Annotated in this window: 53 protein-coding genes, 7 tRNA genes and 1 other RNA gene (1 of these 61 cut by a window edge); 24 read left to right on the top strand and 37 right to left on the bottom strand. The window is 58.1% G+C overall.

What is annotated here, in order from left to right; translation table 11 throughout:
* A protein-coding gene (gene uvrB / locus KHQ23_RS18995) for an excinuclease ABC subunit UvrB (RefSeq protein WP_023282311.1) crosses the window boundary here: on the bottom strand, positions 1-1133 show its 5' portion. The gene continues 889 nt to the left of window position 1, outside the view; 1133 of the gene's 2022 nt are visible here — the first part of the coding sequence; its start codon is at positions 1131-1133; its stop codon lies off the left edge, out of view.
* Between the two features lie 411 nt (positions 1134-1544).
* On the opposite strand from uvrB, the gene KHQ23_RS18990 reads away from it, so the two are divergent.
* Together KHQ23_RS18990 and KHQ23_RS18985 are read left to right on the top strand one after the other, a co-directional pair.
* Complete coding sequence (locus KHQ23_RS18990) at positions 1545-1757, top strand: hypothetical protein (protein WP_032411915.1); 213 nt, start codon at positions 1545-1547, stop codon at positions 1755-1757.
* Between the two features lie 86 nt (positions 1758-1843).
* Positions 1844-2566, top strand: a complete 723-nt coding sequence (locus KHQ23_RS18985) for an ABC transporter ATP-binding protein (RefSeq protein ID WP_032411914.1) — start codon at positions 1844-1846, stop codon at positions 2564-2566.
* On the opposite strand, the gene bioD is transcribed toward KHQ23_RS18985, so the two are convergent.
* Genes bioD through bioB form a run of 4 tightly spaced genes read right to left on the bottom strand, consistent with a single transcriptional unit; the run spans position 2508 to position 6156 of the window.
* Positions 2508-3230, bottom strand: coding sequence for a dethiobiotin synthase (gene bioD / locus KHQ23_RS18980; protein WP_009486308.1), 723 nt, complete (start codon positions 3228-3230; stop codon positions 2508-2510). The genes KHQ23_RS18985 and bioD overlap by 59 nt on opposite strands.
* Positions 3223-3978: a malonyl-ACP O-methyltransferase BioC gene (gene bioC / locus KHQ23_RS18975; RefSeq protein WP_004142100.1), complete on the bottom strand. Its 756-nt coding sequence runs from the start codon at positions 3976-3978 to the stop codon at positions 3223-3225. Before bioC ends, bioD begins: the two co-directional genes overlap by 8 nt.
* Positions 3962-5119: an 8-amino-7-oxononanoate synthase gene (gene bioF / locus KHQ23_RS18970; RefSeq protein ID WP_020317287.1), complete on the bottom strand. Its 1158-nt coding sequence runs from the start codon at positions 5117-5119 to the stop codon at positions 3962-3964. Before bioF ends, bioC begins: the two co-directional genes overlap by 17 nt.
* Positions 5116-6156 (bottom strand): biotin synthase BioB, encoded by a 1041-nt coding sequence (bioB, locus tag KHQ23_RS18965; protein WP_002895580.1) that lies wholly within the window; start codon positions 6154-6156, stop codon positions 5116-5118. The genes bioF and bioB overlap by 4 nt, the downstream gene beginning before the upstream one ends.
* A 213-nt stretch (positions 6157-6369) precedes the next feature.
* On the opposite strand from bioB, the gene bioA reads away from it, so the two are divergent.
* The gene (gene bioA, locus KHQ23_RS18960; RefSeq protein WP_026005843.1) at positions 6370-7659 is read left to right on the top strand and encodes an adenosylmethionine--8-amino-7-oxononanoate transaminase; all 1290 of its coding nucleotides are present in this window, start codon (positions 6370-6372) and stop codon (positions 7657-7659) included.
* Positions 7660-7729: 70 nt separating this feature from the next.
* On the top strand, positions 7730-8206 hold the full coding sequence (locus KHQ23_RS18955; protein ID WP_002895575.1) for a kinase inhibitor: 477 nt from the start codon (positions 7730-7732) through the stop codon (positions 8204-8206).
* A 778-nt stretch (positions 8207-8984) separates the two neighbouring features.
* Here the strand turns inward: KHQ23_RS18955 and KHQ23_RS18950 are convergent.
* The 6 genes from KHQ23_RS18950 to hutI all read right to left on the bottom strand — a co-directional run bounded on the left by KHQ23_RS18950 (position 8985) and on the right by hutI (position 16879).
* A complete protein-coding gene (locus tag KHQ23_RS18950) occupies positions 8985-10367 on the bottom strand; it encodes an amino acid permease (RefSeq protein ID WP_004147672.1) in 1383 nt (460 codons plus the stop codon).
* Between the two features lie 98 nt (positions 10368-10465).
* Positions 10466-11992: a histidine ammonia-lyase gene (gene hutH / locus KHQ23_RS18945; protein ID WP_021468185.1), complete on the bottom strand. Its 1527-nt coding sequence runs from the start codon at positions 11990-11992 to the stop codon at positions 10466-10468.
* Positions 11989-13677: a urocanate hydratase gene (gene hutU / locus KHQ23_RS26370; RefSeq protein WP_032421124.1), complete on the bottom strand. Its 1689-nt coding sequence runs from the start codon at positions 13675-13677 to the stop codon at positions 11989-11991. The genes hutH and hutU overlap by 4 nt, the downstream gene beginning before the upstream one ends.
* A 142-nt stretch (positions 13678-13819) precedes the next feature.
* Positions 13820-14545, bottom strand: a complete 726-nt coding sequence (locus tag KHQ23_RS18930) for a histidine utilization repressor (RefSeq protein ID WP_002895358.1) — start codon at positions 14543-14545, stop codon at positions 13820-13822.
* Positions 14546-14606: 61 nt separating this feature from the next.
* Positions 14607-15563 (bottom strand): formimidoylglutamase, encoded by a 957-nt coding sequence (gene hutG, locus KHQ23_RS18925; RefSeq protein ID WP_012737676.1) that lies wholly within the window; start codon positions 15561-15563, stop codon positions 14607-14609.
* Complete coding sequence (gene hutI / locus KHQ23_RS18920; protein WP_073553397.1) at positions 15560-16879, bottom strand: imidazolonepropionase; 1320 nt, start codon at positions 16877-16879, stop codon at positions 15560-15562. Before hutI ends, hutG begins: the two co-directional genes overlap by 4 nt.
* Before the next feature lie 154 nt (positions 16880-17033).
* Here hutI and KHQ23_RS18915 point away from each other — a divergent pair, with 154 nt between their 5' ends.
* Positions 17034-18317, top strand: a complete 1284-nt coding sequence (locus KHQ23_RS18915) for a putative acyl-CoA thioester hydrolase (RefSeq protein WP_004142122.1) — start codon at positions 17034-17036, stop codon at positions 18315-18317.
* 272 nt (positions 18318-18589) lie between these two features.
* On the opposite strand, the gene KHQ23_RS18910 is transcribed toward KHQ23_RS18915, so the two are convergent.
* On the bottom strand, positions 18590-21277 hold the full coding sequence (locus KHQ23_RS18910) for a cation-transporting P-type ATPase (protein ID WP_211776814.1): 2688 nt from the start codon (positions 21275-21277) through the stop codon (positions 18590-18592).
* Positions 21278-21328: 51 nt separating this feature from the next.
* On the bottom strand, positions 21329-21760 hold the full coding sequence (locus KHQ23_RS18905; RefSeq protein ID WP_004183465.1) for a universal stress protein: 432 nt from the start codon (positions 21758-21760) through the stop codon (positions 21329-21331).
* Positions 21761-22293: 533 nt separating this feature from the next.
* Between KHQ23_RS18905 and KHQ23_RS18900 the strand changes: the two genes are divergently transcribed.
* Genes KHQ23_RS18900 through KHQ23_RS18890 form a run of 3 tightly spaced genes read left to right on the top strand, consistent with a single transcriptional unit; the run spans position 22294 to position 27407 of the window.
* A complete protein-coding gene (locus tag KHQ23_RS18900; RefSeq protein ID WP_047694504.1) occupies positions 22294-23379 on the top strand; it encodes an efflux RND transporter periplasmic adaptor subunit in 1086 nt (361 codons plus the stop codon).
* Entirely contained in the window at positions 23380-26445 is a 3066-nt protein-coding gene (locus KHQ23_RS18895) for an efflux RND transporter permease subunit (RefSeq protein ID WP_032434213.1), read from the top strand.
* Between the two features lie 38 nt (positions 26446-26483).
* Positions 26484-27407, top strand: coding sequence for an acyltransferase (locus tag KHQ23_RS18890; protein WP_002895284.1), 924 nt, complete (start codon positions 26484-26486; stop codon positions 27405-27407).
* A gap of 16 nt (positions 27408-27423) precedes the next feature.
* Here the strand turns inward: KHQ23_RS18890 and KHQ23_RS18885 are convergent, their stop codons facing one another.
* Together KHQ23_RS18885 and KHQ23_RS18880 are read right to left on the bottom strand one after the other, a co-directional pair.
* Entirely contained in the window at positions 27424-27930 is a 507-nt protein-coding gene (locus tag KHQ23_RS18885) for a hypothetical protein (protein ID WP_002895283.1), read from the bottom strand.
* A 204-nt stretch (positions 27931-28134) separates the two neighbouring features.
* Positions 28135-28281, bottom strand: a complete 147-nt coding sequence (locus KHQ23_RS18880; RefSeq protein WP_009483834.1) for a hypothetical protein — start codon at positions 28279-28281, stop codon at positions 28135-28137.
* Between the two features lie 384 nt (positions 28282-28665).
* On the opposite strand from KHQ23_RS18880, the gene KHQ23_RS18875 reads away from it, so the two are divergent.
* Both KHQ23_RS18875 and KHQ23_RS18870 read left to right on the top strand, forming a co-directional pair.
* The gene (locus KHQ23_RS18875) at positions 28666-28878 is read left to right on the top strand and encodes a biofilm development regulator YmgB/AriR family protein (protein WP_002895280.1); all 213 of its coding nucleotides are present in this window, start codon (positions 28666-28668) and stop codon (positions 28876-28878) included.
* 81 nt (positions 28879-28959) lie between these two features.
* Positions 28960-29514 (top strand): helix-turn-helix transcriptional regulator, encoded by a 555-nt coding sequence (locus KHQ23_RS18870; protein WP_073553395.1) that lies wholly within the window; start codon positions 28960-28962, stop codon positions 29512-29514.
* A 41-nt stretch (positions 29515-29555) separates the two neighbouring features.
* Here the strand turns inward: KHQ23_RS18870 and KHQ23_RS18865 are convergent, their stop codons facing one another.
* Complete coding sequence (locus KHQ23_RS18865; protein WP_004176830.1) at positions 29556-30290, bottom strand: MerR family transcriptional regulator; 735 nt, start codon at positions 30288-30290, stop codon at positions 29556-29558.
* Between the two features lie 155 nt (positions 30291-30445).
* Positions 30446-31657, bottom strand: a complete 1212-nt coding sequence (locus tag KHQ23_RS18860; RefSeq protein ID WP_004176831.1) for a diguanylate phosphodiesterase — start codon at positions 31655-31657, stop codon at positions 30446-30448.
* A 329-nt stretch (positions 31658-31986) separates the two neighbouring features.
* On the opposite strand from KHQ23_RS18860, the gene ycgZ reads away from it, so the two are divergent.
* The 3 genes from ycgZ to KHQ23_RS18845 all read left to right on the top strand — a co-directional run bounded on the left by ycgZ (position 31987) and on the right by KHQ23_RS18845 (position 32983).
* Positions 31987-32232, top strand: a complete 246-nt coding sequence (ycgZ, locus tag KHQ23_RS18855; protein WP_004151693.1) for a regulatory protein YcgZ — start codon at positions 31987-31989, stop codon at positions 32230-32232.
* A gap of 127 nt (positions 32233-32359) precedes the next feature.
* On the top strand, positions 32360-32665 hold the full coding sequence (locus KHQ23_RS18850; RefSeq protein WP_004147654.1) for a hypothetical protein: 306 nt from the start codon (positions 32360-32362) through the stop codon (positions 32663-32665).
* A gap of 51 nt (positions 32666-32716) precedes the next feature.
* Positions 32717-32983, top strand: a complete 267-nt coding sequence (locus tag KHQ23_RS18845; protein WP_002895168.1) for a biofilm development regulator YmgB/AriR family protein — start codon at positions 32717-32719, stop codon at positions 32981-32983.
* A 110-nt stretch (positions 32984-33093) separates the two neighbouring features.
* On the opposite strand, the gene pgl is transcribed toward KHQ23_RS18845, so the two are convergent.
* Positions 33094-34089 (bottom strand): 6-phosphogluconolactonase, encoded by a 996-nt coding sequence (gene pgl / locus KHQ23_RS18840; RefSeq protein WP_032421122.1) that lies wholly within the window; start codon positions 34087-34089, stop codon positions 33094-33096.
* 227 nt (positions 34090-34316) lie between these two features.
* Between pgl and KHQ23_RS18835 the strand changes: the two genes are divergently transcribed.
* A complete protein-coding gene (locus tag KHQ23_RS18835) occupies positions 34317-35135 on the top strand; it encodes a pyridoxal phosphatase (RefSeq protein WP_002895164.1) in 819 nt (272 codons plus the stop codon).
* Here KHQ23_RS18835 and modC read toward each other — a convergent pair whose 3' ends face one another.
* The 4 genes from modC to KHQ23_RS18815 form a co-directional block, all read right to left on the bottom strand.
* Positions 35136-36194 (bottom strand): molybdenum ABC transporter ATP-binding protein ModC, encoded by a 1059-nt coding sequence (gene modC, locus KHQ23_RS18830; protein WP_004179075.1) that lies wholly within the window; start codon positions 36192-36194, stop codon positions 35136-35138.
* A gap of 2 nt (positions 36195-36196) precedes the next feature.
* Positions 36197-36886, bottom strand: a complete 690-nt coding sequence (modB, locus tag KHQ23_RS18825) for a molybdate ABC transporter permease subunit (protein ID WP_002895159.1) — start codon at positions 36884-36886, stop codon at positions 36197-36199.
* On the bottom strand, positions 36886-37659 hold the full coding sequence (gene modA, locus KHQ23_RS18820) for a molybdate ABC transporter substrate-binding protein (RefSeq protein ID WP_004176834.1): 774 nt from the start codon (positions 37657-37659) through the stop codon (positions 36886-36888). The genes modB and modA overlap by 1 nt, the downstream gene beginning before the upstream one ends.
* Positions 37660-37801: 142 nt before the next feature.
* Positions 37802-37951, bottom strand: a complete 150-nt coding sequence (locus KHQ23_RS18815; RefSeq protein WP_211776813.1) for an AcrZ family multidrug efflux pump-associated protein — start codon at positions 37949-37951, stop codon at positions 37802-37804.
* A 152-nt stretch (positions 37952-38103) separates the two neighbouring features.
* Between KHQ23_RS18815 and modE the strand changes: the two genes are divergently transcribed.
* The 7 genes from modE (at position 38104) to gpmA (ending at position 45946) form a co-directional block, all read left to right on the top strand.
* The gene (modE, locus tag KHQ23_RS18810; RefSeq protein WP_002895154.1) at positions 38104-38892 is read left to right on the top strand and encodes a molybdenum-dependent transcriptional regulator; all 789 of its coding nucleotides are present in this window, start codon (positions 38104-38106) and stop codon (positions 38890-38892) included.
* A gap of 67 nt (positions 38893-38959) precedes the next feature.
* Positions 38960-40432, top strand: a complete 1473-nt coding sequence (gene modF, locus KHQ23_RS18805; protein ID WP_002895152.1) for a molybdate ABC transporter ATP-binding protein ModF — start codon at positions 38960-38962, stop codon at positions 40430-40432.
* A gap of 209 nt (positions 40433-40641) precedes the next feature.
* Positions 40642-41658 (top strand): UDP-glucose 4-epimerase GalE, encoded by a 1017-nt coding sequence (gene galE, locus KHQ23_RS18800; RefSeq protein WP_002895150.1) that lies wholly within the window; start codon positions 40642-40644, stop codon positions 41656-41658.
* Positions 41659-41667: 9 nt separating this feature from the next.
* Positions 41668-42714: a galactose-1-phosphate uridylyltransferase gene (gene galT / locus KHQ23_RS18795; RefSeq protein ID WP_002895147.1), complete on the top strand. Its 1047-nt coding sequence runs from the start codon at positions 41668-41670 to the stop codon at positions 42712-42714.
* Positions 42715-42716: 2 nt separating this feature from the next.
* The gene (gene galK, locus KHQ23_RS18790) at positions 42717-43865 is read left to right on the top strand and encodes a galactokinase (protein WP_004179071.1); all 1149 of its coding nucleotides are present in this window, start codon (positions 42717-42719) and stop codon (positions 43863-43865) included.
* A complete protein-coding gene (gene galM, locus KHQ23_RS18785) occupies positions 43859-44902 on the top strand; it encodes a galactose-1-epimerase (protein ID WP_032434211.1) in 1044 nt (347 codons plus the stop codon). The genes galK and galM overlap by 7 nt, the downstream gene beginning before the upstream one ends.
* Positions 44903-45193: 291 nt before the next feature.
* Positions 45194-45946, top strand: coding sequence for a 2,3-diphosphoglycerate-dependent phosphoglycerate mutase (gene gpmA / locus KHQ23_RS18780; RefSeq protein WP_002895089.1), 753 nt, complete (start codon positions 45194-45196; stop codon positions 45944-45946).
* A gap of 73 nt (positions 45947-46019) precedes the next feature.
* Here gpmA and aroG read toward each other — a convergent pair whose 3' ends face one another.
* The gene (gene aroG, locus KHQ23_RS18775; RefSeq protein WP_002895086.1) at positions 46020-47072 is read right to left on the bottom strand and encodes a 3-deoxy-7-phosphoheptulonate synthase AroG; all 1053 of its coding nucleotides are present in this window, start codon (positions 47070-47072) and stop codon (positions 46020-46022) included.
* Positions 47073-47386: 314 nt separating this feature from the next.
* On the opposite strand from aroG, the gene KHQ23_RS18770 reads away from it, so the two are divergent.
* Together KHQ23_RS18770 and zitB are read left to right on the top strand one after the other, a co-directional pair.
* Positions 47387-47752, top strand: coding sequence for a YbgS-like family protein (locus tag KHQ23_RS18770; RefSeq protein WP_002895084.1), 366 nt, complete (start codon positions 47387-47389; stop codon positions 47750-47752).
* Positions 47753-47869: 117 nt separating this feature from the next.
* Positions 47870-48814, top strand: a complete 945-nt coding sequence (gene zitB / locus KHQ23_RS18765) for a CDF family zinc transporter ZitB (protein ID WP_004147641.1) — start codon at positions 47870-47872, stop codon at positions 48812-48814.
* On the opposite strand, the gene pnuC is transcribed toward zitB, so the two are convergent.
* Both pnuC and nadA read right to left on the bottom strand, forming a co-directional pair.
* Positions 48811-49530, bottom strand: a complete 720-nt coding sequence (pnuC, locus tag KHQ23_RS18760) for a nicotinamide riboside transporter PnuC (RefSeq protein WP_004151689.1) — start codon at positions 49528-49530, stop codon at positions 48811-48813. The two genes, zitB and pnuC, sit on opposite strands and share 4 nt — an antisense overlap.
* 35 nt (positions 49531-49565) lie before the next feature.
* A complete protein-coding gene (gene nadA, locus KHQ23_RS18755; protein ID WP_004176847.1) occupies positions 49566-50609 on the bottom strand; it encodes a quinolinate synthase NadA in 1044 nt (347 codons plus the stop codon).
* 69 nt (positions 50610-50678) lie between these two features.
* Here nadA and KHQ23_RS18750 point away from each other — a divergent pair, with 69 nt between their 5' ends.
* Positions 50679-50828, top strand: a complete 150-nt coding sequence (locus tag KHQ23_RS18750) for a hypothetical protein (protein ID WP_004218635.1) — start codon at positions 50679-50681, stop codon at positions 50826-50828.
* 96 nt (positions 50829-50924) lie between these two features.
* Here KHQ23_RS18750 and KHQ23_RS18745 read toward each other — a convergent pair.
* The 12 genes from KHQ23_RS18745 to tolA all read right to left on the bottom strand — a co-directional run.
* Positions 50925-51062, bottom strand: a non-coding RNA gene (locus KHQ23_RS18745) — RtT sRNA.
* A 95-nt stretch (positions 51063-51157) separates the two neighbouring features.
* Positions 51158-51233, bottom strand: a tRNA-Lys gene (locus tag KHQ23_RS18740).
* A gap of 133 nt (positions 51234-51366) precedes the next feature.
* Positions 51367-51442 (bottom strand) — tRNA-Lys (locus tag KHQ23_RS18735).
* A 146-nt stretch (positions 51443-51588) separates the two neighbouring features.
* Positions 51589-51664, bottom strand: a tRNA-Lys gene (locus tag KHQ23_RS18730).
* Positions 51665-51667: 3 nt separating this feature from the next.
* Positions 51668-51743, bottom strand: a tRNA-Val gene (locus tag KHQ23_RS18725).
* Between the two features lie 149 nt (positions 51744-51892).
* A tRNA-Lys gene (locus KHQ23_RS18720) sits at positions 51893-51968 on the bottom strand.
* A 2-nt stretch (positions 51969-51970) separates the two neighbouring features.
* Positions 51971-52046 (bottom strand) — tRNA-Val (locus tag KHQ23_RS18715).
* A gap of 125 nt (positions 52047-52171) precedes the next feature.
* Positions 52172-52247, bottom strand: a tRNA-Lys gene (locus KHQ23_RS18710).
* Between the two features lie 161 nt (positions 52248-52408).
* The gene (gene cpoB, locus KHQ23_RS18705; protein WP_002895071.1) at positions 52409-53203 is read right to left on the bottom strand and encodes a cell division protein CpoB; all 795 of its coding nucleotides are present in this window, start codon (positions 53201-53203) and stop codon (positions 52409-52411) included.
* A gap of 9 nt (positions 53204-53212) precedes the next feature.
* Positions 53213-53737 carry a peptidoglycan-associated lipoprotein Pal gene (pal, locus tag KHQ23_RS18700; RefSeq protein WP_002895068.1) on the bottom strand — a complete coding sequence of 175 codons (525 nt, stop codon included), beginning with the start codon at positions 53735-53737 and terminating at the stop codon, positions 53213-53215.
* A 34-nt stretch (positions 53738-53771) separates the two neighbouring features.
* On the bottom strand, positions 53772-55064 hold the full coding sequence (gene tolB / locus KHQ23_RS18695; protein ID WP_032416901.1) for a Tol-Pal system beta propeller repeat protein TolB: 1293 nt from the start codon (positions 55062-55064) through the stop codon (positions 53772-53774).
* Positions 55065-55193: 129 nt separating this feature from the next.
* On the bottom strand, positions 55194-55657 hold a 464-nt coding region (tolA, locus tag KHQ23_RS18690; protein ID WP_141401895.1), incomplete at its 5' end, for a cell envelope integrity protein TolA.

Genomic DNA, 55657 nt, shown 5'->3' with positions numbered 1-55657 from the left:
TTCATCGGCCGGTTATCCAGCGCCGACGGCAGGCGGAAACCGTATTCCACCAGCGTCTCTTTGCGCGCCCGGTCGCCCCGGTACATACCGCCGATCTGCGGCACCGTGACGTGGGATTCGTCAATCACCAGCAGGCCATCCGCCGGCAGATAGTCGAACAGGGTCGGCGGCGGCTCGCCGGGCCCGCGCCCGGAGAGAAAGCGCGAGTAGTTTTCAATGCCCGAGCAGTAACCCAGCTCGTTCATCATTTCGAGGTCAAACTGGGTACGCTGGGTTAAGCGCTGCTCTTCCAGCAGCTTGTTGTTGGCCAGCAGCACCTTGCGCCGCTCCGCCAGCTCCAGCTTGATCTCTTCCATCGCCTGGACGATGCGCTCCCGCGGCGTTACGTAGTGGGTCTTGGGATAAATGGTATAGCGCGGCACCGTCCCTTCGACGTGGCCGGTGAGCGGGTCGAACAGCGACAGACGCTCGACCTCTTCGTCAAACAGCTCAATGCGCAGGGCGATATCGTCGGATTCCGCCGGGAAGACGTCGATCACCTCGCCGCGCACGCGAAAAGTGCCGCGCTGGAAGGCCTGATCGTTGCGGGTATACTGCAGTTCGGCCAGACGACGCAGGATCGCTCGCTGGTCAATCAGCATACCGACCGTCAGATGCAACATCATTTTCAGATACAGGTCCGGGTCGCCGAGGCCGTAGATCGCCGAGACTGACGCCACCACCACTACGTCGCGCCGCTCGAGCAGCGCTTTGGTGGCCGACAGACGCATCTGCTCAATATGTTCGTTTACCGAGGCGTCCTTCTCAATGAAGGTATCTGAGCTGGGAACGTAGGCTTCCGGCTGATAGTAATCGTAGTAGGAGACGAAATACTCGACGGCATTCTCCGGAAAAAACTCTTTCATCTCGCCGTAGAGCTGAGCCGCCAGGGTTTTGTTTGGCGCCAGCACCATCGTCGGCCGCTGCAGGTCGGCAATCACGTTGGCGATGGTAAAGGTTTTACCGGAGCCGGTAACCCCCAGTAGCGTCTGATGCGCAAGCCCATCCTCCAGCCCCTCTTCCAGGCGGCGGATGGCTTCCGGTTGGTCTCCGGAGGGGCGAAAGGCGGAATGCAGTACAAACGATTTACTCATCAATCAGAACCTGAAAAAAGAATTAGCGGCCGGTGTTTAATTCTACCCCCCGGGCCGTTTTTTGCCAATAAATTATACTGGATATTTAAACAGTGCGTACTTATGATAACGCCACAAAAGGGTCTTATTGGCCGGCAAGCTGGGTGCAAAACGCGCGTCAGACGGAATAATCCTCCGGCCGCCAGGGTTATCCCCAGAAAATTTTACCTTTTAACATTTGTCAAGCGGACGGGTGAAACTTTTATGGCAGCAGATGACGCTTTTCTTACACCCATTGATTTTATCTAACAAGCTGATATTTAAGATCTTTAAAGAAAAGACGCCTTTCGCGCCAATTCAGCCGCAAGCCGCGTACGCTCTAGCTTACCGCAGGTTTTCTAACTCTAATACACAAGGTTATCCACAGGAATAGTGGATAACTGTCCGCAGCCCAAGACCACCGCCGCCCGGCGCCTGTCGCCTTTTGCGGTCAACCGCGTGGCGAAAAATTTTTATCGAACTATTTTTGATAACTATCCGCTTAAAGCCGCTCGATTTTTGCTGCTTTTTGCACCACTCTTTAGCGTCGGGCACCGGAAAAGTGCAGCCCCGGCGCTGACGAGGCCCGATGGTATCGGCGTTTAGCGCTTTTTTCCGAGCGTTCTTTTTCCTGGCAAGAGTTTTGCAGCATCTTTCTGTCGCCCTGACGCCAGGATAAGGAGAAAACGTCCATGTTGAATTTACAGGCAGTAAATCACTTTTACGGCAACCAGCATTCGCTGTGGAATGTCGATCTAGTACTACGCCCAGGAGAGTGCATTGGCGTACTGGGACGCGAGGGCATGGGAAAAACCACCCTGGTTAACTGCATTGCTGGCCACCTGCCGGTGGCTAGCGGCCGGATGACCTGGCATGACATTGGCGCCCCGCCGCAGGATCTCACCCCCCTGTCCGCTCAATCGCGCAGCGCCATTGGTATCGGCTACGTGCCACAAGATAAACGCATTTTTTCCCAACTCAGCGTGGAAGAGAACCTGCACATCGCCCTGGCGGCCGGGAAACCCGGGGCTAACGCCAGCGGCGGCGAGATTTATGAGCATTTTCCCGAGCTCTATGCCCTACGGCAGCGCAAAGGCGCCTCGCTGAGCGACGACGATCAGTACCAGCTGGCGCTGGCCAGGGCGCTGATCGTCCAGCCGCGGCTGCTGATCCTTGATGAACCCTCGCGCGGCAGAGGGCCGCGCTGCCTGCAAAAGCTGGCGGATCTGCTGCTGCGGTTAAATCGCGATATCGGCCTGACGGTGCTGCTCGCCGAGCAGCACCTGCCCTTTATCCGCCGGGTGGCGGATCGCTTCTGTGTCTTGCACCGGGGCCGTAACGTCGCCGAAGGCGATATTATGGCGCTGAATGAGCCGCTGCTGGCGCAGTGGATAACGCCGGATCCAGCGCCCTGAGGTCAAGATACTGGCCGAGATCGTCGCGCTGCGCGATATCGGCAAGCCACGGTATTTCGCCGAGGAACGGCGCGGCCAGTCGGTTTTTCAGCGTCGCCAGATATTCGGCGTGGCGCTTGCCCGGCGGCTGTACGTCATTGGCGATCCACCCCGCCAGCGGTAGTCCCGCCTGGCGTACCGCCTGAGCGGTAAGCATTGCGTGGTTGATACAGCCGAGCTTAACGCCCACCACCAGAATGACCGGCAGCTGTTCCGCCTGCGCCCAGTCGGCGAAGGTCAGGGAATCCGAGAGCGGCGTAAACCAGCCGCCGGCGCCTTCCACCAACACCCAGTCGGCGAGACCTTCCAGCTCACGCAGCCCGCTGGAGAGCCTGGCCGCGGCGATCGGCCGCCCTTCGTCGGCGCTGATGATGTGCGGGGAGGTCGGCTCGGCGAAGGTATAGGGGTTCACCTGGTCGTAACGCAATGCGACCCGACTATGACGCTGCAGCGCCAGCGCATCTTCATTACGCAGCCCATCGCCGGTAAGCTCGCTACCGGAGGCCACCGGCTTATAGCCGGCAGTGTGAAAACCCAGCAGATTCGCCGCCTGCAGCAGGGCGCTGCTGGCGATGGTTTTACCGACTTCAGTATCGGTCCCGGTGACAAAAAAACGTTTAGTCACGCTCAATGACTCCTGTAAAAAGAGAATACGTCAGCGGGCAGATGCCCTGCCGCTGCGGCCAGGCCAGCTGCAGCTCGCGCAGTTTGCCGCGGCCAAGCGGGGCGGCGGTCCGCCCCTGGTGCAAATGGGTGGCGCCGATGCCCTTCAGCGAGCGCATAGCGCTCAGCGCATCGGCGAACGGCAGGCTAATCTGATGAACCTCGCCGGTCGCGCGCAGGCCGCTAAGCGCCGCGCGCACCGCCGCTTCGCTAAGGAAACGGTTGGCATGCGGCCGGTCGTCGATGGCCTGCCACGCCTGATTGAGCTCCGGCAGCGAGTCGGCGAGCAGCGTGCTAAACGCCACTCTGCCGCCGGGACGCGCCACCCGGTACAGCTCGCCAATTGCCGCCCGTAGATCGTCGCACCACTGCACCGCCAGATTGCTCCACGCCAGATCGACGCAGGCGTCCGGCAGCGGCAGCGCCTCAATATCTCCCAGCAGATAATGCTGCGCGGCGTCGTTACGCTGCGCCTGGGCGAGCATCCCGGCGGAGAGATCCAGCGCGGTCACCACGCTGCCCGCCTCACGCCAATAGCGACTCATACTGCCGGGGCCGCAGCCGGCATCCAGCACCTGCGCAAAATCGCGGCGCGCCAGCTGGCGCAGCAGTAGATCGGCGCAGCGCCGCTGCAGTTCATCATGTTGCGTATAGCCGCTGGCCGCCCGGCCAAACGCCGCGGCCACCGCCTGCTTATTCACTGTGGCCATGCAGCACCTCCAGTAAACGGTTAATGTCTTCAGCATGATGGGCGGCTGTCAGGGTCAGGCGCAAACGCGCGCTGCCGACCGGCACCGTCGGTGGACGGATCGCCGTTGCCCAGCAGCCCGCGTCGCGTAGACGGCAGGCCAGGTTCAGCGCCCGGGCGTTGTCGCCGACGATCAGCGGCTGGATCGCGCTGACGGAGTCGGTCAACCCCAGAGACACCTCGCCCATCCCCTCACGGAACTGACGGATGCGGGCGGCCAGGATGTCGCGACGCTGCCGCCCTTCATCGCTGCGAATGATCCCCAGGGCAGCGCTCAGCGCCACCGCCTGGGCGGGCGGCATCGCGGTGCTGTAGATCAGATGACGGGCAAACTGCAGCAGATAATCGGCCATTGCTTCGTCGCACAGCACCGCCGCGCCGCTGACGCCGAAGGCCTTGCCGAAGGTAACCACCAGCAGCTCAGGGCGCACCGCCTGCGCGGCGCAGCTCCCGCGTCCTTCGTCGCCGACCACGCCAACACCGTGGGCGTCATCCACCAGCAACACTGCCCCTGCGGCCTGCGTCGCGGCGTGAATGGCCGCCAGCGGCGCGCTGTCGCCGTCCATGCTGAAAATGCCTTCAGTGACCGCCAACTGTTCGCCCGCCAGCGGCTTAGCCAGCAGTTGCGCGAGCTGCTGCGGATCGTTGTGGGTAAAGCGCCGCAGCTGCGCCGGGCTGAGGCTCGCGGCCTCCAGCAGAGAGGCGTGGCTCAGGCGGTCGGCGACAATCCGATCGTCTTTCTCCACCAGGGCGGCGATCAGCGCCTGATTCGCGGCAAAGCCGGAGATAAACAGCAATGCGCGCGGATAGCCCAGCCAGTCGGCGAGCGCCTCTTCCAGCGCGCGGTGGGCTTCGCTATAGCCGCTCACGTGGCCCGAGCCGCCGGCGCCGACGCCATAGCGCGTGGCCCCCTGTTGCCAGGCGGCGATAATCGCCGGATGCTGACTCAGGCCCAGATAGTCATTGCTGGAGAAGTTAAGCCAGCGCTCCCCTTCCCGCTCCAGCCAGCGCCCGGCGCCGTGCGTCACCGGCAGGCGGCGGCGAAAAGCTTCCGCCGCCCGCCGCTCGTCCAGCGCCCGATCGATTCGCTGCTGCCAGCTCATAGCGCCGCCGCGTTGTAATATTCCTCAGTGTCCGGGGTGAGTAAGGCCTGCTCCAGACGTTGCTGCTGCTCATTGTCGCCTTCCAGCACCGCCGTCTGCTGCGGGTTGATCCCCAGCTTGCGGAACAGCTGCAGGTCTTTGTCCTCTTCCGGGTTCGGCGTGGTCAGCAGCTTGCAGCCGTAGAAAATCGAGTTCGCCCCGGCCATAAAGCACATCGCCTGGGTCTGCTCGTTCATCTGCTCGCGGCCGGCGGAGAGACGCACGTAGGAGGTGGGCATCATGATGCGCGCGATGGCGATAGTGCGGATGAAATCGAAAGCGTCGACGTCGTCGTTATCCGCCAGCGGCGTGCCCTTGACCTTCACCAACATGTTGATCGGTACGCTCTCCGGCGGGGTCGGCAGATTAGCCAGTTGCAGCAGCAGTCCGGCGCGATCTTTTACGCTCTCTCCCAGCCCGACGATGCCGCCGGAGCAGACTTTGATCCCAGCATCACGCACTTTATCCAGCGTATCCAGGCGCTCCTGGTAGGTGCGGGTGGTGATGATGTTGCCGTAAAATTCCGGCGAGGTATCAAGGTTGTGGTTGTAGTAATCGAGGCCCGCTTCGGCCAGGCGCTGCGCCTGACTGTCGGTCAGGGTGCCGAGCGTCATACAGGACTCCAGCCCCAGCGCCTTCACCCCTTTCACCATCTGCTCCAGGTAAGGCATATCGCGGTCATTGGGGTTTTTCCACGCCGCGCCCATGCAGAAGCGGGTGGAGCCGGCGTTTTTCGCCTGGCGCGCTGATTCCAGCACCTGCTCAACCTCCATCAGGCGCTCGGCTTCGAGGCCGGTTTTGTAGCGTGCGCTCTGCGGGCAATATTTACAATCTTCCGGGCAGGCGCCGGTTTTGATCGACAGCAGGGTGCTGACCTGCACCTGGCGCGGATCAAAGTGTTGACGATGGATTTGCTGTGCTTCGAATAGCAGATCGATCAGCGGTTTATTAAATAATTCCGTTACTTGCGACATTGTCCAGCGAGGTTGGTGAGCCATTTTCCTCTCCAAAAGGTCGTACACTTCCTATTTCACACAGCCTCTTTGTTGGCTGCACTCGCGCACCCCAGTCACATAGTGAACTATGCTCCTGGGGATGTTCTCGCTTGCCGCCTCGATGCTGCGCGAAATATTTTGTGTACGTTTCATTGTAAGTAAGTTCAGTGTAGACTTGTAAACCTAAATGTTTTCAAAATGGTTTACAAGTCGCTTATGACACTGGACGATCTCGCTTTCGATCGGCGCCACATCTGGCACCCCTACACCTCTATGACTTCCCCCCTGCCGGTCTACCCGGTGGTGTCCGCCCACGGTTGCGAGCTGTCCCTCGCCGGCGGCGAACAGTTGGTTGACGGTATGTCTTCCTGGTGGGCGGCGATCCATGGCTACAATCACCCACGCCTCAATGCGGCGCTGAAGGGACAAATTGACCAAATGTCGCACGTGATGTTCGGCGGGATCACCCATCCGCCGGCAGTTGCGCTATGCCGTCAGCTGGTGGCGATGACCCCGGCCTCGCTGGAGTGCGTTTTCCTCGCCGACTCCGGTTCAGTGGCGGTAGAGGTGGCGATGAAAATGGCGCTGCAGTACTGGCAGGCTAAAGGCGAACCACGTCGTCGTTTTCTGACCTTCCGCAACGGCTATCACGGGGATACCTTTGGAGCGATGTCGGTCTGCGATCCGCAGAACTCGATGCACAGCCTGTGGCAGGGCTACCTGCCGGATAACCTGTTCGCCCCCGCGCCGCAAAGCCGCTTCGACGGCGAGTGGGACGAGATGGATATGGTACCGTTTGCCCGCCTGATGGCCGCGCATCGTCACGAAATCGCCGCGGTGATCCTCGAACCTATCGTCCAGGGGGCGGGCGGCATGCGGATGTACCATCCGGAGTGGCTGAAGCGGGTGCGTAAAATGTGCGACCGGGAAGGGATACTGCTGATCGCCGATGAGATTGCCACCGGCTTTGGCCGCACCGGCAAGCTGTTCGCTTGTGAACACGCCGGGATTACCGCCGACATTCTGTGTCTGGGCAAAGCGCTGACCGGCGGCACCATGACCCTTTCCGCCGCCATCACTACCCGAACGGTTGCTGAAACCATTAGCAATGGCGAAGCCGGTTGCTTTATGCACGGCCCCACCTTTATGGGCAATCCGCTGGCCTGCGCGGTGGCCGGCGAAAGCCTGCGCCTGCTGGAGAGCGGCGAATGGCAGCCGCAGGTGGCGGCGATTGAAGCCCAGCTGCAGGCCGAGCTGGCCCCGGCGCGGGGATCTGCGCTGGTCGCGGACGTCCGCGTGCTGGGCGCTATTGGCGTGGTTGAAACCCGTCGCCCGGTCAACATGGCCACCCTGCAGCGCTTTTTCGTCGAGCAGGGAGTCTGGATCCGTCCGTTTGGCCGGCTGATTTATCTGATGCCGCCGTACATCATCACGCCCGAGCAGCTGACCCGCCTGACCCGTGCGGTCAACCAGGCAGTGCAGGACGAAACATTTTTTAGCGAATAAATAGCGGAATTGCGTCGTCGGGAAGGCTACACTTCTTTGTTAATCAGCGCATTATCAATGAGGATGAAGCATGAAACTGATCAGTCACGATCTCCAGGACGGCGGTAAGCTGCCTAATCGTCACGTCTTCAACGGCATGGGCTACGATGGCGACAATATTTCGCCGCATCTGATGTGGGATGATGTGCCCGCAGGAACCAAAAGCTTTGTGGTGACCTGCTACGATCCGGATGCGCCGACCGGCTCCGGCTGGTGGCACTGGGTGGTCGCTAACCTGCCGGCCGATACCCGCGTCCTGCCGCAAGGGGCCGGTTCCGGTCAGGCGGAGCTGCCGGAAGAGGCCGTTCAGACCCGCACCGATTTTGGTAAGGCAGGCTACGGCGGCGCGGCGCCGCCGAAGGGCGAAACCCACCGCTATATCTTCACCGTCCACGCCCTGGACGTCGAGAAAATTGAGGTGGATGCTGAGGCCAGCGGCGCGATGGTCGGCTTTAACGTCCATTTCCATTCCCTCGCCAGCGCCTCCATCACCGCCCTGTTCAGTTAATCTTCCCCGGATAGCGGCTTGCGCCTTATCCGGGGTACCCGCGGCGCCATTTGTTTTTCGGGTGGCGCTGCGCTTACCCGACCTACACTACCCCCACGTCCATGCTAGCGCAGCGCCGCCGGGCGATTGCCGCGGGCACGGAGCCGCTTTTATGCCGGGCGGCGGCTAACGCCTTGCCCGGCCTACGGTGCTATTGCGCGGTTATTTTGCCGGGCGGCGGCTGACGCCTTACCCGGCCTACGGGGTCCAGACCCAGTATGTGAATCGCCGCCGAACATGGGGCCGCTGAAACTGCCGTTGTTGGCGGCCTCAACATCGCTGAGACGTTCCCGGAAGGCCGGGGCAGCCCGCATGGATGCGGGCTGAGGGCCGGGTTTTGCAAGGACGCTGCCTCGGCCCGACCCGAAGCCTGCAGGGATAAGTCGAAGGCACCACGAAGTGGCGATTTTGGCGGCCAGAGCCCGGGGGTACAGGGGGCGGCGGCGACTGGCCGCCCCCTGTGCGCTCCCTGCGCCATGAGTAACATAACGTAGAAGACATTTCGGGAGCGCAATGTGCTCGGAATTAATACAAAACAACTGTTTTTACCGGATTAAAACCGTTACAAGCCGATAGCAGTATCTACAATACCCCCAGGCCCGCGCAAGCGCAGCGCCGCCGGGCGATTGCCGCGGGCACGGAGCCGCTTTTATGCCGGGCGGCGGCTGACGCCTTGCCCGGCCTACGGTCCGTGCCATTTGTAGCCCCGGTAAGCGCAGCGCCACCGGGGAAATTGATCTTACTGTTCAGTGGCTACCTGCAGCGCCGTTTTACGCACCCGCGCATACCACACCACCGTCAGCAGCCCGAGCCAGACCAGGCCGGCGATCAGCGCCATCCGCGTTTCGGCAAACATCCCTAGTACGGCGATGACCAGCCCCATAAACAGCAGCGTCAACAGCGGCGCCACCGGCCAGAACGGAATGGGAAAGGCGATCTGGCTGCGCTCTTCGGCAGACAAACCGCGGCGCATGGCAAAATGGGATAGCAGAATCATCAGCCACACCCATACCGTGGCGAATGCCGCCAGCGAAGCAATTAGCACAAATACCTGCTCGGGGATCAGATAGTTCAATACCACCGCCGCCAGCAGCGCGCCGCCCATGACCACCACCGTCATCCAGGGCACACCGTTGCTGGCGATGCGCTGGAAGCTTTTCGGCGCCAGCCCCTCTTTCGACATGCCGTACATCATGCGTCCGGCGCCAAAAATATCGCTGTTAATCGCCGAGATGCTGGCGCTGATCACGATGATGTTAAGGATGGTCGCCGCCGCCGGGATCCCCAGACCGTCGAAAATAAGCACAAACGGACTCCCCTGTTCGCCAAAGCTGTTCCACGGGAAGATCGCCATCAGTACCGCCAGGGTGCAGACGTAGAACAGGATAATGCGCAGCGGAATGGTATTGATGGCCTGCGGGATCACCTTCTTAGGATCCTTCGCTTCCGCGGCGGTGACGCCGATAATCTCCACCCCGCCGAAGGCGAACATCACGATGCCAAGCGAGGCGATAACGCCCTGCCAGCCGTTAGGGGCAAAGCCGCCGTGGCTCCAGAGGTTTTCCAGCCCGGTGGCCGGGAAGCTGTGGCCAAAGCCAAAGAAGATGATCCCCGCCCCCGCCAGCATCATGGCGATAATCGCCACCACCTTCACCAGAGACAGCCAGAACTCCATCTCGCCAAATACCCGCACGTTGCACAGGTTCATCGCGCCGATAAAGAAGATGATGCTGAGGATCCAGATCCAGCGCGGCACATCGGGGTACCACAATCCCATATAGATGCCGAAGGCGGTGACGTCGGCCAGGGCGACGATCACCATTTCAAAGGTGTAGGTCCAGCCGGTAATAAACCCGGCCAGCGGCCCGAGATACTGGCGGGCATAGCTGCCGAAGGAGCCGGAAACCGGGTTGCGCACCGCCATCTCGCCCAGCGCGCGCATGACGATAAACACCGCCGCGCCGCCAATCAGATAGGCCAGCAGCACCGCCGGGCCCGCCGCTTTGATGGCTGAGGCCGAGCCATAGAACAGCCCGGTGCCGATAGCGGAGCCGAGCGCAATAAACCGAATGTGTCGGGCATTGAGCCCGCGCAGCAGATGTGGCTTGTGTTGTTGTTGCATATACAGGTGTCCTGATTTTTTTATATGACGACAAATATGCGGTGTAGGGCGGTCGGGGGAATGACTTCCCCCGACGCGGGTACAGAGAACAACGGTGATTAATGCAGTACGGCAGGCAGCAGACGCGTCAGGTGACGGGCCGCCAGAAGCGCAATGGCGTTATCGATATCCGGGGCGAAGTAGCGATCCTGCGTATAGTGCGGCACGCGTTCGCGCAGCAAGTGACGCGCCTCTTCCAGCAGCGGACTGGTGGTCAGTCCTTCGCGCATATCCAGCCCCTGCGCCGCCGCCAGCCACTCAACGGCCAGCACCCCGCGGGTGTTCTCGGCCATCGCCCACAGGCGGCGACCGGCCGCCGGCGCCATCGAGACGTGGTCTTCCTGGTTGGCAGAGGTGGGCAGGCTGTCAACGCTATGCGGGTGCGACAGCGCTTTGTTTTCACTGGCTAAGGCCGCCGCCGTGACCTGGGCAATCATAAACCCGGAGTTGACGCCGCCATTTTTGACGAGGAACGGCGGCAGCTGCGACATATGGCTGTCCATCATCAGCGCGATGCGGCGCTCGGAGAGCGAGCCGATTTCGGCGATCGCCAGCGCGATATTATCCGCGGCCATCGCCACCGGTTCGGCATGGAAGTTACCGCCGGAGATGACGTCATTTTCGGCGGCAAAGACCAGCGGGTTATCGGAGACCGCGTTGGCTTCAGCCAGTAGCACCTCAGCCGCCTGGCGGATCTGCGTCAGGCAGGCGCCCATCACCTGCGGCTGGCAGCGCAGGGAGTACGGGTCCTGCACCTTGCTGCAGTTATGGTGCGACTGCGAGATCGCGCTATCGTCGGTCAGCAGGTGGCGATACAGCGCCGCCGCATCAATCTGCCCGCGCTGGCCGCGCACTTCATGGATGCGCGCATCAAACGGACGACGTGAGCCCAGCGCCGCTTCGGTGGTTAACGCCCCGCAGACGACCGCGGAGGCGAACAGATCCTCGGCTTCGAACAGACCGCGCAGGGCAAAAGCGGTCGAGGCCTGGGTGCCGTTGAGTAGCGCCAGCCCCTCTTTCGCCGCCAGGGTAATCGGCTCCAGCCCCACCTGACGCAGCGCTTCGGTGGCCGGCAGCCATTCGCCGCCGCGTACCCGCGCTTTACCTTCTCCGAGCAGGGTCAGCGACATATGCGCCAACGGCGCGAGGTCGCCGGAAGCGCCGACGGAGCCTTTGGCCGGGATCCACGGCGTCACGCCGGCATTCACCAGGCCAATCAGCGCCTGGATCACGCTCAGGCGGATCCCGGAGAAACCGCGGGACAGGCTGTTAATCTTCAGCACCATAATCAGCCGCGCCAGATCATCGTCCAGCGGCTCGCCAACGCCCGCCGCATGGGACAGCACCAGCGAACGCTGCAGGTTCTCCAGATCTTCCGTCGAGATACGGGTCTGCGCCAGCAGGCCAAAACCGGTGTTGATGCCGTAGGCGGTACGCCCTTCGGCAAGGATGGCGTTGACGCAGGCCACGCTCTCGTCAATGGCGGCAAACGCGCCGCTGTCGAGGGTAATATTTACCGGGTGGCTGTAGATGTCGCGGAGCTGCGACAGGCTGAGTTGACCCGGGATCAAAGTTAAAGATTTCATTTAGCGTTCCCCTGCGTTGCCGCCACCATCGGAAGATTCAGACCCTGTTCTGCTGCGCATTCAATGGCAATCTCATACCCCGCGTCGGCATGACGCATGACGCCGGTGGCCGGGTCGTTGCGCAGGACGCGGGCGATACGCGCCGCCGCTTCATCGGTACCATCGCAGACGATAACCATCCCGGAGTGTTGCGAGAAGCCCATGCCTACCCCGCCGCCGTGGTGCAGCGACACCCAGGTCGCGCCGCTGGCGGTATTGAGCAGGGCGTTGAGCAGCGGCCAGTCGGAGACCGCATCAGAACCATCGCGCATCGCTTCGGTTTCGCGGTTCGGGCTGGCGACGGAGCCGGAGTCAAGGTGATCCCGGCCAATGACGATCGGCGCGGAGACTTCGCCGCTGCGCACCATTTCGTTAAACGCCAGACCGAGCTTTTGCCGCCACTCCAGACCGACCCAGCAGATACGCGCCGGCAGTCCCTGGAAGCTGATGCGCTCGCGCGCCATATCCAGCCAGTGGTGCAGATGCTGATCATCTTTAATGATCTCTTTCACTTTCGCGTCGGTTTTGTAGATATCCTGCGGATCGCCGGACAGCGCTACCCAGCGGAACGGGCCGATACCGCGGCAGAACAGCGGGCGGATATAGGCCGGCACGAAGCCCGGGAAATCGAAGGCGTTGCTGACGCCCACTTCCTGCGCCATCTGGCGGATGTTGTTGCCGTAGTCGAAGGTTGGGACCCCCATCTCATGGAAGGCCAGCATCGCCTGCACGTGATCGGCCATCGAGCGTTTCGCCGCCAGAATAGTGCCCTGCGGGTCGGATTCGGCTTTCTGCTGATACTCTTCCCAGCTCCAGCCTTTCGGCAGATAGCCATGCAGCGGGTCGTGGGCGCTGGTCTGGTCGGTGACCATATCCGGGCGCACGCCGCGCTTCACCAGCTCCGGTACGATCTCCGCGGCGTTGCCGCACAGCGCGATAGAGATGGCCTGCCCTTCGGCGGTGTATTTTTTGATGCGCGCCAGGGCGTCATCCAGCGAGGTGGCTTGCTCATCCACGTAGCGGGTACGCAGACGGAAATCGATGCGGCTCTGCTGACATTCGATGTTCAGCGAGCAGGCGCCGGCCAGCGTCGCGGCCAGCGGCTGCGCGCCGCCCATGCCGCCCAGACCGGCGGTTAATACCCAGCGGCCTTTCAGGCTGCCCTGGTAGTGCTGGCGACCGGCTTCGACGAAGGTTTCGTAGGTACCCTGCACGATGCCCTGGCTGCCGATGTAGATCCAGCTGCCGGCCGTCATCTGGCCGTACATCGCCAGCCCTTTGGCATCCAGCTCGTTAAAGTGTTCCCAGGTGGCCCAGTGCGGGACCAGGTTGGAGTTGGCGATCAGCACGCGCGGTGAGTTTTCATGGGTTTTGAATACGCCCACCGGCTTCCCGGACTGCACCAGCAGGGTTTCATCGCTTTCCAGGTTCTTCAGCGCCTTCACGATAGCGTCATAGCATTCCCAGTTGCGCGCTGCGCGACCAATACCGCCATAGACCACCAGCTCGTGCGGGTTTTCGGCGACATCGGGATCAAGGTTATTCATTAACATACGCAGCGGGGCTTCGGTCAGCCAGCTCTTCGCGGTCAGCGTCGTGCCTGTTGGCGCACGGACGTCCAGCTGGCGATATTTGCTTTGCGACATCGGGGTTTCTCCTGACAATGAACGTTGTTTACGTAGATACATATGCTTGTCTATACAAGCATGCGCAAGCCAGGATTTAACAGAAATGATACAATTTTGTTATATTGCGTCAGCAATCACGTTTTGCTGACGCCAGCGTGGATCAGGAGCCAAAGCGCCCCTGCAGACGATATCGGCTACCGGGGAACAGCAGGCGCGCGTGGGAGACGATGTGGGTTGTCGACCAGGTGCGGCGACGGATCAGCAGGCACGGATCGTGGGCGTGAATATGCAGCAGCGCGCACTCTTCCGCCGTGGCCTGCACCGCTTCAACAATGTGTTCACCTTCAGTTAACGGCGCGATCAGCGACAGGTAATCATGGGGCGTGGTGGCGGTGTAGTCCTGATGCAGATAGTCCGGGACCACTGCGGCATTGACGCAGCGATCTTCGATTTGCACCGGCACCTCGTTTTCGTAATGCACCATCAGCGAGTGAAAAATGCGGGTGCCTTCCGGGACGCTGAGCGCCGTCGCCTGAATATGATCCGCCCGGGTCTCCTCAAGCAGGAGTACCTCACAGCGGTGCTGATGGTGACGGGCGACAATTTCTGCGGCAATACTGCGCACCTCGAACAGCGCCGACTGCCCTTTCGGCTCGGCGACAAAGGTTCCCACCCCTTGCAACCTAACCAGCAGGCCTTCGTCCGTCAGCTCACGCAGCGCGCGATTGATGGTCATTCGGCTGAAGCCGAACTGGGCCACCAGCTCAGCTTCCGACGGGATACGGTCATGCGGTCGCCAGACGCCGCTGTGGATCTTTTCGCTGATCGCCTGCTTCACCTTTTCATAGAAAGGCGCGGGCGCGGAACGAGGTTGTTGTGCAAACATGGCCTGGCTTTCCTTATGCATAATAAGCGGAGCGGCGAAACGAAAATAATAGCGCGGATCGCTAGCGCCACCAATGGGCGATTTGCCATGCCACACGGGCCGCCGTGCGAGCGCCCTGACCGTCAATGTCAAACAGCGGGTTAAACTCCACCAGATCCACCGCCTGCAGCTTACCGCTGCGGCACAGCGGTTCAACGATGCGCAGCAGCGTGGCCAGCGGCACGCCCAGCGCCGCCGGGGCCGACACCGCCGGCATTTCTCGCGCCGGCAGCACGTCGAGATCGATAGTCAGATACAGACGGTCGAATTGCGCGATATTGCGCTCAAGCTCCGGCAACACGCGAGTTTCGAAGGCTGTCAGCACCTCCAGATCTTCAACGATAGCCACCTGGCGGCGCGCCGCTTCATCCCATAGCGCCTGGGTGTTCGCCGCCCGGCTAACCCCGATGCAGGTATAGTGAAAACCGCGCTGCTGCGCGTCACACTCCAGCGCCAACTGGCGGAACGGCGTCCCGGAGCTGGCGCAGTCGGCAAAGCGCAGATCCAGATGCGCATCGAGATTAATAATGCCCACTTTTTCGCCTGGGAAGGCATCCAGTACCCCAGCGCCGTGGCCGAAGGCCGTCTCGTGGCCGCCGCCCAGGACCAGCGTGCGTTTACCCGCCCGCTGACAGTCGGCCACCGCCTCGCGCAGCGCCTGATGCGCGGCTTCTAACTGCTCGCCGTCGACGCTGATGGTGCCCATATCCACGCAGCGGTCATGACCCTGATGGCTGGCCATATTGGCCAACGCCCGGCGCAGGGTCGCCGGGCCGTCCGCTGCCCCGGTACGCCCCTTGTTACGCCGGACCCCTTCGTCACAGGCGAAGCCGAGCAGCGCGATATCGCCGGGCATCTCCTGCGGCGCGAAGCGTTCCGCGCGGGCGATGGTCTGGAACAGGCGCAGCGCATTGGGCGCTTCCGCGCTGTCGTCGCGTCCCTGCCAGAGACTGGCTGGCGTAGCTTGCCACAGCATCATTGCAATTCTCCTTGAACAACGCGATGCCAGAGCGGACTGCGCCCCGGCTCATACACCATCTCGACGGGATGCTCAGCATCCCAGATGGCGAAGTTAGCGACAAAGCCCGGCGCCAGCTGGCCGTGGCTGGCCTGGCGCCCCAGCGCCCGCGCGGCATGGCGCGTCACGCCGGCCCACGCCTCCTCCGGCGTCAGGCCAAACTTGACGCAGGCCATGTTCATCGCCAGATGCAGGCTGGCGAAGGGGCTGGTGCCGGGGTTGAAATCGGTCGCCACCGCCATCGGCACCTGGTACTTGCGCAGCAGCTCGACCGGCGGTTTACGGGTTTCATTAAGAAAGTAGAACGCGCCGGGGAGCAGGGCTGCCACGGTGCCGCTTTCGCGCATCGCCGCCACGCCCTCTTCCGTCAGATACTCGATATGGTCGGCGGAAAGCCCATGATAGCGGCTCACCAGCTGCGCGCCGCCCAGCGACGAGAGCTGCTCAACGTGGCCTTTTACCGGAATGCCCAGCGCCTGCGCCGCCTGAAAGACGCGCTCAGTTTGCTGCGGGCTGAAGCCGACGTTTTCGCAGAAGACGTCAACGCTTTCAAACAGTCCCTCCTGCCACAGCGTCGGTAAAATGGTCTCGCAGACCAGCGTAATATAGCCGTCAGCATCGCCTTGATATTCCGGCGGCGTGGCGTGGGCGGAGAGCAGCGTCGCCGACAGTTCCACGCCATTATGATCGGCCAGTTGTCGGGCGACCCGCAGCATTTTGCGTTCGTTTGGCAGGTCGAGGCCGTAGCCGGATTTGATCTCCAGGGTGGTCACCCCTTCACGCAGCAGGCGTTCCAGACGCGGCTGGGCCAGCGCCAGTAGTTCAGCTTCGCTGCTGTCGCGCGTGGCGCGCACGGTGGAGTTAATGCCGCCGCCGCTGGCGCTGATGGTTTGATACGACACGCCGTTCAGCCGCTGCTCCCACTCCTGGGCCCGGCTGCCGCCGAAGACGAGATGGGTGTGGCAGTCGATTAATCCCGGCGTTACCAACCGGCCTTCAAGATCGATACTGCGCCCGCTGGGGACGTCATCTTCGGCGACAATCGCCGCGATGCGGCCGTCGCGCACCAGCAGCGCATGGCGCTCCAGCAGGCCGTAAGGTTGAGCGTGATCGGGGTTCAGGGTGGCGAGACGCCCGTTTCGCCAGATAACGAGTTCGGAAGTGGCTTCAGTCATAGCGTTTAACTTGTCATGGGTTGTATAGACATTTATTTTCATAACGCCGGTAAAGTCAACAATAGCGCAGGGAAATGTTATTTTTTTGTGACTAAAGACCATCCGGCAGGGCTGCGCGTTGCGTAAAGACGGTAAGTTTTTCCGTCCACGTCTTCCCGTTTCGTTCAAGTTAGTATAAAACAGCAGGTTTTAAAGGACTTATACCCTGGCGTTTCAGCCGGGGTATTTCACTACGCTTAATTTTGCCCGGAGCAACATGAACACATATTCCGTTTCCCGTCTGGCGCTGGCGCTGGCCTTCGGCGTGACGCTGTCCGCCTGTAGCTCGACGCCTGCCGATCAACAGCCCTCAACGCAGACTGCACCGGGCACTACCGCGCGTCCCATACTCAACGCCGAAGAAGCGAAAAACTTCACGCCGGCGGCCTATTTCCAGTCGCTGGCTCCCAACGCCGCCGCCTGGACGCCGTCTGCTATCAGCCTGCCGGCGCAGCCTGACTTTATCGTCGGCCCTGCGGGAACCCAGGGCGTAACCCATACCACCATTCAGGCGGCGGTGGATGCGGCAATTGCCCGTCACTCTAACCGTCGTCTGTATATCGCGATTATGCCGGGCGAGTACCCGGGAACCGTCTACGTTCCGGCGGCGCCGGGCGCCCTGACCCTGTATGGTACTGGCGATAAGCCAATCGACGTGAAAATCAGCGAAGCCATTGATTCCGAGATGGATCGCAACACCTGGCGTCGTCTGGTCAATCCAGGCGGTAAATATATGCCGGGTAAACCGGCGTGGTATATGTTCGACAGTTGCCAAAGCAAATCCGCGGCGACCGTCGGCGTAATGTGTTCCGCAGTCTTCTGGTCACAGAATAATGGTCTGCAGCTGCAGAACCTGACCATCGCCAACAACCTCGGCGACAGCGTTGACGCCGGTACCCACCAGGCGGTGGCATTGCGCAGCGATGGCGACCAGGTGCAGATCAATAAGGTCAATATTCTTGGCCGTCAGAACACCTTCTTCGTGACCAACAGCGGCGTGCAAAACCGTCTGCAGGACAACCGTCAGACCCGCACCCTGGTGACCAACAGCTACATTGAAGGCGATGTGGATATCGTTTCCGGCCGCGGCGCGGTGGTGTTTGATAACACCGATTTCCGCGTGGTGAATTCCCGTACCCAGAAAGAGGCCTACGTCTTCGCGCCGGCTACTCTGAAGAGCGTGACCTACGGCTTCCTGGCGACCAACAGCCGCTTCACCGCCTCCGGGGATAACGTCGCGCAGCTCGGCCGCGCGCTGGACGTCGATGGCAACAGCAATGGCCAAGTGGTGATCCGCGACAGCGCTATCAATGAAGGCTTTAATATTGCCCAGCCGTGGGCGGCGGCGGTAGGCTCCGGCCGCCCGTTCAGCGGCAACACCGGCAGCGCCGATGACAAAGGCAATCTGCAGCGCAACCTCAACGACAACGGCTTCAACCGCATGTGGGAGTACAATAACCGCGGCGTGGGAAGCACCGTGGTCGCCGAGCCGAAACAGTAAAGCGCAACAAGCGTGAACCATAATAAAAGAGAGGGCGATGCCCTCTCTCAAACTGCTGATAATGTGCAATCTTCAGGAATTGCCCGGCGGCGCTGCGCTTGCGCGGGCCTACAGATAACTGCATAACGGTTTGATATTGAAGTCTTTCGTAGGCCGGGTAAGGCGAAAGCCGCCACCCGGCAGAAATGCGAGCACAATGACGAAACAGGTTTGTCGTCAGCCAGAGAGGGGGCATGCCCCCTCTTTTCTTTTTCGTTCAGCGCTTCACGCCGTCAGGCGGAACGCCATTTGCGGGTCAGCGGTTTTTCCAGTTCCACGATCAGGAACATGGCGAAGCCGATGATAAAGGTGATCACCCAGTAGCGGAACGGCAGCCCGGTGGTGCCGAACAGCATCTGCATAAAAGGCGCGTAGATAATCAGCAGCTGCAGCAGCAGCAGTACGCCGCTGACGATCCAGATCCCTTTGTTGGCCAGCAGACCTTTGGTTAACGAGAATCCATCCGATACGCGGCAGTTCAGCATATAGAACCACTGGGCGGTGACCAGAGTCTGCAACAGCACGGTACGGATAAACTCCGGCGAATAGCCGCGCGGCTGCAGCCAGGCTTCGAGAATAAAGGCGCTGACCGCAATCATTGACCCCACAAACGCTACGCGCCAGATGGCAAAGCCGTCCATCACGTGAATTTTCGGATCGCGCGGCGGCCGCCGCATAATATTTTTCTCACCGGCTTCAAACGCCAGGCCAAACGACAGCGTGGCGGAGGTAGCCATGTTCATCCACAGGATCAACACCGGCGTGAGCGGCAGTACGTTGCCCGCCAGCAGCGCGAGCACGATCAGTAACCCCTGGGCAAGGTTGGTCGGCATGACGAAGAGAATGGTTTTCTTCAGGTTGTCATACACCCGGCGCCCCTCGCGGACTGCGCTGGCGATGGTGGCGAAGTTATCATCGGTCAGCACCATATCGGCGGCCTCCTTGGTCACCTCGGTCCCCTTGATCCCCATCGCCACGCCGACGTCAGCCTGCTTCAACGCCGGGGCATCGTTCACCCCATCGCCGGTCATTCCGACAATTTCTTTCTTACTCTGCAGAGCCTGCACCAGGCGGAACTTATCTTCCGGGCTGGTGCGGGCGAAGATATCAAACTGCTGCGCGGCTACGCTCAGCTGCGCGTCGTCCATCACCTCCAGCTCACGTCCGGTAATGGCATTTCCCGCATTGCCAATCCCCAGCATCTTGCCGATGCTCATCGCCGTTTGCGGGTGGTCGCCGGTGATCATCTTCACGCGGATCCCGGCCTGCAGGCAGTCGGCAATCGCCGTGATGGCCTCCGGACGCGGCGGATCCATCATCCCGGCGACCCCTAGCAAAATCACCCCTTGCTGCAGATCCTGATGGGTCAGTTCGGTCTGGCCTGCGGCAGCCGGCTTCCAGGCTGCGGCCACCATCCGTAGCCCTTCCCGGGCGTACTCTTCAATTTTGCCTTCCCAGTACGGGAGATCCAGCGGCTGCAATCCGCTGTCGCTCTGCTGATACTGGCACAGGCGGAACAGGACATCCGGCGCGCCAGTGACCAGCACTACCTCCTCTTCACCCAGCCGGTAGAGGGTCGACATGTATTTATATTGCGAATCAAAAGGAATTTTACTGCGCAGTTCGCTGGTCAGCGGCGGCAGAGTGACCTTCGCCGCCAGCACCTTCAGCGCCCCCTCGGTCGGGCCGCCGGTGATTTTCCACAGCCCGCTCTCCTCTTTGATAAGCTGGCTGTCGTTACACAGATCGATGGTGCGCAGATAGCGCTCGAACAGCGAGCCGGGCGCGATCGTGACCGGCGTCGGATCGTCAATGGCGTGGATCTTACCGACCGGCTCATAGCTATCCCCTTCCACCCGATAGACGCTGTCGGCAGTGATCACCGCCTTCACCGTCATTTCGTTCATGGTCAGGGTCCCGGTTTTATCCGAGCAGATAACCGTCATCGCGCCGAGGGTTTCCACCGTCGGCAGCTTGCGGATAATCGCTTTCTGACGGGCCATCGCCTGTACGCCGAGCGACAGAATAATCGAGATAATCGCCGGCAACCCTTCGGGGACCGATGCCACCGCGAGGCTAATCAACGACAGCATCAGTTCGGAGACCGGCATATCGCGGAACAGCAGGCTAAAGACGAACAGCGCCGCCATCATCACCAGAATAAGGATAAAGATGGCTTTGCCCAGCTTGTCCATTTGCACCAGCAGCGGCGTGCGGTGTTTCTCAATGCCCGCCATCATTTGGTTGATATGGCCCAGCTCGGTATCGCCGCCGGTGGCCACCACGATCCCTTTTCCCGCCCCTGAGCTAACGGTGGTCCCGGAAAACAACAGGTTGCTGCGATCGCCGAGCGGTAAATCGCCGCTTAGCGGCTCGGTGGTTTTTTCCACCACCGTCGACTCGCCGGTGAGGATCGCCTCTTCCACCCGCAGGTTGTGCGCCTCAATCACCCGTAGATCGGCGGGGATACGGTCGCCGGCGCGGATCACCACGATATCCCCAGGTACCAGCGAGGTGGTGGGGATGGTTTCATGGTTGCCCTGACGGATCGCCACCGCCTCGCTGGACAGCATATTGCGGATACTCTGCAGCGATTTTTCCGCATTACTCTCCTGAATGAAGCCGATCAGCGCATTGACCACCGCCACGGCGAGGATCACCGCCATGTCGATCCAATGGCCCATCACCGCCTTGAGCAACGCTGCCGCCAGCAGGACGTAGATCAGCACATCGTTAAAATGCGCAATAAAACGCAGCCAGGCGGGTTTACCCGGCTTCTGCGGCAGGGCGTTTTCGCCATACTGCTGCAGGCGCGTAGCCGCCTCTGTTCCGCTAATCCCTTCCGGCGAACTCTGCACGCTGGCGAGAGTCTCCTCGACGGAGCGCTGATAATAGGGCGCCCCCGGTTTATCTGTATTCATACTCTTTCCCTCGATTTCTGAAGCGGAAGTCAGGGCGACATCCCGCCATCATCAGCGCACAACGAACACTGGTACATGGGCATAGCGCACGATATTGGCCGCTTCCGAGCCCAGCAGATGAGTCTGGATCCCCGGATTGCGCGAACCGACAATCACCACATCCGCTTTCAGCTCATCGGCCAGGGCAATCACTTGATCGCGAACATTGCCACTGCGCACATAAAGATGGCTGGCGTCTTCCGCAAGCCCATTTTTCTTCACCAGCTCGCTCAGCTTTTCCTTAGCGGTATTAAGCAAATGGTCTTCCATCTTTCGGGCATCAGAGATAAATCCGCGGGTTAATACAGGAGAAAAGGCCGGAATAACATGGATAAGATGAATTTGCCCGGCAGAATGTTGGGCGAGGAATTTCGCATGAGAGAGCGCTTTGTCGGCCAGGCCCGCATCAAACACGTCAACGGGAACAACGATATTTTTATACATGAGATAATCCTTTTATTACCAATACAATGCGTAGTGATGAATAGCCCCTTACTTGGGGAGGAACGAAATCTCAACAACAGAAGCGGCGAGCGGAATAGATGTTATTAAACGTAGCACAGGAAAATTAACATTAGAAAATGGCGGATTAATAGACTGAAAAATATTATAAAAACCGCATATTCCCTGCGGATCTCCTGCGCTTGCCCCTCAATGCCGCCAACGCTCGCGGCATTCTCTTTTTTAACACTTCATATTTTCTCCGACTATGCTGATTACAAGCAGGCATGCCGCTCCGAATGTCCGGTGGTCACAGTGGGGGCCGAATTAAATGACATTTACGGTTCGGATGGGAGTAAAGGGAGGAAATTATGTTGGGTTATAGCCTGTTACGCCTGGGTTTGTTTGTCGCGCTGGCCATTGTCGCCTGCACAGCGGTGGGGCTCTTCACTTATCTGGTCGTCGCCGCTCTCGCAGAATAAGCAGGCGCCATGTAATAAAAATGTAAAATAAATCCTGAATCTGAGGGGAATATTGTGAACCGTTATTTTTCTCTCATCCCGGTTGTTATTATATTTACAACCGCTTGCGATCAGAAAGCACCCACCGTCGAGTCCGCCCCGCGCATGGTTAAAGTGGCGCAGGTGACCGCCGTGGGCAATACCCAGCAGCGAACGTTTCCGGCACGCATTGAGTCTGGCGATTCCACCGAACTGTCGTTTAAGCGGGGTGGCCAGGTGGAGTCGCTAGATATTCGTCAGGGGGCAAGCGTCGCCCAGGGGCAAACGCTGGCGCGCCTGAATGCCCGCGAGGCCCAGCAACGGGTCAATGAGCGGCAAACGGCGGCCACTCTCGCCCAGCGTCAGTTCGACCGCTTCCAGACTCTGGCCGGGCGCCAGGTGATTTCCCAGGCGGAGATGGACGTGCAGCGCGCCAATCGCGATGCCGCCAATGCGGCCTTAAAAATCGCTCGCGAAGAGCTGGCGCAAATGAGCCTCATCGCGCCCTTTAGCGGGATTGCCGCCGGCGTACATATCCGCAACCATCAGGTGGTCGCCGCCGGCCAACCGGTGATCACCCTGACGCGGACCGACCTGCTGGATGTGGTCTTCAGCATTCCCGAAAATCTGTTCACCTCCCTGGATATCCGCAATACCGCCTACCGTCCCGTCGTCAGGATCAATACCCTGCCGGGCCGCGAGTTTACCGCGGAATACAAAGAGCATACCGGCAGCAGCGACAATAGCACCCTCACCTGGCAGATCGTGTTAACCATGCCGCGGCCAGATGATTTTCCCGCCGTCGGCGGGGTCAGCGGCACCGTGACGGTCAATCTCGGCAATTTACCGGCCAGCGCCGGACGGGAAACCCTCATTGTGCCAGCGGAGGCGGTGTTTAACCCCGATAACCGGCCAAAGAACGAGCCGGTAGTCTGGGTGGTGAAAGGCGATAACGCGCATCGATATCTTGAGGAGCGTAAGGTCACCGTCGGCGAGGTGACTTCGCAGGGAGTGGCGATCACCGACGGTCTCCGCGCGGGTGAACAGGTGGTTGCGGCGGGCGTGAGCGAGCTGCATGCCGGGCAGCCGGTGCGGGTCTGGACGCGTGAACGAGGATTATAAATGGATATTTCCCGTCAGTTTATTAACAACCCGACCCGCGTCTGGTTAGCCATTTTGCTGTTAGGGGTGGGTGGCCTGCTCGCCCTGCTCAATATCGGCCGCCTGGAAGATCCCGCCTTCACCATCAAAACGGCGGTGATCGTCACCCACTACCCTGGCGCGTCCGCTCAGCAGGTGGAAGAGGAGGTTACCCTGCCGCTGGAAAACGCGATTCAGCAGCTTCCCTCGCTGGATAACGTCAGCTCCATCTCCTCGAATGGCTTATCGCAAATTACGGTGAATATTGCTTCGCAGTACCATTCCAGCGAGCTGCCGCAAATCTGGGATGAGCTACGTCGCCGGGTCGGTGACGCCAGCCGCCTTTTCCCCCCTGGCGTAGTCCCCCCTTTCGTCAACGATGACTTTGGCGATGTGTTTGGCTTTTTCTTCGCTATCTCGGGCGACAGTTTTACCAACCCGGAGCTGGTGCGCTATGCCGAACAGTTGCGCCGGGAGCTGGTGCTGGTGCCGGGGGTCGGTAAAGTCGCTATCGGCGGCGTCATTCCGCAGCAGATCAATGTGGATATCTCGCTGGCGAAGATGGCGGCGCGCGGGATCACCCTCAACCAGCTCGCCGCAATCCTGGCCCGACTCAACGTGGTGTCCAGCGCCGGGGAAATCCGCGTTGGCAGCGAATCGATCCGCCTCCACCCCACCGGTGAGTTTCAGAGCATCGATGAGCTGGGAGATCTACTGGTCAGCCCTCACGGCGCCAGCGCCACCACCCGACTGCGGGATATTGCTACGCTGTCGCGCGGGCTAACCGACTCGCCGGCCAGTATCTATCATGCCAACGGGCGCCAGGCGGTGACCATGGGAGTTTCTTTTATCCCTGGCGTCAACGTTATTGACGTCGGCCACGCTCTCGAGGCCCGCCTCCAGCAGATGGCCGCCGACAAACCGGCGGGCATCGACATCGCTATTTTTTACGATCAGGCAGCTGAGGTCGCCCACTCGGTCAATGGCTTTATTACCAATTTTCTGATGGCCCTGGCGATTGTCGTCGGCGTGCTGCTGGTATTTATGGGGGTGCGCAGCGGGATTATTATTGCTCTGTCGCTGGCGCTCAACGTTCTCGGCACCCTGCTTATCATGTATATCTGGGGGATCGAACTACAACGGATCTCCCTCGGAGCGCTAATCATCGCCCTGAGTATGTTGGTGGACAATGCCATTGTGATTGTCGAAGGGGTGCTCATCGCCCGTCAGCAAGGCTCTCCGCTGCTGGGCGCGATTAACTATGTGATCCGTCGCTCTGCCCTGCCGCTGCTTGGCGCGACGATCATCGCCATCCTCGCCTTCGCGCCGATTGGCCTCTCCCAGGACTCTACCGGGGAGTATTGCAAATCGCTGTTCCAGGTGCTGCTGATCTCCCTGATGCTGAGCTGGTTTTCCGCTCTGACCATCACCCCGGTGCTTATTAAGTGGTGGCTGTTTAAAAACGCCCTGTCGGCCGCCGCCGCGGAGGAAAAGGCCGATCCTTACCGCGGCAGCTTTTACCGTGGCTATCAGCAGGCGCTGCGAATACTGCTGCAGCAAAAGACCCTGACCCTGGTGCTGATGGGCGCGCTGTTAGCCGGAGCGATCTGGGGCTTTACCTTTGTTCGGCAGAATTTTTTTCCGTCATCGAATACGCCTATATTCTTTGTCGACCTGTGGCTACCCTACGGTACCGATATAAACGCCACGGAGAAGATGACCCGGGATATCGAGCGGTCGATAGCCGGTCAGCCGGGGGTGGTCACCACCGTCTCCACCATCGGCCAGGGCAGTATGCGTTTCATTCTCACCTACAGCGGGCAGCGCCAGTACAGCAACTACGCGCAGATTATGGTGCGGATGGATGATCAACGCGGCATCGCCCCTGTCACCCGCCACGTGGAGGACTGGATTGCCAGAAACTACCCGCAGGTTAACGCCAGCACCAAACGCATTATGTTCGGCCCCTCCGGAGATAGCGCGATTGAGGTGCGCATTAAGGGCCCAGACCCGGATACGCTGCGCGCGCTGGCGAGTCAGGTAGGCGATATCCTCGCCGCGGACCCGGCGACCGACAGCGTGCGTAATGACTGGCAGAACCGCAGCAAAGTGATCCGCCCGCAGTATTCCCCGGCGCTGGGACGCGAGCTGGGGGTGGATAAACAGGATATTGATAACGCGCTGGAGATGAATTTCTCCGGGAGTCGCGCCGGGTTATATCGTGAAGGGGCCGATCTGCTGCCAGTGATCGTCCGGCCGCCGGAAGCAGAACGTCAGGATGCCAACCATCTGAATAATGTGCTGGTCTGGAGCCAGAGTCGCCAGCAATATATCCCGCTGAGTAACGTCATCAATGGTTTCGCCCTGGAGTGGGAAGATCCGTTGATCCTCCGCCGGGATCGTACCCGGGTGCTGACGGTCCAGACCGACCCCAGCCCGCTAAGCGGCCAAACCTCGGGTGATATTCTCGCGCGGGTGAAACCGCGCATTGACGCACTGCCGCTGCCCCACGGCTACCGTATCGAATGGGGCGGCGATGCCGAGAACTCCAGTGAGGCGCAGCAGGGACTGTTTACAACCCTGCCGCTTGGCTATCTGGTGATGTTTATCATAACGGTGCTGATGTTCAGTTCGCTGAAAAACGCCGTCGCCATCTGGCTGACCGTTCCGCTGGCGCTGATCGGGGTCACACCCGGCTTTCTGCTTACCGGCATCCCCTTCGGCTTTATGGCCTTAATCGGCTTGCTCAGCCTGAGCGGTATGCTGATCCGTAACGGCATTGTGCTGGTAGAAGAGATAGAGCAACAAAAACAGGAGAAAGATCAACGACAAGCTATTATTGATGCGGCAACCTCTCGTCTGCGGCCGATCCTGCTGACCGCCTTCACCACCGTACTTGGTCTGGCCCCGCTGCTGCGCGATGTCTTTTTCCAGAGTATGGCGGTGGTGATCATGTTCGGCCTCGCCTTTGCCACCGTGCTGACGCTGCTGGTTCTGCCGGTGATTTACGCCTGCTTTCACCATAAGGATATGACGCCTCAACGATGAACAGTACCGGTCTGAGCATTATCAAGACATTAGGCTGTATGACAGCGGTGACCTTTTTCACCATCTATAACACCTGGGATCGCTTTGATTATGACTATCACTGGATCCTCGGGCTGCTGACCTTTATCTCGACCATCGCGACGCCGCTGTTTTTTGTCGTGGCCGGTTATCTTGATGCGCAGACGCGCCACGATGCCAACTGGCAAATTGGTAAAATTAAAAGCGTGGTCATCGTCTTTCTGTTTTGGGTGACGGTCTATTATGTCTGGGAGCCTTACCAGCGCGGCTACCTGATCCAGCCCTGGTTTATTTTCGCCCTGATTGTCATCTATACCTTTCATCCTTTGATCGCCTGGCTCAGCCAGCGGCGCGGGCTCTTTTTCGCCGTGCTCCTGACGCTGCTGTGCTGCTCCTACGGTTACGACCTGCTCTCGGTGATCTACCCGGACAGACATCTTTTCAGTTTGCCGCCGCAGTATCGCCTGTGGACTTGGCTACTGTTTTATTTAACCGGGCAGTTGTTTAACGATCCAAAGGTCGCGGAGTGGATACGCAACCCACAGGTGATTAAAGGGTCGATTATCGCCCTGCCCTTTGTCTATTTATTTACCTGGTTTTATGAACGCCATTTCTTCTTCGCCCTGTTTAAAGCAGATCGTAATGCGTTCATTCTCACGGGATCGCAAATTTATATCCTGATCGTCCTGCTGGTGATCGCCGCTAACGCCGTGCAGTTTAAAAAGAACCGCGAGTGGAAAGAAGCCGTGCTGGCGACGGTCAGTAAAGCGATGACCGGGGTTTATATCCTCCACTATTCCGTGTTTCACCTGCTGGTGATGCTCATCCCTGTGCACTCGCTAGCCACCAAGTTGGGGGTAATAGCGCTGACCTTTGTCCTGTCGGTGCTCATTTCCCTTGCCGCGCTCTCCAGTACGCTGCTCAGGAAGGTGATTACCTTGTAACCGACAACGGGACGATTTAGCGGAAGCTCCACTGGATACTGATCACAAACACGCTGGGAATAATAATGCCGCTTTCAACGGCGAAATAATCGGTGAAGTTATACTGGATAGCGTGGTAGATATAGGGTGAAAAGCCGATCCCCGTGGCGTCCTTAAAGTCTTTATAGGAGCCATGATCGCCGCAATGCTCGAAGGCGTCGAAGAAGAATTCGCCGGTATAGCCGTAAACGCCTTTGAAGGTCCACCCGCTGCCGCTGTGGTACCAGTCTCTTCTCACCCCCAGCGCCAGGCAGCGATCGTTGAAGCTGTTATTCATAGTGCCAAGCAGAAGGCTGTATTTGGAGTCTGCAGAGAATTTCCGCTCCACTGAGAAAAAATGATTTTCGAAATTCTCTGTATATTGTCCGTGATTATTGGTCAGATGGTAAACATAGGAACCGGTATTCACAGAATAGAGGTTAAGTTCGTTCGCCTGCGCGAGAGAGGCTAACCCGGCCAGGAGCATCACGCTTTTGCCGCGCATTTTCCCTCCTCAGTCCTCAAGGCCTGTCCAGGGACAGAAAGCTTTTGCCGTATTTACCGGTCGTGACAGGGGTATAAGACTCGACAGGGAAATGGGGGAAAAATAACGATGCCAAACCGCCGCGTCGTTACCAAAAAGCGTAGCACAGCCCTTATTCGCCAACAAATCGAATGGGCCGTTTACGACATGGCAGACGTTACCCCTTTACCTTACTGTGCAAAAAGCAGACAAAGCCTCATCATATTTTCCGCTATGCTCAGACTCCGACGCGGAAGAAAGCCACCTGTCGACGACAGCGTTGCTGTTTACCCCTTCGCGCGTCGGCGCAATCTCATGCATTTCGCCAGCCATGACAGAATTTTCACAATTGGCTTTCTTCTACCATCATCAGCTTCTTCCCGCTGGTTTTACAGCTAAATCCTGCACAACCCGACTTTTCTGTACAAGTTATCACTTACTAAAATTGTTATAAATCAACAAATTAAAACACACACAAAAAATAAGCCGTTACGTTGTACATATAGTAATGAAAAAAGTTGTACATAGTGAAATCAGCGTCTATAGTTTTGGAGTGTTAACTGCTTGTTGCGCAACAAAGCGGGGAAGCTTGACGATTGCGCAGCGAGTCGGACGGTGGTTCCTGGTTATACATTTCCTGTTCGTGACTTGGCGCGTACCAACGGTACGCTGCGACTTTTATTGTCTGTTTGCTTTATACGTGGGAGAGTTCGAGCTATGCATATTAAAAATACCATTCCAGCAGAGTTTGTCTTCAATTCGGCCCTGATGAAGAATATTGAGAATACGCTCATTAAGCAGCACAGAACGGTAAATAATGAGCGGATGATTACGGAAATCCAGCATCGTCTGCAAACGGAAAGTAACGAAATACTTTCCGATCTCTATCTGCAGGCGCTGGATATGCTGTACAGCAAACCTCATCATTAAATAAACCCACTGTGCTGGCAGCAGGCTTCGACCTGCTGTACCGGCGCGCCTGGGTCTCTATCGGCTAACTGAGGCAAAAAAATGTCACACCATAATACTTGCTATCGTTCTGAGCATTACGATCTGTGGTTTGATAATGGTTTTCTTCTCTATGGGATGTCGCTGATCCTGAATAGCCTGCCGGCATCTTACTTCTGCAAAAAACATGTTTTCTTCACCAGCGACAATTATTTCGCGGTACTGCAGCACAACTATAATCGGCGGGATACATTATTTATTCTGTTAACCGAAGGCAACGATCTTAATTTTCTTAGTGAACTGCCTATGCTGCGCTTACCGGCCAACTCGACGCCGGAAGAGTTAAAGATATTTCTGCATCAACCCACCCGCTATTACAAAACCCATCCGGCGCCAGGCGCCTCGGTGCAGTTTACCGAGCGGGAAAAGAAAGTTATTCAACTTATCAGCAATGGCGAAGCAGTCGCCAGCATTGGCCGGTCGCTAAACCTGCATATAAAAACCATTTATCAGATCCGGCTGAATCTGATTAAAAAGCTCGGCTGCAGCGGTAGAACCGATTTTTTTAATATCAGCCGCAGCGAAACGTTCAAATCCTGGAGCCAGATTCACCTGTAACCAAGCACTCAAGCCCTGATCCGCACCACGGATCGGGGCGCTTAATTTTGGCCGTGAAAATGGATGCTGAAGCCCTGCTCCTGCCAGTGGCTGAGCAGCTCCTCCTGCAGAGGCGTGGCGGCACGTCCGGTCCAGACGAAAATATGCTGCCCGGGAAATAGCTCAGGCCGCGGCGACTCCAGCGGTTCGGCGAGAACGTTGACATGCCAGCCGCGTTGGGAAAGACGCCATGCCTCCAGCCACAGACGCGTCCTGTCCTCATTGCTCCAGCCCACCAGCAGCGTCTCTTTGCCATTTTTTTTACGCGCTTCGGCGAGAAACAACGCTACGCAGTCAATTAACAGGCCGTCCAGCATGCTGCTAATCACCAGCGAGGTATTCTGATCCAGCTTGAGACGCTGTCGTACCGGCACTAACAGGCTATCGATGAGGGTGTCGACGGGGTGTTGATGACTGAGCGCCATTAATTTGGCGCGGATTCTGGCGGGCTGCATATAACGCAGAATGGACATCATCTCTTCCTGAAGATGCGCGGATTCGTCGCGCGCCGCCGGCAGGTTATCCTCCAGCAGCGCTTTGACTTTCCCTACTGATACACCGCGCTCTATCCAGCGCTTGATCTCTTCGATACGCAGGATATCTTCTTCATCAAATTGTCGATGCCCGCCTTCGCTACGCTGCGGTTTCAGTAGACCGTAACGACGCTGCCAGGCGCGCAGTGTGACCGGATTGATTCCGCAACGTTCGGCGACTTCACCGATACTGTAAAACGCCATAGCAGCCTCACATCAACCTGATACCTTAATACCTAAACTAACGAATTCAGGCATCCTGTACAACTCTATTTTCTTGTACAGATAAAGATATCAGGTTGCGGCTCACAGCGCCCGGGAAAAAAGATGAAAAAATGTTTAGCTGATTTCGCGGTGGTTCATTTTTTCTCCGGCCATGCGACGGCGGGTAGGCCCCCCAGGCGCGCGCTGGCGAACAAATTGCCCTGAAACTGTGAAATACCGGCTGATTCCAGCCACATCCACTCTTCAGCACGCTCAACGCCGACGGCTGAGACCGCAATCTCCAGAGAAGTACAGCATTTGATAATCGCCTGTACAATCGACTGGCGCGGTCCGTCCTGGTGGATATTGCGGATCAGCTCATGGTCGATTTTAATTCTGTCGGGTTGGTATTGCGCCAGCAGCGATAGCCCGGCAAACCCGGCGCCGAAGTGATCAATGGCAAGATTAATTCCCGCGCCCTTCAGTTTGCGCACCGCATCGGTAAAATCGTCCATCCGCGAAATCACTTCCCGCTCAGTGAACTCGACAATAATCTGCTCCGGAATAAGGTCATTGCGACTAATTTCGTCGAGCAGGAAAGCCACCGCATTCGGCGCTTTGACCATGGTCATCGGCAGTAAATTAATGCTTAACGCCTTATTACGTAAACCTAATTTTCCCGCCAGCGACAACGCCACCCGTTTACTGTGCAGGTCGGCGAGATAAATATCGTCCCCGGTCAGCCCGGCAAAATAGGCGCCGGGGGATTGCCCGTCCGGTGTACGCAACAGCGCTTCCCACGAAATAATTTCGCAGGCGAAAGGGTCGACAATCGGCTGGAAGGCAAAGGAACAACCTTCCGTATTATCGATAATCGGGGTATCAGGATAGAACGTCTCCTTATCAGGAATAAAAACCCAACTATCTGCGGAAGGAATCTCAAAATAGTTCGCTTTTTCTGTGGCTTCGACAAAAGTACGGAAAAATTGCAGCGCCCGGTCATCATAGGTGAGCTGATATTTTGACGTCCCCCGGTCCATCACCGCCTGCAGAACTTCCTCGCGATCGTGTTCGCGTAAATCAAACAGTTCCATCCCGACCTTACCAAAACGACGGGACGGCGCATAATCGCAAAGCAACTCCACCAGATTATAGTGGCGAGGATCCTGGCAGATATGCTGATAAATATCCTGAACCTTTTCTTCAGGCCCCTCAATGAGTTGAAAAAAATGCGTCCCGTTAAAAAGTAAAATACCGGTGACGTCCGCCTGCCCATTTCTTTCGTTTGCCCTGGCGACCATGGCCTCGATCGATTTGAATGAGACATTGTCGCAGATATGGCTGCGATAAATGATGGTGGTTAGCATAGTGATTCCAGATGGGAGGGATAAGCATTCACAGTAGCAGTTATCAGGCTAAGGGTCTCGTAAAACTACGTTTTGTCTTAACAAAAAAGATACACTAAAAATCCCTTTTTTGTGCAAGGTTTTCCCTTTTTTTCTTTCCTTGTACAACATACAACGCTAAACCCCACCTTTACAAGCCAGAACCGCGCCAGGTAAAAAAAATTAAACAATTAAAAATCATATAGTTAAACTAACATGAATCATTATTGTGCAACTTTGTGTGTACAGGTTAATAATTATTGTATAAGTTTAATGGCAGTTAACAGATGAATGAAATGAAAGGAGCACATATGCAGCAGAATGGTTACATTCCAGATACAGCGAACGCAATTGCCCAGTATTTCAACAAAGCATCTTTGCCTTCCCAGCAGGAAACCCTGGGTCAGATCGTGATGGATATTCTTAACGAAGGGCGTCATCTCAACCGCAAAGCGCTATGCACCAAACTGTTGAGCCGCCTGGACCGCGCTCGCGCGCCGGAGGAAGAGAGCCATTATCAGACCTTAATTGGTCTGCTGTTTGCTGGCCAGGAATAACGTCATCGATCGTCGCCTGTTGCAGCGCCGCAGTAGCAGATGAGGGGCGATCGCTTCCACAAACCTGCTGCTGACCTGAATGCCCGTTCGCCTATTCAGGAAAAGGGTGGCATGCATAGAGACGGTTATGAATAACAGTGAAACTGAGGAAATAACCGATGAAATCATCGGCGAGGCGGTTCTAGCGCTTCTGAAAACGAATCGCCCGATTACCACCCCGACCCTGCTGGTTCGACTTCGGTTAATGCAGGCGACAGAACCAGATCGCCAGCGTAGAAAGATCATCGCTGCCGTGATCGAAGAAATTTGCGCGAAGCTTATCCGTCAGCGGAAGTACGCGCCTTTACAGGTAAAGAAAATCAATGGCCGTTGGGAAACCAGAGGTTCGCTGGCGCCAGACAGCATGCCGTCGGAAGCTAAAAAGATCCACTGATTATCCCAACCATGGTGAATTAAACAGAGTGAGAATGTGATGAGACAGACTATGCATCAGCAACCAGATATTTACGCAAGACTGCAGGACACCGCGCTCTCCGACTATTTCCGTAACGCCGGTGATAAACTGGTTGATGAGTCCGCCGTCATGTCGCTCGCCATCAACAGTATTCTCCAGTCCGAGGGCCACCTGAACAATAAGGCCATTATTTTATGGCTGATTCAGGCGCTGGAAACCACCGATGACGTGGTGACCGCGGACGTGATCCGAAAAACGCTGGAGATTGTCGTTGGCTACACCATGGACGATATCTAACGTCGTCACGCTTCTGGCCCGCCAGGACAACGCCTTCTCCGCAGAGCCTGTCCGCTCTGAGCAAAAAAAACCTCGCTAAGGCGAGGTTTTTTCTTTTACCTGATGGCGGTTCAGTGGGCGTTGACCACCACCCACATCGGCCCCTGCCCAACCGCATAGCGGCCTTTCTCCTGCAGCAGTCCCTGCTCACCGACGATATCGTACACCGCGATATGGTGCGACTTCTGCCCGGCGGCAATGAGATATTTACCGCTGTGATCGAGGTTAAAGCCGCGCGGCTGGGTCTCGGTAGGCTGATAGCCTTCCACCGCCAGCACGCTACCATCTTCCGAAACGCTGAACACCGTGATGATGTTGGCGGTACGATCGCAGGCGTAAAGATGACGGCCATCCGGGGTGATATGAATATCCGCCGCCCAGCGCACGCCGCTAAAATCAGGCGGCATCATATCCAGGGTCTGTACACATTCGATGTTGCCCTTAGGATCTTTCAGCTCCCAGACGTCAATCGAGCTGTTTAGCTCATTGACGCAGTAACCATACTGCTGGTTGGGATGGAATACCATGTGACGCGGACCGGCGCCCTCGACGGTCGTCACTTCCGCGGGCTCCTGTGCCGAGAGGAAACCATCGTCGCTGAGGGTAAACAGGCAAATGCGATCCTGCTTCAGCGCCGGCACCCACAGGGTGCGATTATCCGGGGAGATATTGGCCGAGTGGCAGCCTTCCAGCCCTTCCACCACGGTGATGGTTTCGCCCGGCAGGCCATCGTGCAGCGGGGTCACGCTGACACAGCCCTGATTGTAGGAGGCGCTGAAGACAAAGCGGCCATGGTGATCGGTAGAGATATGGGTCGGGCTGCCCGGCAGCGCAGCTTCGCCCGCAAAGGTTAACGCCCCGTTATCCGGCGTGATGCGATAGGCCAGCACGCGAAACTCCGGACGAACGCCAACGTACAGAAATTCCTTGTTGGGGCTGACCACCATCGGCTGGACCTGCCCTGGGGCATCAACCACCTGCACCAGCGTCAGTTTGCCGTCCGCTTCAAGACTCCAGACATGGATTTGTTGGCTTTCCGGGCTGGCGGTATAAACGGTTTGTTTCATGACTACTCCTTCCCTCACTGCACGTGGAATTTTCATTTTCAGGATAACAGCACCCTGAAAATTATAAGACATCCGCCCATGATACTCGCATCGTCCGCCGAATTTCCGCCGGACGGCGGCACAAAGGGCATACAGACATTCACGGCAGATGTGGAAAAATTGGTCCTGACGCCACGGCGGTGTACCATCATGGCCAGGTCACTTTCAACATCAACCGGAAATAACACATGACAACACGCGTGATTGCCCTGGATTTAGACGGCACCCTGCTTACCAGCAAAAAAACCATTCTGCCCGCTTCGCTGGAGGCGCTGGCCCGCGCCAGAGAGGCAGGCTATCAGGTCATCGTCGTCACCGGACGTCATCACGTCGCTATCCATCCTTTTTATCAGGCACTGGCTCTCGATACACCTGCAATTTGTTGTAATGGCACCTATTTGTATGATTATCACGCAAAAAAGGTTTTGGCCGCCGATCCTATGCCGGTGGAGCAAGCGGTAAGCCTCACTGCCATGCTTGCCAAACAGCAGATCCACGGCCTGGCATATGTGGACGACGCGATGCTTTATGAACACCCCACCGGGCATGTGATCCGCACCCGCAACTGGGCGCAAGCGTTACCGGAAGATCAGCGTCCAGTTTTCGCTCAGGTCGATTCGCTGGCGCAGGCGGTTCGCGAAGTTAACGCGGTATGGAAATTCGCTCTCACCGATGACGACATTCCCCGCCTGCAGCGGTTTGCGCAGCAGGTTGGCGAGACGCTGGGCCTCGAGTGCGAATGGTCGTGGCACGATCAGGTAGATATCGCGCGCGCCGGCAACAGCAAAGGCAAACGCCTGGCGCAATGGGTGGCCGACCAGGGGCTGTCGATGCAGGATGTGGTGGCCTTCGGCGATAACTACAACGATCTTAGCATGCTGGAAGCGGCGGGCACCGGGGTGGCGATGGGCAACGCGGTGGACGAGGTGAAAGCCCGCGCCAACATAGTCATCGGCGACAATGAGTCCACGAGCATCGCCGAGTTTATCTACCGCCAACTGCTGTAATCAGGCGGCGATCGACACGCTTTTGATCTGGGCAAACACCTGCTGACCTGGCGCTATCGCCAGGTCGTCCCGCGCCCATGGGCTAATCCTGGCCCATAGCAGACGGTCACTCACTCTGAGCTGCACTTCAATCTGTCCGTTGACCTCCAGACACTGAGCCACCTCGGCGCGCAAGATATTGCGGATGCTGGTCCCGGACGGCTGGGCCAGTGTCAGCGAAACGTCCGACGCCTGAATGCGGATCCGTGCGGTGTCGCCTGCGGGACGTTCGAGCCGGTTGACCCACAGCAACTGGTCCCCCAGCGCCAGGGCCGTCATCGCATACTGCGGGTGCTGCGCGGCGACGGTGGCGCTAAGGATCGTACTCTGCTGCTCCGCCGGCAGCCAGGGGTGCATCACGCTGCTGCTCCAGACCTCCTCCAGCGGACCGAAAGCTTTCACCTTACCGGCCTCCAGCACCAGCACACGATCGGCCAGATGCTGGATCTCATCCAGCGAGTGGCTGACGTAGAGCATCGGAATATGAATCTCCTGCGCCAGCCGCTGCAGGTAGGGCAATAGCTCGCGTTTGCGCGGAATGTCCAGCGAGGCCAGCGGCTCATCCAGCAGCAGTAGCTCTGGCGCGGTCAGCAGGGCGCGGCCGATAGCCACTCGCTGCTTTTCGCCGCCGGATAACCGGCCCGGCAGACGATCCAGCAAGGGCGCAATCCCCAGCAGATCCACCAGCTTATCGAACTGGCTGACCATGGATTTCGCCATCCCATACTGCAGATTGCCGCGCACTTTATAATGGGGAAACAGGCGCGCATCCTGAAAGACATAGCCGATACGGCGCTGCTCCGGCGCCAGGCAGATACGCTGCGCGGTGTCGTTCAGCACCCGGCCATTGAGCACGATCCGCCCCGCCTGGGGTCGGGTCAGGCCGCTGATGGCGTTAATCAACGAGGTTTTGCCCGCGCCGGAGACGCCAAAGACGGCGGTGATCCCGCTGGCGGGCAGAGTTTCACGGATCTGCAGGCAGTGGCTACCGAGGGTCTGGGTAAAGTCCAGCTCCAGCATCATTATCCTCCCATGCGCTGGCGGCTCACGCGGGCCAGCCATTCCGAAATCAGCAGCGAAACCAGCGCCAGACCGATGGCGATGAGGCAGAGGCGGGCCGCCGCCCCCTCCCCGCCCGGGGTTTGAATCAAGGTGTACATAGCCGAAGGGAGGGTGCGCGTTTCACCGGGAATATTGGAAACGAACGTGATGGTCGCGCCAAATTCCCCTAACGAGCGGGCGAAGGCCAGCACCGTGCCGACAATAATCCCCGGCAGAGTCAACGGCAACGTAATGGTCAAAAATACCCGCCAGCGGCTGGCCCCGAGGGTTCTCGCCGCTTGCTCCAGTTTGACGTCCACCCCTTCCAGCGCCAGGCGAATGGCGCGCACCATCAGCGGGAAAGACATCACCGCCGCCGCCAGCACCGCCCCGCGCCAGCTAAAAGCAAAGCTGATGCCGAACCAGTCATACAGCCAGCTGCCAATAAACCCGCGCCGCCCCATGGCCACCAGCAGCAGGTACCCCACCACCACCGGAGGCAGCACCAGCGGCAGATGGAGAATACTGTCGAGCAGGGCCTTGCCGGGAAAGGTGCGCCGGACCAGCAGCCAGGAAAAAAAGATGCCAAAGGGCAGGCTCAAGGCCACCGCCAGGGAGGAGACTTTCAGGCTCAGCAGCACCGCCTGCCATTCGGGTTCGCTCAGAAACATCAGCGGGTGGTAAATCCGTAACGTTTAAAGATAGCGGACGCTTCCGGCCCTTTCAGGTAGTCATAGAAGGCGCTCACAGCCGCATTGCGGTGCCCATCGACAATCGCCAGCGGGTACTCGACTTTCTGATGCGAGGCTTCCGGGAAGGTGCCGACCACTTTCACCCCCTTGCTGGCCACGGCATCGGAGCCATAGACAATCCCCAGCGGCGCTTCGTTGCGCTCCACCAGCGCCAGCGCACCGCGCACGTCTTCAGCCGGGGCGAGCTTCGGCGACAACGTCTCCCAGGCACCGAGTTTCTGCAGTGCCTCTTTGGCATAGATACCGGCCGGGACATGCTGTGGATCGCCCACCGCCAGACGGCCTCCTTTCAGCAGGCTGGTCCAGTCGGTTTTCTCATCAATGGTTATCGCCCCCTGCGCACTGGCTTTCGGCGCGACCACTACCAGGCTGTTGCCAAGCAGAGTGGCGCGGGTTGCCGGATCGATGGCCTTTTTATCTGCCGCGTAATCCATCCATTTCTGATCGGCGGAGATAAACAGGTCCGCTGGCGCACCCGCTTCTATCTGCCGCGCCAGCGTCGAAGACGAGGCAAACGACGACACGACCTCGACGTTTTTTTCTTTCTTGTACGCCTGGGCAATATCCTGCATCGCGTTGGTTAACGATGCGGCGGCGAAAACGGTCACTTTACCCTCTGCCGCCAGCGCCTGACCCGCGACGCACAGCGTGAGTGATACCCCGACAACCCCGCGTAACCAAGAACCTGCCATCTTACTCTCCTGTCAATGCGTTATGTAGTCGATAATATAACGATATGCGAAGCGTTTTTATAGTGATACAGGACAATAAAACGAAGGGAAATGATACAGGAGGGAAATAGCACAGCGCCCGGTTAAACCGGGCGCCGGGAAATCAGTGATTTTGCTGGCTGCGATCTTTGTGGCCTACGCCGGAGAAGAAGTTGAACACTTCGCCAAGACCGTAAATCAGTCCCAGGATGACCGCCATCACCACCGGTACCATGATGACCGCAAAAACCAGACTTTTCAAAAGCTCTAACATGGTTCACTCCAGATAGTATGATTTCCTGATTGTAACGATTTCAGCCGAAAAAACACGTCCCATTTGTGCGGTGGGTAATGACCAACCGCGCAGAGAGGTTTTGCAAGTGGGCGACTATCGGTCACAATACCCTTTTTTGTCAGGAAACGATTATGCAGGCCGAAATTCTTCTTACCCTTAAGCTACAGCAGCGCCTGTTTGCCGATCCGCGGCGGATCGCCCTGCTCAAACAAATTGACCAGACCGGTTCGATAAGCCAGGGGGCGAAGCATGCGGGTATCAGCTATAAGAGCGCTTGGGATGCCATCAATGAGATGAACCAGCTCAGCGAACAGCCGCTGGTGGATCGCGCCACCGGCGGAAAGGGCGGCGGCGGCGCGGTGCTGACCCGCTACGGGCAGCGTCTGATCCAGCTGTACGATCTGCTGGCGCAGATCCAGCAGAAAGCGTTTGATGTACTCAGCGATGACGATGCCCTGCCGCTGGATAGCCTGCTGGCGGCCATCTCGCGCTTTTCCCTGCAGACCAGCGCCCGCAACCAGTGGTTCGGCACCATTACCGGCCGCGATCGCCAGCAGGTGCAGCAGCACGTGGAAGTACTGTTGGCTGACGGAAAAACCCGCCTGAACGTCGCCATCACCGCGCAAAGCGCTGAGAAGCTGGGACTCGATGAGGGCCAGGAGGTGCTGGTCCTGCTCAAAGCGCCATGGGTCGGCATCACCCTCGATCCCGCAGCAGCCCGCCAGGCTGATAACCAGCTGTCGGGACGTATCAGTCATATCGAATGCGGGTCCGGACAGTGCGAAGTACTGATGACCCTGGCGGACGGTCAAACCCTGTGCGCCACCCTGCCACAGGCGCAGGCCGCTGGCCTGGCGGAAGGAACGGAGGCGATCGCTTACTTCAATGCCGATCGCATCATCCTCGCGACGTTATGCTGACCCCATTGACATTACGCGTCTGAAGTCGTATCCCTGATGCACATCGCTGCAAAAAATGGGATACATCATGTCATCATTGCAAATTTCGCAAGGCACGTTTCGCCTGAGCGATACAAAGACCTTAAAAATAGACCACCTGAGCGTGGCGGCGGGTGAAAGCTGGGCGTTCGTCGGCAGCAACGGCAGCGGCAAATCCGCCCTCGCGCGAGCCCTGGCCGGCGACCTGCCCCTGCTCAGCGGCCAGCGCGAAAGCCATTTCTCCCGCGTGACCCGCCTCTCCTTCGAACAATTGCAGAAGCTGGTCAGCGACGAGTGGCAGCGCAATAACACCGACCTGCTCAGCCCAGGCGAAGAAGACACCGGCCGCACCACCGCGGAGATTATCCAGGATGAGGTGAAAGATCCTGCCCGCTGCGCGCGCCTGGCCGAACAGTTTGGCATCAGCGCCCTGCTGGACCGCCGGTTTAAATACCTGTCGACCGGGGAAACGCGTAAGACCCTGCTGTGTCAGGCCCTGATGACCGATCCGCAACTGCTGATCCTCGATGAACCTTTCGACGGTCTCGACGTCAACTCCCGCCAGCAGCTGGCTGCCCTGCTGGCCGACCTGCACAGCGCCGGCATCACCCTGGTGCTGGTGCTCAACCGCTTCGATGAGATCCCGGAGTTTGTGCAATTCGCCGGCGTGCTGGCTGACTGCACCCTTAGCGAGACCGGCGAGAAGTCTTCCCTGCTGCAGCAGGCGCTGGTCGCCCAGCTGGCGCACAGTGAAAAACTGGACGGCATCACCCTGCCGGAGCCGGATGTCCCACCGGCCCGTCATGCGCTGGCAGACTCGGCGCCGCGTATCGTGCTCAACGACGGCGTGGTCTCCTATAACGATCGCCCGGTCATCAATCACCTCTCATGGACCGTGAATCCGGGCGAACACTGGCAGATCGTCGGTCCCAACGGCGCCGGTAAATCTACGCTGCTGAGCCTGGTCACCGGGGATCATCCGCAGGGCTACAGCAACGATCTCACGCTCTTTGGCCGCCGGCGCGGCAGCGGTGAGACCATCTGGGATATTAAAAAGCATATCGGCTACGTCAGCAGCAGCCTGCATCTGGACTACCGGGTCAGCACCAACGTCCGCAACGTCATCCTGTCGGGATATTTTGACTCGATCGGCATTTATCAGGCGGTCTCCGACAAGCAGCATAAGCTGGTGCAGCAATGGCTGGATATTCTCGGCATCGATAAGCGCACCGCCGACGCGCCGTTTCACAGTCTGTCGTGGGGCCAGCAGCGGCTGGCGCTTATCGTCCGCGCGCTGGTGAAGCATCCAACCCTGCTGATCCTCGATGAACCGCTGCAGGGGCTGGACCCCCTCAACCGCCAGCTGGTGCGCCGCTTTGTCGACGTGTTGATTGGCGAAGGGGCCACACAGCTGCTGTTTGTCTCGCACCATGCGGAAGATGCCCCGGACTGTATTACCCATCGCCTGGCGTTCGTTCCCAGTGGAGACGGTTACACTTATCAGCTCGGCCCCGTGGCCTGACGCCCCCTGCCGGGGATCGAAAGATCCCTGGTATTTTTCAGAAAAATAGCGCCAAACAAACCTAAGTCATTGAATTAAAATTCAAAATATAAAATTTACGTTATTTACACCCCAAGTGTAAACGATTCCACTAACTTGTGCTATGTCACACTTTTCACTTCTTTGATATGCTATCTTCCTCACAAACGATAAGCCGAATGGAGCGAATCATGAAAGTTCTGGTTACAGGTGGTAGCGGTTACATTGGAAGTCATACCTGCGTTCAACTGCTGCAGCAGGGACACGAGGTGGTGATCCTCGACAATCTCTGCAACAGCAAGCGCAGCGTACTGCCGGTGATTGAACGTCTCGGCGGCAAAGAAGCCACCTTTATTGAAGGCGATATTCGTAACGAAGCGCTGATGACGGAGATCCTCCACGATCACGCCATTGAGGCAGTGATCCACTTCGCCGGGCTGAAAGCCGTCGGGGAGTCCGTCGCCAAGCCGCTGGAATATTACGACAATAACGTCACCGGCACACTGAAATTAGTCTCTGCCATGCGCGCCGCTGGCGTGAAGAACTTTATCTTTAGCTCCTCCGCTACCGTCTACGGCGATCAGCCGAAAATCCCGTATGTCGAAAGCTTCCCGACCGGCACCCCGCAAAGCCCTTACGGCAAAAGCAAGCTGATGGTAGAGCAGATCCTGACCGACCTGCAGAAAGCCCAGCCGGAGTGGAGCATTGCCCTGCTGCGCTACTTCAACCCGGTCGGCGCCCACCCGTCGGGCGACATGGGGGAAGACCCGCAGGGGATCCCGAACAACCTGATGCCCTACATCGCCCAGGTCGCCGTTGGCCGTCGCGAATCGCTGGCCATTTTTGGTAACGACTATCCGACCGAAGATGGTACCGGCGTGCGCGATTACATCCATGTGATGGACCTCGCCGATGGCCACGTCGCGGCCATGGAAAAACTGGCTGACAAAGCCGGGGTGCATATCTACAACCTTGGCGCCGGCGTCGGCAGCAGCGTGCTCGACGTAGTCAATGCTTTCAGCAAGGCCTGCGGCAAACCCATTAACTACCATTTCGCGCCGCGCCGCGATGGCGACCTCCCGGCCTACTGGGCGGATGCTGCCAAGGCCGACCGCGAGCTGAACTGGCGCGTAACGCGCAACCTGGACGAAATGGCGCAGGACACCTGGCACTGGCAGTCCCGTCATCCGCAGGGTTATCCAGACTAAGGAACCTTCATGAGCGTATTTAACCCCGTTGACCATCCACATCGTCGTTATAACCCGTTAACCGGACAGTGGATTCTGGTTTCTCCGCATCGCGCCAAGCGCCCCTGGCAGGGGGCGCAGGAAACGCCGGCAAAACAGACCTTGCCGGCCCACGATCCGGACTGTTTCCTGTGCCCGGGCAACACCCGGGTGACCGGCGACACCAACCCGAATTACACCGGTACCTACGTATTTACCAACGACTTTGCGGCCCTGATGACCGACACCCCGGACGCACCGGAGAGTGACGATCCGCTGATGCGCTGCCAGAGCGCCCGCGGCACCAGTCGGGTGATCTGCTTCTCGCCAGACCACAGCAAAACGCTGCCGGAACTGAGCCTTGAAGCGCTGGAAGACGTGGTTAAAACGTGGCAGGAACAGACCGCGGACCTCGGGAAAAGCTACCCGTGGGTGCAGGTCTTTGAAAACAAAGGGGCAGCGATGGGCTGCTCCAACCCTCACCCGCATGGTCAGGTGTGGGCCAACAGTTTCCTGCCCAATGAAGCGGAACGGGAAGACCGTCTGCAGAAAGAGTATTACGCCGCACAGGGCCAGCCGATGCTGCTGGACTATGTGCAGCGCGAACTGGCCGACGGCAGCCGCACGGTGGTGGACACCGAGCACTGGCTGGCGGTGGTGCCCTACTGGGCCGCCTGGCCGTTCGAAACGCTGCTGTTGCCGAAAGCGCACGTGCAGCGCATAACCGATCTCACCGACGCCCAGCGCAGCGATCTGGCGCTGGCGTTGAAAAAGCTGACCAGCCGTTACGACAACCTGTTCCAGTGCTCATTCCCCTACTCCATGGGCTGGCACGGCGCGCCGTTTAACGACGAAGACCATAACCACTGGCAGCTTCATGCCCACTTTTATCCGCCGCTGCTGCGCTCCGCGACGGTCCGCAAGTTTATGGTTGGTTATGAGATGCTGGCCGAAACTCAGCGCGATCTGACCGCCGAGCAAGCTGCCGAACGACTGCGCGCCGTCAGCGACGTCCATTTTCGTGAATCCGGAGTGTAATGATGAGTCTGAAAGAGAAAACCCAAACCCTGTTCGCTGACGCCTTCGGCTACCCGGCCAGCCATGTCATTCAAGCGCCAGGCCGCGTCAACCTGATCGGCGAGCATACCGATTACAACGACGGTTTTGTGCTGCCCTGCGCTATCGACTACCAGACGGTGATCAGCTGTGCGCCGCGCGACGATCGTACCGTGCGGGTGATTGCCGCCGATTACGACAATCAGACCGATGAGTTCTCTCTCGACGCGCCGATTATCAGCCACGACACCCAGCAGTGGTCGAACTATGTCCGCGGCGTGGTAAAGCATCTGCAGCAGCGGAACAGCCACTTTGGCGGCGCGGATCTGGTGATCAGCGGCAATGTACCGCAGGGTGCGGGGTTAAGCTCCTCAGCCTCGCTGGAAGTCGCCGTCGGCACCGTGTTCCAACAGCTGTATCATCTGCCGCTGGATGGCGCGCAAATCGCCCTCAACGGCCAGGAGGCGGAAAACCAGTTCGTCGGCTGCAACTGCGGCATCATGGATCAGCTGATTTCAGCGCTGGGCAAAAAAGACCACGCGCTGCTGATCGACTGCCGTTCGCTGGGCACCAAAGCCGTCTCGATGCCGAAAGGCGTGGCGGTGGTGATCATCAACAGCAACTTTAAGCGCACCCTCGTCGGCAGCGAGTACAACACCCGTCGTGAACAGTGCGAAACCGGCGCGCGCTTCTTCCAGCAGCCCGCCCTGCGCGATGTCACCCTTGAGCAATTTAACGCCGTCGCCCATGAGCTGGATCCGGTCGTCGCGAAGCGCGTACGCCACGTGCTGACGGAGAATGCCCGCACTGTGGAAGCCGCCAGCGCCCTCGAAAAAGGCGACCTGAAGCGGATGGGTGAGCTGATGGCAGAGTCCCACGCCTCGATGCGTGATGATTTCGAGATCACCGTCCCGCAGATCGACACCCTGGTGGAGATCGTTAAGGCCGCGATCGGCGATAAGGGCGGCGTGCGCATGACCGGCGGCGGCTTTGGCGGCTGCGTGGTAGCGTTAATCCCGGAAGATCTGGTCGATACCGTTCAGCAGGCCGTTGCCAACGAGTATGAAGCGAAAACCGGTATTAAAGAGACATTCTATGTCTGCAAACCGTCACAGGGGGCCGGGCAATGCTAACGCAAACCACCGCGCTGGCCCCGGACGGCCGGCCATGGCAGCAGGTGACCCTGCGCAATAAGTCGGGGATGACCGTCACCGTGGCGGACTGGGGCGCGACGCTGCTCAGCGCCGAGGTGCCGCTGGCCGATGGCAGCCTGCGCCGACCGCTGCTGGGCTGCGCAAAGCTGGAAGACTATGCTCGCCAGGCCGCATTTCTTGGCGCCTCGGTAGGCCGCTACGCCAACCGTATCGGCCACAGCCGCTTCCCGCTTGACGGCCAGGTCGTCAACGTCACGCCGTCAAACGACGCGGGCCACCAGCTCCACGGCGGCCCGGAAGGGTTTGATAAGCGCCGCTGGCGCATTGTCCGCGCCGACGAGCAGGAAGTGCTGTTCGCCCTGACCTCGCCTGATGGCGATCAAGGCTTTCCGGGCACCCTGCAGGCCACCGCGCACTATCGTCTGAGCGACGATAACCGCATCGCGATTACCTATCGCGCCACCGTGGACCAACCCTGCCCGGTGAATATGACCAATCACGTCTATTTCAACCTCGACGGTGAGCAGGGCGATGTGCGCCAGCATCAGCTCCAGATCCTCGCCCAGAGGTATCTGCCGGTGGAAAGCGACGGTATCCCGGATGGCGAACTGAAAGATGTTGCTAACACCAGCTTTGATTTCCGCCAGCCGAAAACCATCGCCGCCGACTTCCTCGCGGATGCCGATCAGCAAAAGGTGAAGGGATACGATCATGCCTTCCTGCTGGATGCCAAAGGCGACGCCAGCCAGCCTGCGGCACAGGTCTGGTCGCAGGATGGCAAGCTGCAGATGACGGTCTATACCTCCGCTCCGGCGCTGCAGTTTTACTCCGGCAACTATCTCGGCGGCACCCCGTCGCAGACGACGGAGCCCTACGCCGACTGGCAGGGGCTGGCGCTGGAGAGCGAATTCCTGCCGGATTCGCCGAACCATCCGCAATGGCCGCAGCCGGACTGTGTATTACGTCCGGGCCAGGAGTACGTCAGCCTGACGGAATATCAGTTTATCGCCCGATAATCGCCAGCGCCCTCCATCAGGGGGCGCTGCTTTTCGTCCCCGCCCTCCTCTCTGCCGCCTCTTTTTTCAGCAACCTGCTCTATTTTCCGTCACCAAAGGACAAAAAAATAACCTGTGTATTACAAGCACCTTACACTGCGCCACTATTTTCGCTATGGTTAGGGATAAGCATTGCCGTGCGCCAAATCACGGCAATATAATGAGAATAGTTATCAATCAATAACACATACACCATCACATTCAGCGCACCGTTCGCGGCGCGAGGGATGGCGTGTAGAGAGGAGTGAGAGAATGGCTGTAACTAAGCTGGTACTGGTTCGTCATGGCGAAAGCCAGTGGAACAACGAAAACCGCTTCACCGGTTGGTACGACGTGGATCTGTCCGAGAAAGGCGTTAGCGAAGCGAAAGCAGCGGGTAAACTGCTGAAGGCTGAAGGCTTCAGCTTTGATTTTGCTTATACCTCCGTGCTGAAACGTGCCATCCACACCCTGTGGAACGTGCTGGACGAACTGGATCAGGCCTGGCTGCCGGTTGAGAAATCCTGGAAGCTGAACGAGCGTCATTACGGCGCGCTGCAGGGCCTGAACAAAGCGGAAACCGCTGAAAAATACGGTGACGAGCAGGTTAAACAGTGGCGTCGCGGCTTCGCTGTCACTCCGCCGGAGCTGACCAAAGACGACGAGCGCTACCCGGGCCACGATCCGCGCTATGCAAAACTGACCGACGCCGAACTGCCGACCACTGAAAGCCTGGCGCTGACCATCGACCGCGTCGTGCCTTACTGGAACGAAACCATTCTGCCGCGCCTGAAAAGCGGTGAGCGCGTGATCATCGCCGCTCACGGTAACTCCCTGCGCGCGCTGGTGAAATACCTCGACAACATGGGCGAAGACGAGATCCTCGAACTGAACATCCCGACCGGCGTACCGCTGGTATATGAGTTCGATGAAAACTTCAAGCCGATCAAACATTACTATCTGGGCAACGCGGAAGAGATCGCGGCGAAAGCTGCTGCCGTCGCCAACCAGGGTAAAGCGAAGTAATTTCTCCTGGTGAGAACAAAAAAGCGTGGAAATCTCCACGCTTTTTTTATGACCTGCGCTAGCGCGGAGTAGCTTAGCCGCGGCGGGTTTTCACCGCTTCCGCCAGCTGACGCAGGATAGTTTCGGTATCCTCCCAGCCGATGCAGGCGTCGGTGACGCTCTTGCCGTAGGTCAGCGGTTCACCGCTCTCGAGGCTCTGGTTGCCTTCCACCAGATGGCTTTCAATCATCACGCCCATAATGGCGCGCTCGCCGCCGGCGATCTGCTGGCATACGTCGGCGCCCACTTCCATCTGCTTCTTGAACTGCTTGCTGGAGTTGGCATGGCTGAAGTCGATCATCACCTGGGCCGGAAGACCCGCTTTCGCCAGACCGATTTTCACCTCCGCCACGTGCTTCGCGCTGTAGTTAGGCTCTTTGCCGCCGCGCAAAATAATATGGCAGTCGCCGTTACCGCTGGTATTCACGATGGCGGAGTGGCCCCACTTGGTGACCGACAGGAAACAGTGCGGCGCGCCGGCGGCGTTAATCGCATCGATAGCCACCTTGATGGTGCCATCGGTACCGTTTTTAAAGCCCACCGGGCAGGAGAGTCCGGAGGCGAGCTCACGGTGCACCTGGGATTCGGTGGTACGCGCGCCAATGGCGCCCCAGCTCATCAGATCGGCGACATACTGCGGGGTGATCATATCGAGGAATTCCCCCGCCGCCGGCAGGCCGCTGTCGTTAATGTCCAGCAGCAGTTTGCGCGCGATGCGCAACCCGTCGTTGATGCGGAAGCTGTTATCCATATGGGGATCGTTGATGAGCCCTTTCCAGCCGACGGTGGTGCGCGGTTTTTCAAAATAGACCCGCATGACGATCTCGAGCTCGCCCTTCAGCGCCTCGCGCAGGGTCAGCAGGCGGGCGGCATACTCTTTCGCCGCTGCCGGATCGTGAATAGAACAAGGCCCAATCACCACCAGCAGACGGTCATCGTCGCCTTTGAGGATCTGATGGATCGCTTTGCGAGCATGTGCAACGGTGTTTGCAGCATTTTCGGTAGCAGGGAATTTTTCCAGGAGCGCAACGGGAGGTAATAATTCGTTGATCTCTTTAATGCGTAAATCGTCGTTCTGATAATTCATCTTCTTTCCAGCGTTGCCATACTTATTCAATGAAATGCAATCCCTCCAATCTATCTCTTCGCTGAAATAGTGTAAACGTGATTTTACAGTAGTGATGGAATAATCCTGGAAATAGGCAAAAATACGCCATAAAGTAGCGAAACCAGGCTCATGAACTACAATATTTAACTGTTAAAGCTAATTAAGTCTTACGTTTCAGGATTATATAGTGACACTGCGATCGTCTGCGGAGTCTTAAACCATAGCGAGTCAGATCCCTGGCACACTCACCGCGGGAAGCGCATTTCCCCTTCCCGGCTTAACAGGAGTATCCGATGAATATGAAAAAACTGACGACCCTTTTGCTCACCGCCACCTTAGGTCTTGCCAGCGGCGCGGCCCTGGCGGCAGACACCGGCGCCCAGTCCAATAATGGCCAGGCCAACTCTTCCGCGGATGCCGGTCAGGTGGCGCCGGATGCCCGTGAGAACGTGGCGCCGAACAACGTGGACAATAGTCAGATCAACTCTGGCTCTGGGGGCACCACGGGCTCGACGATGACCCAGGATAATATGTCGAGCGATGAGGTACATAAAAACTCGATGTGTAAAGACGGCCGCTGTCCGGACACCGGTAAAAAACTGGACAACGGCGGCAATACGACCCAAGACAACAGCAAAACCGACGGCACCACCCAGTAACACATGAGGTGGGCAGATCGAAGAAAAGGCGAGCCGGTCTCGCCTTTTCTTCGTTTTTTATCGCTCTCTGTTTATGATGTCATAGCGTAATAATGATAACTATTAAGGGACGACACTATGGCGCACTCGCATTCGCACTCCTCTGTCCAGGCTCCGGATAACAGCAACGCCCGCCGGCTGCTATGGGCGTTTATCGTCACCGCCGGCTTTATGCTGATTGAAGCCGTCGGCGGCGCGATCTCCGGCTCGCTGGCCCTGCTGGCGGATGCCGGCCATATGCTCACCGACTCCGCCGCTCTGCTGTTTGCGCTGCTGGCGGTTCGCTTCGCCAGCCGCCCACCAAATGCCCGCCATACCTTTGGCTGGTTGCGTTTAACCACCCTGGCGGCGTTTCTCAATGCTATTGCTCTGGTGGTGATCACCATGCTGATTGTCTGGGAGGCGATTCAGCGCTTCCAGCATCCGCAGCCGGTAGCCGGCGTGACGATGATGGTCATTGCAGTCGCCGGTCTGCTGGCCAACGTGCTGGCGTTTTGGATCCTACATCGGGGTAGCGAGGAGCGGAATCTTAACGTACGCGCCGCAGCGCTACACGTGCTTGGCGACCTGCTGGGCTCGGTCGGCGCGATCGTGGCGGCCGTGGTGATCCTCACCACCGGCTGGACGCCTGTCGACCCGATTCTTTCCGTGCTGGTTTCCTGCCTGGTATTACGTAGTGCCTGGCGATTACTGAAAGAGAGTCTGAATGAATTGCTGGAAGGCGCGCCGCGTTCGCTGGATGTGGCGGCCCTGCAGCGGGATATCCGTCGCTCTATCCCGGAGGTACGCGATGTTCACCACGTCCACGTCTGGCTGGTGGGGGAAAAACCGGTGATGACGCTCCATGTACAGGTCGTTCCACCGCACGACCATGACGCGTTACTCAACCGCATCCTGCATTTCCTGGAACATAAATATGAAATTGCGCATGCCACGGTGCAGATGGAGTACCAGCCCTGCAGCGGCCCGGAGTGCCATCTCAACACGATGCACGCCGGGCACGATCATCACCACCACCATTAGCCAGAAAACGCGTGAGAACCTCGCTCACGCGCGCTGTTTATCCACATCCGGCTGCCGTTCAACGCAATGAACGTCAGCAAGAGGTATTCCAGCGACATGGCATAGACGCCCTGACGGGCAAAAATCACCACGCTTATCACGTTGACGATCACCCACAGCAGCCAGTTTTCAACATACTTGCGGGTCATTAAGATCATCGCCACCACCGACAGCACCGTCATGCAGGAGTCCCAGAACGGGAAAGCATCCGGCTGCAGTTCCGGCATAGTGACCTGCAAACCGAGCGCTTGCATCAGGCTGACAGCGATCCGCGTCAGGAAAGCAAAGAACGGGTTGATAAACAGGGTCAGCAAGCCGATCGCTACCACGCAGGCCGCCAGCCAGCCCAGCGCTTTGCTGCGCGGCAGCCAGCGGATCTGCAGCTCAGCCTCATGGTTGCTGCTTTGTCGCGACCATGCATACCAGCCGTAAACGTTAGCGGCAAAAAAGAACAGCTGCAGCAGCAGGCTGGCGTACAGCTGGATCTGAAAGAAGATGATGGCGAACAGCGTGACGTTGACCAGCCCGAAAGCATAGTTACTGATCTTCTCCAGGCTCGCCAGCCAGATACACAACAGCCCGGCAATCGTCCCCACGGCCTCTATCCAGGAGAGATCGTACCCCCCAGCGCCGATGGGTATATGTACTAAAATATTCTGCGTGCTAAAAAAATCCATTTCCTCCCCTCAGCGTCTGGCGACGCGACAATAGGTTATCCCCGTAGTGTAGCCGCAAAATCCAGCATCCGGTTAAGGGGAATTAATGCGCCGGTTCGCAGCGCTTCGTCGACATGGATTTCATGTGCAGCGCCGCCCTGCTCGAGACCCTCGGCAATGGCTTTCAGGCCATTCATCGCCATCCACGGACAATGCGCGCAGCTGCGACAGGTCGCTCCTTCGCCGGCGGTGGGCGCTTCCAGCAGCGTTTTCTCCGGCACCGCCTGCTGCATTTTATAGAAAATACCGCGATCGGTGGCCACGATCAGCTGGCGCTGGGGCAGGCTTTTCGCCGCCGCAATCAGCTGGCTGGTGGAGCCTACGGCATCGGCCATCTCAACGATCGCCTGCGGCGACTCGGGATGGACCAGCACGGCGGCTTCGGGATGCAGAGCCTTCATCCGCATCAACGCCTGGGTTTTAAACTCGTCGTGCACGATGCACGCCCCCTGCCAGCACAGCACGTCTGCGCCGGTCTGACGCTGAACGTAACGCCCAAGGTGGCGGTCCGGCGCCCAGAGGATCTTTTGACCAAGACTATCCAGATGGTCAATGAGTTCCACGGCGATGCTGGAGGTCACCACCCAGTCGGCGCGGGCCTTCACCGCGGCGGACGTATTGGCATAGACCACGACGGTGCGGTCAGGATGGGCGTCGCAAAAGGCGTTGAATTCCTCAATCGGACAGCCCAGATCCAATGAACACTCGGCGTTCAGGGTCGGCATCAAAATGGTCTTTTCCGGGCTGAGAATTTTGGCGGTTTCCCCCATAAAACGCACCCCGGCGACCAGCAGCGTGGAGGCCGAATGGCGGGCGCCAAAGCGCGCCATCTCCAGCGAGTCGGCGATACAGCCGCCGGTCTCTTCCGCCAGCTGTTGAATTTCAGGATCGGTGTAGTAATGCGCCACCATCACGGCATCGCGCTCGCGTAGCAGGCGCTTGATTTTTTCGCGGTAAAACTGCTTTTCGTCGACGGTCAGCGGCTGCGGTTTAGCAGGGAAAGGATAAATCGCCGTTTCAGGATCAAACATTACGCTCATCATGCAATCTCGTTTTACTGGCTTAACTCTACAACCGTCTGTATGGCCTTTCGGCGGCTTAACACGGTCATGGTGTTTTATATGCTAAACAAGATAGCCGATTACGAGCTAAAAGTCGTGATGAATTTTGTACATCAGACCCTTTTCCCGGGGACGGTGCTGCGCATCTGCCCGAACGACCGGTTCGTATCCTGTGCAGGCACGGTAAGCGCAGCGTGACCGTGGGAAAATGATGAATTAAGAAATTATTAACATTGATGAGTGGCAGGGAAAATGCAGATAGCAAAAAGGCGCCTTTAGGGCGCCTTTTTACATTGGTGGGTCGTGCAGGATGACTCGGCTTCGCCTCGCCCTGCGGGCCGTCGCCGCAAGCGGCTCCGTTGTCTCACTACGTTCGACCCGAACCTGCTGCAGAGAAACTCGTCTCATCCTGAGACTCGCCCTGCGGGCCAACGCTGCCGCGTTGTTCAAAATTGTTCCCGACAATTTTGTCGAATCGTTGAGTTCTGCGCATAGCAAAAAGGCGCCTTTAGGGCGCCTTTTTACATTGGTGGGTCGTGCAGGATTCGAACCTGCGACCAATTGATTAAAAGTCAACTGCTCTACCAACTGAGCTAACGACCCCTTGCGGGATTTTACTGCTGCCATCATTCAGGATGGTGGGTCGTGCAGGATGACTCGACTTCGCCTCGCCCTTCGGGCCGTTGCTGTCGCAACGTTATCCTTCACGTTCAGCATCTGAGTTAAATGCTGAAATTGGTGGGTCGTGCAGGATTCGAACCTGCGACCAATTGATTAAAAGTCAACTGCTCTACCAACTGAGCTAACGACCCGCTCTGGTACTACCTGAATAATTTCACTCGACACCAATTCAGAAATTGGTAGGTCGTGCAGGATGACTCGGCTTTGCCTCGCCCTTCGGGCCGTTGCTGACGCAACGTTATCCTTCACGTTCAGCATCTGAGTTAAATGCTGAAATTGGTGGGTCGTGCAGGATTCGAACCTGCGACCAATTGATTAAAAGTCAACTGCTCTACCAACTGAGCTAACGACCCGAGTGGTGGGTGATGACGGGATCGAACCGCCGACCCCCTCCTTGTAAGGGAGGTGCTCTCCCAGCTGAGCTAATCACCCGAAACTGCGCTGGATACTACCGATACTGCGTCCACCTACCCCATCATAAAAATGATTGGAGTGCAGGATGACTCGCTTCGCTCGCCCTTCGGGCCGTAGCTGAAGCAACGTTATCCTTCACGTTTAACACCGACGTTCGATGTTAAAGATGGTGGGTCGTGCAGGATTCGAACCTGCGACCAATTGATTAAAAGTCAACTGCTCTACCAACTGAGCTAACGACCCGGTGGTGGGTGATGACGGGATCGAACCGCCGACCCCCTCCTTGTAAGGGAGGTGCTCTCCCAGCTGAGCTAATCACCCGATACTACGCTGGATACTACTAAGCGGTGGGTCGTGCAGGATGACTCGGCTTCGCCTCGCCCTACGGGCCGTTGCTGACGCAACGTTATCCTTCACGTTTTACTATCGCGTTCCACCAGAACGATTGGTGGGTCGTGCAGGATTCGAACCTGCGACCAATTGATTAAAAGTCAACTGCTCTACCAACTGAGCTAACGACCCACTCTGGCATCGCTTTGGGCTTGTTTGATATCCCTTGGCAACGGCGGCATATATTACTGATTTCAGAATTCAGCGCAACTAAAATTTCGATAAAGATCACTTAACTGCTGGCGATTCAGGCGACAAGACCAGAAATAACGCGATTTCTGGTCATGCCGTAATCAACCAAGAGCATTAAGTCGTTTTTGCGCTTGTTTCGCACCGTCGGTGCCGGGGAATTTATTGATCACCTGCTGGTAAACCGCTTTCGCTTTCGCGGTATCACCTTTGTCCTGCATGATCACGCCGACTTTAAACATCGCGTCAGGCGCTTTTGGCGATTTCGGGTAGTTCTTCACCACCGAAGCGAAGTAAAACGCCGCGTCGTCTTTTCTCCCCTTATTGTAGTTCAACTGCCCGAGCCAGTAGTTAGCGTTTGGCTGGTAGGTTGAATCCGGGTACTTTTTGACGAAGTTTTGAAACGCCACCATCGCGTCATCCTGGCGTGAGGCATCCTTCACCAGGGCAATAGCGGCATTATAATCGGTGTTCGCATCGCCGGTCATCGCCGGGGCGCCTGAGGTGGCCGCTGGCGCTGCGCTGGTGGCAGCCGCGCTCTGATCGCCAGAAGACGACGGAGCCTGCGCACCTGATGCTGCGCCGCCACCGCTGCTTAGACTATCTATCTGCAGCAGAATCTGTTTCTGGCGCTCAACGATCTGATTCAGCTGGTACTGGTTCTCCTGGATCTGCCCGCGGAGAGAATCAATGTCAGTCTGGTTATCAGAGAGTTGTTGCTGGAGTTGGGTTAAAAGCTGGCTGTGAGCATTGGAAATACGCTCGAGTTGAGTGACGCGGTCTTCGACCGAGCCTGAGCCGACACTACTGATTGGCGCCTGAGCAAAAGCGGCCCAGGGGGCCGCTATGCCAACCAGTAACGACAGACTCAATAAATGATGTCTGAAGTTACTGCTCATGCAATTCTCTTAGTAAACCAGTACGGCGCGACGGTTTTTGGCATATGCCGCTTCGTCATGACCCAGTACTGCTGGTTTTTCTTTACCGTAAGAAACGATGGAGATCTGATCGGCAGAAACACCTTTGCCCTGCAGATACATCTTAACGGCGTTAGCACGACGCTCACCCAGAGCGATGTTGTATTCCGGCGTACCGCGCTCATCCGCGTGACCTTCTACAGTCACTTTGTAGGACGGGTTGCTGCGCAGGAAGTTAGCGTGCGCGTCCAGCATAGCAGCGAAGTCAGAACGGATATCGTACTTGTCGAGATCGAAGTAAACGATGTTGTTCTGCTGCAGCTGCTGCATCTGCAGACGAGCTTGCTCTTCAGAAGACATGTTGCCGCCGTTACCGTTAGCGTCCATACCAGTGCCGGCACCCAGCATGCCTTCACCGCTCTGGTCGTTGCTGGCGTTCTTGTTAGAAGAACATGCCGCGATTGCCATAACCGGCAGAGCGATCATCAGCCCTTTCAGCACTTTGTTCAGTTGCATTTCTTTGATTCCTTTAATAATCAATTATTTATTATCACAGATACGGCGACCAGGCAGGCGATTTTACCTGTCCATCAGTTGCCGGAAGACGCGCTTTGAAACGCCCATCTGTAGAAACCAGATTCAGCACGGATCCCATCCCCTGAGAAGAGCTGTAGATTACCATAGTGCCGTTAGGTGCCAGACTTGGCGTTTCGTCTAAAAACGTTGATGACAGAACCTGTACACCACCCGTTTCCAGATCTTGTTTGGCAATGTGCTGCTGACCGCCGGCCGAGCTGACCATTACCATGGTTTTACCATCCGCGCTCACGTCGGCGTCCTGGTTCTGAGAACCTTCCCAGGTGATACGCTGCGGCGTGCCGCCATTAATGTTGACTTTATATACCTGCGGACGACCTGCCTGGTCAGAAGTGAAGGCCAGATTCTGGCTGTCCGGGAACCAGCTTGGTTCGGTGTTGTTGCTGCGACCGTTGGTCACCTGACGAATCTGACCGGATCCCAGATCCATTACGTACAGGTTCAGGCTACCGGTTTTCGACAGCGCGAACGCCAGTTTAGAACCATCCGGTGAGAACGCCGGGGCGCCGTTGTGCTGCGGGAAGGAGGCGATCTGACGCACAGAGGCGTTCGCCAGGGTCTGAACCACCAGCGCAGAACGACCGCTTTCAAAGGTAACGTAGGCCAGTTTAGAACCGTCCGGAGACCAGGCCGGGGACATCAGCGGCTGGGAGGAACGGTGAACCAGGAACTGGTTGTAACCATCGTAGTCGGACACGCGCAGTTCGTAAGGGTACTGGCCGCCGTTTTTCTGCACCACGTAGGCGATACGGGTACGGAAGGCGCCCTTGATGCCGGTCAGCTTCTCAAATACCGCGTCGCTGGCCGCGTGCGCCGCATAGCGCAGGTACTGCTTAGTGACTTTAAAAGAACCTTGCGCCAGCGTTGTGCCCGGCGCTCCGCCGGTGTCCACCAGTTGATACGCAACCTGATAAGAACCATCCGGATTTTGCGTGACCTGGCCGACGACTACGGCGTCAATACCCAGCGCAGACCAGGCAGCAGGCTGCACTTCCTGGGCACTGGTCGGCTGCTGCGGCAGACGAGAGCGATCCAGCGGATTGAATTTACCGCTGTTGCGCAGGTCAGCTGCCACGATACCACCGACATCTTCCGGCGCAGCGCCATGGCCGGCCCACTGGAACGGTACCACGCCGATAGGGCGCGCCGAGTCCACCCCCTGGGTGATCTCGATACGTACTTCTGCGTGCAGCACCGCCGCCCACAGCATTAAAAAACCAAATGCTACTCGTAATGCCTGCTTCATCATATCTCCCTTATCCGGGCGGAAAGCCCACGATAATTTAGCAGAATGTTAACAAACTCAAATATACAAAACTACCAAAACCCTGTGACTACCATAGATTGTTTTTCCCCGTTTGCACGGGGAAAAATGTCACTGAGGTTTGAAGTCCAGTGGCGCATTTTTAAAGACTTCATATACTGCCTGGCTAGGTGGTTTCGGAAACTTAGCCTGTCGGGCTGCGGCAAGAGCGGCCTGGCACAGAGCAGGATCACCACCTTCGGACTGTATATTTAACAACAGGCCGTCAGGAGCAAGTTTGATACGCAAGGTACATGTTTTGCCCGCATAGGACGATGCGTCATAAAACTTACTTTCAATCGCCGATTTTATCTGTCCGGCATAGTTGTTGATATCAGCCCCTGAGGCACTGTTTTTAGTATTACCACTCCCGGCAGCGGAGGCATTGTTTCCTTTGGCCCCACCGCCTGTTTTAGGCGCATTCTTACCAGAACTCAGATCGCCGAGCAGGTTGTCAACGCCGTCCGCTTCTTTCGCAGCCGCCGCTTTCTTCGCCGCCGCGGCTTTTGCTGCTGCCGCCTTGGCCGCTTTATCAG

Origin of the sequence: Klebsiella sp. 64 (assembly GCF_018223915.1) — a bacterium.
Taxonomy (GTDB): domain Bacteria; phylum Pseudomonadota; class Gammaproteobacteria; order Enterobacterales; family Enterobacteriaceae; genus Klebsiella; species Klebsiella pneumoniae.
The sequence above is the reverse complement of the archived record's forward strand: the minus strand, read 5'-3'. Positions and strand labels throughout refer to the sequence as shown.

What these genes read in the sequence shown, in the direction of transcription:
- bioF (WP_020317287.1), bottom strand. Translation starts at nt 5,119, where the DNA reads ATGAGCTGGCAGCAGCGAATCGATCGGGCGCTGGACGAGCGGCGGGCG.
- hutH (WP_021468185.1), bottom strand. Translation starts at nt 11,992, where the DNA reads ATGAAATCTTTAACTTTGATCCCGGGTCAACTCAGCCTGTCGCAGCTC.
- hutI (WP_073553397.1), bottom strand. Translation starts at nt 16,879, where the DNA reads ATGGTCTTTAGTCACAAAAAAATAACATTTCCCTGCGCTATTGTTGAC.
- KHQ23_RS18770 (WP_002895084.1), top strand. Translation starts at nt 47,387, where the DNA reads ATGAATATGAAAAAACTGACGACCCTTTTGCTCACCGCCACCTTAGGT.
- pgl (WP_032421122.1), bottom strand. Translation starts at nt 34,089, where the DNA reads ATGAAACAAACCGTTTATACCGCCAGCCCGGAAAGCCAACAAATCCAT.
- KHQ23_RS18950 (WP_004147672.1), bottom strand. Translation starts at nt 10,367, where the DNA reads ATGCAACAACAACACAAGCCACATCTGCTGCGCGGGCTCAATGCCCGA.
- tolB (WP_032416901.1), bottom strand. Translation starts at nt 55,064, where the DNA reads ATGAAGCAGGCATTACGAGTAGCATTTGGTTTTTTAATGCTGTGGGCG.
- hutU (WP_032421124.1), bottom strand. Translation starts at nt 13,677, where the DNA reads ATGTCGCAAAGCAAATATCGCCAGCTGGACGTCCGTGCGCCAACAGGC.
- zitB (WP_004147641.1), top strand. Translation starts at nt 47,870, where the DNA reads ATGGCGCACTCGCATTCGCACTCCTCTGTCCAGGCTCCGGATAACAGC.
- KHQ23_RS18835 (WP_002895164.1), top strand. Translation starts at nt 34,317, where the DNA reads ATGACAACACGCGTGATTGCCCTGGATTTAGACGGCACCCTGCTTACC.
- pal (WP_002895068.1), bottom strand. Translation starts at nt 53,737, where the DNA reads ATGCAACTGAACAAAGTGCTGAAAGGGCTGATGATCGCTCTGCCGGTT.
- bioA (WP_026005843.1), top strand. Translation starts at nt 6,370, where the DNA reads ATGACACTGGACGATCTCGCTTTCGATCGGCGCCACATCTGGCACCCC.
- KHQ23_RS18865 (WP_004176830.1), bottom strand. Translation starts at nt 30,290, where the DNA reads ATGGCGTTTTACAGTATCGGTGAAGTCGCCGAACGTTGCGGAATCAAT.
- KHQ23_RS18915 (WP_004142122.1), top strand. Translation starts at nt 17,034, where the DNA reads ATGAACACATATTCCGTTTCCCGTCTGGCGCTGGCGCTGGCCTTCGGC.
- KHQ23_RS18905 (WP_004183465.1), bottom strand. Translation starts at nt 21,760, where the DNA reads ATGTATAAAAATATCGTTGTTCCCGTTGACGTGTTTGATGCGGGCCTG.
- KHQ23_RS18750 (WP_004218635.1), top strand. Translation starts at nt 50,679, where the DNA reads ATGGTGTTTTATATGCTAAACAAGATAGCCGATTACGAGCTAAAAGTC.
- nadA (WP_004176847.1), bottom strand. Translation starts at nt 50,609, where the DNA reads ATGAGCGTAATGTTTGATCCTGAAACGGCGATTTATCCTTTCCCTGCT.
- ycgZ (WP_004151693.1), top strand. Translation starts at nt 31,987, where the DNA reads ATGCAGCAGAATGGTTACATTCCAGATACAGCGAACGCAATTGCCCAG.
- galE (WP_002895150.1), top strand. Translation starts at nt 40,642, where the DNA reads ATGAAAGTTCTGGTTACAGGTGGTAGCGGTTACATTGGAAGTCATACC.
- KHQ23_RS18930 (WP_002895358.1), bottom strand. Translation starts at nt 14,545, where the DNA reads ATGTTTGCACAACAACCTCGTTCCGCGCCCGCGCCTTTCTATGAAAAG.
- galM (WP_032434211.1), top strand. Translation starts at nt 43,859, where the DNA reads ATGCTAACGCAAACCACCGCGCTGGCCCCGGACGGCCGGCCATGGCAG.
- pnuC (WP_004151689.1), bottom strand. Translation starts at nt 49,530, where the DNA reads ATGGATTTTTTTAGCACGCAGAATATTTTAGTACATATACCCATCGGC.
- cpoB (WP_002895071.1), bottom strand. Translation starts at nt 53,203, where the DNA reads ATGAGCAGTAACTTCAGACATCATTTATTGAGTCTGTCGTTACTGGTT.
- modB (WP_002895159.1), bottom strand. Translation starts at nt 36,886, where the DNA reads ATGTTTCTGAGCGAACCCGAATGGCAGGCGGTGCTGCTGAGCCTGAAA.
- KHQ23_RS18910 (WP_211776814.1), bottom strand. Translation starts at nt 21,277, where the DNA reads ATGAATACAGATAAACCGGGGGCGCCCTATTATCAGCGCTCCGTCGAG.
- aroG (WP_002895086.1), bottom strand. Translation starts at nt 47,072, where the DNA reads ATGAATTATCAGAACGACGATTTACGCATTAAAGAGATCAACGAATTA.
- modE (WP_002895154.1), top strand. Translation starts at nt 38,104, where the DNA reads ATGCAGGCCGAAATTCTTCTTACCCTTAAGCTACAGCAGCGCCTGTTT.
- KHQ23_RS18875 (WP_002895280.1), top strand. Translation starts at nt 28,666, where the DNA reads ATGCATATTAAAAATACCATTCCAGCAGAGTTTGTCTTCAATTCGGCC.
- KHQ23_RS18985 (WP_032411914.1), top strand. Translation starts at nt 1,844, where the DNA reads ATGTTGAATTTACAGGCAGTAAATCACTTTTACGGCAACCAGCATTCG.
- KHQ23_RS18845 (WP_002895168.1), top strand. Translation starts at nt 32,717, where the DNA reads ATGCATCAGCAACCAGATATTTACGCAAGACTGCAGGACACCGCGCTC.
- KHQ23_RS18895 (WP_032434213.1), top strand. Translation starts at nt 23,380, where the DNA reads ATGGATATTTCCCGTCAGTTTATTAACAACCCGACCCGCGTCTGGTTA.
- KHQ23_RS18955 (WP_002895575.1), top strand. Translation starts at nt 7,730, where the DNA reads ATGAAACTGATCAGTCACGATCTCCAGGACGGCGGTAAGCTGCCTAAT.
- modF (WP_002895152.1), top strand. Translation starts at nt 38,960, where the DNA reads ATGTCATCATTGCAAATTTCGCAAGGCACGTTTCGCCTGAGCGATACA.
- KHQ23_RS18880 (WP_009483834.1), bottom strand. Translation starts at nt 28,281, where the DNA reads ATGGCTGGCGAAATGCATGAGATTGCGCCGACGCGCGAAGGGGTAAAC.
- bioB (WP_002895580.1), bottom strand. Translation starts at nt 6,156, where the DNA reads ATGGCTCACCAACCTCGCTGGACAATGTCGCAAGTAACGGAATTATTT.
- bioC (WP_004142100.1), bottom strand. Translation starts at nt 3,978, where the DNA reads ATGGCCACAGTGAATAAGCAGGCGGTGGCCGCGGCGTTTGGCCGGGCG.
- hutG (WP_012737676.1), bottom strand. Translation starts at nt 15,563, where the DNA reads ATGATGCTGTGGCAAGCTACGCCAGCCAGTCTCTGGCAGGGACGCGAC.
- modC (WP_004179075.1), bottom strand. Translation starts at nt 36,194, where the DNA reads ATGCTGGAGCTGGACTTTACCCAGACCCTCGGTAGCCACTGCCTGCAG.
- gpmA (WP_002895089.1), top strand. Translation starts at nt 45,194, where the DNA reads ATGGCTGTAACTAAGCTGGTACTGGTTCGTCATGGCGAAAGCCAGTGG.
- KHQ23_RS18870 (WP_073553395.1), top strand. Translation starts at nt 28,960, where the DNA reads ATGTCACACCATAATACTTGCTATCGTTCTGAGCATTACGATCTGTGG.
- KHQ23_RS18890 (WP_002895284.1), top strand. Translation starts at nt 26,484, where the DNA reads ATGACAGCGGTGACCTTTTTCACCATCTATAACACCTGGGATCGCTTT.
- KHQ23_RS18860 (WP_004176831.1), bottom strand. Translation starts at nt 31,657, where the DNA reads ATGCTAACCACCATCATTTATCGCAGCCATATCTGCGACAATGTCTCA.
- KHQ23_RS18850 (WP_004147654.1), top strand. Translation starts at nt 32,360, where the DNA reads ATGAATAACAGTGAAACTGAGGAAATAACCGATGAAATCATCGGCGAG.
- KHQ23_RS18885 (WP_002895283.1), bottom strand. Translation starts at nt 27,930, where the DNA reads ATGCGCGGCAAAAGCGTGATGCTCCTGGCCGGGTTAGCCTCTCTCGCG.
- galK (WP_004179071.1), top strand. Translation starts at nt 42,717, where the DNA reads ATGAGTCTGAAAGAGAAAACCCAAACCCTGTTCGCTGACGCCTTCGGC.
- modA (WP_004176834.1), bottom strand. Translation starts at nt 37,659, where the DNA reads ATGGCAGGTTCTTGGTTACGCGGGGTTGTCGGGGTATCACTCACGCTG.
- galT (WP_002895147.1), top strand. Translation starts at nt 41,668, where the DNA reads ATGAGCGTATTTAACCCCGTTGACCATCCACATCGTCGTTATAACCCG.
- KHQ23_RS18815 (WP_211776813.1), bottom strand. Translation starts at nt 37,951, where the DNA reads ATGTTAGAGCTTTTGAAAAGTCTGGTTTTTGCGGTCATCATGGTACCG.